Genomic DNA, 44,833 nt, shown 5'->3' with positions numbered 1-44,833 from the left:
CATCGAGATGCACGACGAATGGATCGCTTTCCCCCGCCGCTACCTCCCCGAAGGCAGCATGGACAAGATCTACCCACCTGAAGATCCACCCGACACGGCTACACCACTACAGGGGACATGACCGTCGGCGGACATCCTGCCGCGGTTCGAGAAGGCCGCCATCGCGGCGGCACAGCGCGATGTCGGTGACGAGGACGCCGAGCTGCCGCTGCGAGCCGAGGAGACCACGTCGTGAGTCTGCTTTCTGTCTCCGCTGAGCCTGCGGTCCCGTCGGTGTTCGCCGGCGCCGACATCGCCGCCACCGCCCGTCTGAACTGGCTGGGCGGCTGCCCGCGGCCGCGCTTTGAGGACGACGTGTGGTCGTTCGTCGGCTGGGCCGATGCACCGGTGCAGATGAAGGTGACGGAGAAGCGCGTGCTGTTCGACCGGATCACCCACCGGCCCTGGCGTGTGGTCGCCAAGGAACTCGCCCTGGCCTGGATCGCTACCCAGGACGAGCGCGTCCTCGCCTTGCCGAGGGCCCGCCGGCTCCCGCGCCACCCCCGCACCATCTATGCCCGCGTCTACCACCTCACGTTCTGGCTGAACTGGCTGCACGAGCGCCGGATCACCACGCTCGCCGCGGTCACCCAGGACCACTGCGAGGCGTTCCTGCGCGAGTACGGCGTCGTCCGGGACAAGGAGACCGGCGCTGTCCTGCGGAACAAGGCCGGCGGTTCGCTGCGGACGGTGGTCTCGGCCATGCAGGACATCACCGACTACGGCGAGCTGCTGTCGGCCGACCGGCACCGGCCGGGTTTCCGGCCCTGGGGCGCACGATCGCCCCGCGTCGTGACCGGGGCACCGTCCCGGCCCCAGGTGGTGATCAAGACCGAGCCCTTGGGCGACGAGGTCCTGCGGCCGCTGCTGACGGCGTGCTTGCACCTGATCGACGTACTCGGCCCGCATATCGTGGACTTGCGGACCGAGCTGCGGGCCGAGCGCGAGTCCTGGCGCAACGTCGAGTGGTCGAGGCACCTGCGGGACGGCAACCGGCTTGCCGAGCTGGTCGAGGAATATGTGCGGACGGGGCAGCCGCTGCCTCGGATTGAGGACTTCCAGGTGACCAAGCGCCTCCGCCTGGGGTGGGATCCGAAGGATCCGTTGCTGACTGCCAACTTCCAGCATCTGTTGCGGCCGACGGGACACCGCGACATTCACAAGGCTCTCTTCGCGCAGGCGCGGCCGCTGCTGGAGGAGGCGGTCGCCGCGGTCGGCACCGAGTACCTGTGGTGTCGCGTTCCTGCAGACGCCCCTCGCGCGGACACTGGCGAGTTGATCCCGTGGTCGTTGCCTCTGTCGAACAGATCCTCTGATGCCTTGATCCGGGTCGCCGGTCACGCCTGCACGGTCGCCACCTCCGCGTTAACGGGAATGCGGTCCAGCGAACTGATGGAGCTGACGGTCGGCTGCCGCCGCACGGACGACGCCGACGGCACCGGCCTGGCCCGGCACCGCCTGGTCAGCAAGGTCGTCAAAGGGCGTCTATGGGGCGGTGAGGTCGACGAGTGGGTCGTCATCGAGGAAGTCGTCCGTGTCATCGCTCTGGCCGAGCGGCTCACGGACTCTGAGCCTGGACAGCCGTTGTTCGGCGCGTTCAACGGCTTCGAGTCCAACGGGGCCATGACCTGGCTGCGGCAGTGGGTCGCCTCGCCCGCCGGGCGCCGCATGGGCCTGGAGCCGATCCCCGACGAGCCGGTGCACCCCCGCCGCCTGCGGCGGACGCTATCTGTGGAGATGGCCGCCCGCCCGGGGGGACTGCTGGCCACCAAGGTCCACTTCAAGCACTTGCAGGTGGCCACCAGCGAGGGATACGCCGACCGACCGGGCGGCGCCCAGGCCGTCTTCCACCACGAGTGGAAGAAGGAGGAGGCCAAGGAGAAGCTCAAGCGGACCGTCGAGGCATACCGGCAGTTCGAACAGGGCCAGATGCCCGCCGGGCCGGGAGCCGACGCACTGCTGGCTTCCTTCCGCGCCGTCGAGAAGGAACTGGCCGACCACAAGCCGGGCCCGGCGAAGGTGGTCACCGACCGGCAGATCGAGCTGCTGCTGAAGAAGAAGGCGTCGGTCTTGCACCTCTCCGCGGCGAACTACTGCTGGTTCGAGGACCCGGCGAAGGCGCTGTGTCTCAAGCTCGCCGGCACCAGGTCGGCCGCAGCTCCGCTGACCGGGCTGTGTGACAGCTCCCGCTGCCCGCAGGCCACTCACCACATCATTCACCGTTCCGTCTGGCAGACCACGGCCGACAACGGCGTCGTCTTGCTGGCCAGCCCTCGGATCCCGCCCGCGGAGAAGGCCCGGCTACGGGCCGAGCACGAGCGGTCCATGCGGGTTCTCGAAGAGATCGACACGGCAGCCGGAAAGGCCAGATGACATGGCACTGAGCCACCAGCAGCGCGACCAGATCGAGCGGCGCATCCGCGCGGCCATCGACCGGCTGCTGGCCGGGCAGATCCCGCCTGGCGGCGCCTGCGACGTCAAGACGCTCGCCCGCGAGGCGGGCATCTCCCGCGCGTCTCTCTATCGGACCTGGGGCCATCTCAAGGACGAGTTCGAGAGGCGGCGGTCAGCCGCCTGGGCGGCCGGTCAGCAACCCGACCCGCGTGAGGCCCGCATCACCCGGTTGCGCGACCTCAACCATCGGCTCACCGGGAAACTCGCCCGCACCCACACCGAGTTCAATCAGCTCAAGGAGCGTCACCGTGATCTCCTCTCCGTCTTGGCCGCCAAGGATGACGAGCTCCAGCGGCTCCGCCGCGAGCTGAGCACGTTCAGCAACACCCTGGCGTTCGTCCCGGAACTGCAGCAGGGGGATAACGCCGCTGGCGTCGTCCCCCTACCCCGCCGCTGATGTCACACCAAGGTGGTCAGCAGGGCAGAGCCCCACGGACAGAAGGCGTGATGGGCCTGGCCGACGGAGTATCGGCGCTGCGGGGTCTCGCCAACGGTCGTCAGGCTCCCGACTGCAATGCCTCACGCAGGGCGGCAGCGCGCGCAAGCCGCACGTCCCATGGTGCTTCGCAGAGTTCCGGGTCAGGCATACGGAACCCGTCGTCCTCGAACCGGGGGACGACATGGACATGCACGTGGTGAAGCACTTGCCCCGGGATGTGGTTGTTCTGCGTGACTGTGCTGCCCACAGCCCCATAGGCATCCTTCACCGCAGAGGTCACTCTCGCTGTGACCTCGAAGATCTGATGCAGGAGATCAGTTGGTACGTCATGCAGGCCGGTCAAGTGCGACACCGGCAGGACAAGGGCGTGACCGGGGTTGTTCTGCCGCTGCTTGAGCGCTGGGACGACGAAGACATTTTCCGAGCGGTAGGCGACCAAGTCCTCATCGATCTCGCCTCGCCCGATCCTGCAGAAGACGCAGTCACTCACCGTGGAGACCTCCGAAGTTCACCTCACGCTGGCCTCATCCAGCTAGAACGACGAGTCTGGCAGGCCATCACCCAGGGGGATATCTCGATATCCCAGAGTTCGGGCAGCGCGACCGCCACTCCCAGGGATGCACTCTGGGGCGACGCATTGACGTTCGACAATCGAGACACCACCGAACGACGACCAACATGGTTCAGCAGATGGGACCAGCCCTGACCGAGACACGAAGGAAGGTGGACACGGCCTACGCCGCGTGAACCCAGTGATCTACCAGCGGGTGAACCGCTCGAAGGCATGGCTGAAGTACCAGGTGTCCTGGGCGATCCCGGAGCAGGAGTTGGAGCCGGCGGTGCCCACGCAGCCGCCGTTGTCGCGCTGCAGCGCCCAGAAGGAAAGGGTGTTGATCCCCTTGGCCTCGGCCCACCGCTCGACCTTCACCGCGTCCTGGGTGGTGAAGGTCTCCTGGGGCCCGAAGTCGTCGATGCCGGGCATCTCGGTGACACCGACCATGTGCCACAGCTTCGCCGGGCTCTTCTTCGGGTAGAGCGCGGCGAGTTGGCCGACGAGGCCGGCGGCGGCCGTCTCCGTGTCGGCGGCCATGTCATGGGTGGCGCCGTCCCAGTAGTCGAACGTCATGATGTTGACGACGTCCACGCGCGCGTGGTTGTCGACGGCGTTCTTGAGCAGGGCCACGCCGTTCGGCGCGAGACCGGTGGTCGTCGTGGGCAGGGTGTACGAGAACTGCACGCGCCGCCCGGTGTGTTCGGCCCACCGCTGCACCTCGGCGATGGCCTTGTTGCGGCGGTCGATCCCGGCGGTGTTGTTGATGGAGTCGGCCTCGACGTCCAGGTCGATCCGCGAGATCCCGTACGTCGTCACCAGGCTCTCGTAGACCTTGGCGATGGCGTCGACGCTGGTGCAGCTGTCGGCGAGTTCGGTGCCGGTGGTGTCGGCGCCGTAGCCGCCGAAGGACGGGATGGCGTTGCCGCCGCGAGACTGGATGGCCGCGATGTCGGCGCCGAAGGTCCCCTTCGAGACGGGCTGGGTGGTGTCGCCGTTCCAGTACGCGGTGCACGAACCGGCGGCGTCCGTCTGCAGGAAGGCCATGGTCAGGTACTTGTTGCCGGAGGCGGCGGCGAGTCGGGCCGGGCTCTCCCCGGTCCACGCCTCGAAGTACGGCGCGGCGACATGGGCGGGCATGGGCGCGGCGGGCCGCGAGGGCACGGCATCCGCTCCGAACGCCCCACCTCCCCCGAGCGCGACGAGACCGGCCGACAGGCCGGTCACGGTGATGCAGGACAGCAACGCACGAAGAGCAGGACGCGGTCGTCTCATTGACGCTCCCATGGGGATGGCGGAGAGGAAGAGGGGAGGGGGGCGGGGCGAACAGCGACCATAGTTGGACTAGACCAATTACTTGTCAAGGTTCTTTACAGTTGCATGACGCTGACGGTTGGGTGCGGATGGTGTGGCTGCCGCCGCCCGTACGCCCGACCGCCGGGAGCGTCTGCGGATTGGTGTTCGTAGGGTGCGTGCATGGCGGATGAGAATGAACGGGCGGTCCAAGCGGCCATCAGTGGAGAGTTGCGGCTTCTCGATCCCGAGGTGCGCGCTTCTCCGGCTCGCGTCTCGGAGCTTCTGGATCCGGAGTTCACAGAGATCGGAGCCTCTGGTCGCTGGTGGGACGCGGAGTCGATCCTCGCGGTGACAAGTGCGGGAACGGTGCCTCCGGATGCGCCGGTCAAGGTGAGCAAGATGTCAGGGACTGTCCTGGCTCCGGGGGTCGTGCACCTGACGTACTTTGCCGACAACCAGGGCCGCCGGGCGTGGCGTAGCTCCCTGTGGCGCCTGACGGAGACGGGCTGGCGCATGTACTTCCACCAAGGCACTTTGGCCGGCTGAAGGAGCCTCCGCGAGACGTCCTCGTCATACGAGGGGGCAGGGCAGCGCGGGCGTCGAATGGTTGGGGGAACAGGTCACCACGGCCAAGCGCAGGTATGAGGGGCGTTCGAGGCAGAGGCCGTATGACACGTCTCTGCCGGACGCCAGTAGTGATCTCCCGATCACCCTGCACCGCCTTGGAGAGGGCCTTGGAGTCGAACACGAAGGCGCGCCGTCGTGGCCGGTGCAGCTTCGTTCGGGCCGCCGCTTGACGGGCGAGGCGCCAAAGAGTGGGCGCAGGGCGAGATACACGCGTCGGATGCGGAGATTCCGTATGAAGTTGAAGGGATGACAACTGGATGTCTTGACGTGGTCTCCACGGGCCCGTTGGCTTCTGCTTCACCCGGTGGTCCGCTCCTCCACTGCCCGGAAGGCACCTGCAACTGATGCTTCACACCCCCCGCAGAACCGGCGTGCGTCGTTTCGCCGTCGTCCCCGTTCTCGCCTCCGCCTCGGCACTTCTCCTCTCCTCGTGCGGTGTCATCGACAGCGTCAGTGGGAGCAGCAGTTCCGCGAGTCCGAAGAAGGGCGACGACATCACGGTGGGGCTGATGCTGCCCGACAAGGACACGGCGCGGTTCGAGAAGTTCGACTACCCGCTCTTCAAGGCACGGGTGGCCTCCCTCACGCATGGCAAGGGCAAGGTCCGTTACGCCAACGCCGAGGCGAGCGTGGCCAAGCAGAGCTCGCAGTTCGGGGACATGATCGACGCCAAGGTGGACGTCATCATGGTGGACGCGGTGGATGCCAAGGCCATCGCGCCGGATGTGCAGAAGGCGAAGGACGCCGGGATTCCGGTCATCGCGTACGACCGGCTCGCCCAGGGGCCCATCGACGCGTATGTCTCCCACGACAACGAGCTCGTCGGCGAGGTGCAGGGGCGCGCCATCGCCGACGCGCTCGGGGAGAAGGCCGCCACCAGCAAGGTCGTCATGATGAACGGCGACCCCGGCGACCCGAACACCGCACTCGTCAAGGAGGGCGCACTCAGCGAGCTGAAGGGCCGCGTCGACATCGTCAAGTCGTACGACACCGACAAGTGGCTGCCGTCGGTCGCGAAGGCGAACACGACGAAGGCCATCCAGTCCGTGGGGCTGAGCAACATAGCCGCCGTCTACTCGGCAAGCGACGGCTTGGCGGGCGGCGTCATCGACGCGCTGAAGTCGGCGGGCGCCACCAAGATGCCGCTGGTGACCGGGCAGGACGCCAACCTGGACGCGGTGCAGCGGATCGTCGCGGGCGAGCAGACGATGACCGTGTACAAGTCGTTCCTGCTGGAGGCGACCAACGCCGCGGACATGGCGGTGGACAAGGTGCAGGGCAAGAACCTCGAGTTCGACGCGCTGACCCAGGACTCGGTCGACAGTCCCACCCAGAAGGCGATCCCGGCGATGCTGGTCCCCGTGGTCGCCCTCACGAAGAACAACATCAAGTCGACGGTGATCAAGGACGGCGTCTACACCGTCAAGGACATCTGCACCGCGAAGTACGCGGCGGACTGTGCGGCCATCGGGCTGAAGTAGTCCAGAAGCAGCGCCATGTCGCCCGGGACGCGGGAGCGTCCCGGGCGCCGGTCTCAGCGGCCGTTCCCCTTGGCGCCCCTGGACGGGTTGGCACCCTTGGACGGGGCGCGGCGGCGGCCCTGCTGGGCGGGGCGGCCGCGCCGTGCCCGCGGGGCGGAACCCGTACGGGACGGGCGGCCCTCGGCTGCCGGACGTGCCTCCGCGGCCGGCGGAGCGAGAACGACGGGCACGCCCGACGGGGCCTGGGCGCCGGTGATACGGGTCAGTTCGGCCTCGCCCGAGCGGACCCGGGTGGTCCGCGGGGTGATGCCGGCGTCGGCCATCAGGCGCGACACCTCGCGGCGCTGGTGGGGCAGGACCAGCGTGACGACCGTGCCGGACTCGCCGGCGCGTGCCGTACGGCCGCCCCGGTGCAGATAGTCCTTGTGGTCGCCGGGCGGGTCGACGTTGACGACGAGGTCGAGGTTGTCGACGTGGATGCCGCGGGCCGCCACGTTCGTGGCCACCAGCACGCTGACATGGCCGTCCTTGAACTGGGCCAGGGTCCGGGTGCGCTGGTTCTGCGACTTGCCGCCGTGCAGCGCCGCCGCGCGCACCCCGACGGCCAGCAGCTTCTTGGCCAGCCGGTCCGCCGCGTGCTTGGTGTCCAGGAACATGATCACCCGCCCGTCACGGGCGGCGATCTCGGTCGTGGTCGCGTGCTTGTCCTCGTCCTCCACGTGCAGCACGTGATGGTCCATCGTGGTGACGGCGCCCGCGGACGGGTCCACGGAGTGCACGACGGGGTCGTGCAGGTAGTTACGGACGAGCCGGTCCACGTTGCGGTCCAGCGTCGCCGAGAACAGCAGCCGCTGTCCGCCGGGGCGCACCTGGTCGAGCAGTGCCGTCACCTGCGGCATGAAGCCCATGTCGGCCATCTGGTCGGCCTCGTCCAGGACCGTGATCGCGACCCGGTCCAGGCGGCAGTCCCCCCGGTCTATGAGGTCCTTGAGCCGGCCGGGTGTCGCCACGACGACCTCGGCCCCGCCACGCAGCGCGCTCGCCTGGCGGCCGATCGACAGCCCGCCGACCACGGTGGCGAGCCGCAGCCGCAGCGCGCGGGCGTACGGGGTGAGCGCGTCGGTGACCTGCTGGGCCAGTTCCCGGGTGGGTACGAGGACGAGGGCCAGCGGCTGCCGGGGCTCGGCCCGCTGCCCTGCGGTCCGGGCCAGCAGGGCGAGGCCGAAGGCGAGCGTCTTGCCTGAGCCCGTGCGACCGCGGCCCAGGACGTCCCGGCCTGCGAGGGAGTTCGGCAGCGTCGCGGCCTGGATCGGGAACGGGGCGGTCACGCCCTCGGTGCCGAGCGTGGCCAACAGGCGCTCGGGCATGTCGAGTTCGGCGAAGTCCTCGACGGGCGGCAGCGCCGGGGTGACGGTGACCGGCAGTGCGAACTCGCCGCCGGACGCGGCGGGGCGACCCCGGCCCGGACGGGAACGGGGGGCTCTCTTGTTCGTATTCGTACGAGCTGTGCGGTTCATGCGGAAGCCTCCTCGATGCGGCACGTATCGAGGAATGCCTCCCGACGGACGGACCGTATGAGGATTCGCAAGAAGGAGCCGAAGAAACCGAAGGAACGGATGAAGAATTCGAAGTGAAGGATGCGGCGCAGGATGGGGCGCGGCACGGGGAAACGCAACGAGCCGGGGCCCGCACCCAAAGAGTGCGGGCCCCAGCCACGTAGTGCGTACGCGTCAGCGTCAGGCGGGAACGATGTTCTCGGCCTGCGGGCCCTTCTGGCCCTGCGTCACGTCGAAGGTCACCTTCTGGCCCTCCTGAAGCTCGCGGAAGCCCGAGGTGGCGATGTTCGAGTAGTGCGCGAACACGTCGGCGCCGCCACCGTCCTGCTCGATGAAGCCGAAGCCCTTTTCCGCGTTGAACCACTTCACGGTGCCAGATGCCATATTGAATCTCCCTTGAGGGCATTGACCGGGTCCGCACCTTGCGGAACCGGCGTCGCAGCAACGATTGACCTGACGTGAACAAAAAAGAGTGCTCGTCGACGGAAGGTCGAAGAGCACTCAAAAGTCTCTGGTAACCAAAACTGCCACTTTTATCACGGTAGCACAGGTCGCGGCTCGGCGCTGGGGTATAACCGGCGCATGATCTATCACGTCGTGTCGAGCGCCGAGTGGAACGCCAGTCCCGACCGGCCCTACGCCCCTTCCTCCCTGGTCGGAGACGGTTTCGTGCACTGCTCCCCGGACGAGGCGACCACGCTCAAGGTCGTGAACGCGTTCTACCGCAGCGCTCCCCGGCCGCTGCTCGCGCTGCTGCTCGACGAGGCACGGCTGACCGCGGAGTGCGTGTGGGAGGCGGCGGATCCCGCGCCGCCGCCGGGAGTCGCCGAGAGCACTCTGTTCCCGCATGTGTTCGGGCCTCTCGACCGCGAGGCCGTGGAGCGCGTCCTGGTGGTCCGCTGGGACGAGGAGGGCCGGGCGACGGGACTGGAGGACCTGCCGGACGCGCCGGACGCCGTCTGATGGCGGCTGGCGCCGACTGACGGACCGCCCCACCGTCCCACTACCACCCCCCGTGCGGCTCCGACCAGGACGTCTGCCCTCACGTTCAGGTTGCGTTCAGGGTCGGACATGCCTCGGGCAACTCGTGCACTACAAGCGCCAAAAGTCTGGCAAAGGGGCCTGTGGTGACGGCTGTTCGCCATGTCATCGTGCCTGCCATGACGACAGATCACCTCACCTCCGACCGGTCCGCGCAGCACGCGGGCCGCATACGGCACTCGGCGAGCAAGGTGCCGGAGGTGACCGTCTACTTCTGGATCATCAAGGTGCTGACCACGGGCATGGGCGAGACGGCCTCCGACTGGCTGGCCCATGTGCTCGGCCCGATCCCCGCGGTGGGCATCGGCGGCATCGGGTTCGTGGCCGCCCTGGCGGTGCAGTTCGCCGTCCGCCGGTACGTCGCCTGGATCTACTGGACCGCGATCGTAGTGGTCAGCGTGTTCGGCACGATGGCCGCCGATGTGCTGCACGTCGGCCTCGGGGTGCCGTACCTGGTCTCGACGCCGTTCTTCATGGTCGCGCTGGCGGCCGTCTTCGTGCTCTGGTACCGCAGCGAGGGCACCCTCTCCATCCACAGCATCCACACCCGGCGCCGCGAGGCCTTCTACTGGGCGGCCGTCCTCGCCACCTTCGCCCTCGGCACCGCCGCGGGCGACCTCACCGCCACGATCGGCCTCGGCTACCTCGGCTCGGCCGTCGTGTACGCCGCCGCCATCGCCGTCCCGGCCGTCGCCCACCGCTGGGGTGGCCTGAACGCGGTGACCGCCTTCTGGTCGGCGTACGTCATCACCCGTCCGCTCGGGGCCTCCGTCGCCGACTGGATGGCCATGAGCCACCAGCGGGGCGGACTCGACCTCGGGCTGGGCCCGGTCACCCTGTCGTGGACGGTCGCCATCCTCGGCTTCGTCGGCTATCTGGCGGTCTCGCGCGCCGACGTCCGCGGCGACGCCGTGGCCTGACTCCGTCAGCGCGTCCGTACGCCCGTCCGCCGGACCGGTCAGGCGGTGCGGCGGGCGAGCCCCCGCACCGCCAGCGCCGCGCACAACGCCGCCAGCGGCAGCTCCGCGCCGAACGCCATCGCGAGCGCGGAGAGCTGGTCCCCGCCCGGGGCGGCCGTCATGGTGTCGAACCAGGCGTCGGCCACCAGCAGGGTCGCGGTCGCGCAGCCCGTGAGCGCGTGCAGAGGGTGGCCGCGGGCGGCCAGCAGCCCCGTGGCGATCAGGCCCGTCGCCTCCAGGGCGTCCAGGCCCACCCATGCGGTGTTCCAGTGCGTGGCGACGGCGGTGCCGGGCAGGCCGTTCGCCAGCACGAGCAGCCAGGGCAGCAGGGCCAGCCCGCAGCCGACGAGGACATGTTCCGTGCGCCAGCGGTGGTACCAGCGGCGGACGCCGGGTACGGCCACGCGGCGGGTGACCCTGTGCTCCTGACGGGTCATCAGCATGCTCATCGGTTCGGTCTCCTCGCGTTTCCGGCTCTCCTCCACGACCTCCAGCCTTCGCCACACGGCGGCCACAGTCAGTAACGCAGCGGTCCGTTCCGGGGGTGGCACCAGTTGCACCCCGAGCCGGGCACTCGCACCATGGACCGGCTCTGACCTGGGCCCGTAGCGTTTCCCCAATGCGCACCGTCACCCGTCTGCAGGGGCTGCTCCTGCGGCCGTTCAGAGGGACCCAACGCCAGGTCGCCTTCCTCGCCACGGGTCTGCTGATCCAGTTCGGCGTTCTGGTCGTCATGGCTCTGCCGTTGATCGTCTTCAATGCGATGTCGACGGGGGCGGTCCTGCTCGCGTTGGTCGCGGGGCTCGCCGTCGCCGTGCTGATGGAGCCGCTGCTGACCCGGGCGCAGCACGCCCGCTTCCGCACCCGGCTCGGCGTGGACATCCCTTCGCCCCATGGCGGACGGCGGCCCCGGCTGTCCGAGTGGCTACGGTCCCCGGTGGGGCGGCGGCAGCTCTTGTACCACTGGCTGTACGGGCCGTTGCTGTCCCTCGGGGCGCTCCTCGTGCTGCTGACCTGGGCCGTCGCGATCGCCGCCGCCTTCACCTACGTGTGGATCTGGGCCGTACCACCGGAGTGGCGCCTCCAGCACCTCGGGTCTTCGACCTGGGCGGCCTACCTCACGGTTGCCGGAATCGCCGTCCTCGACCTGGCGGCCTGGCTGTCCGGCGCCCTCACCCGGCTGGACACCCGCGTGGCGACCGTCCTGCTCGGCCCCAGCCGGGCCGAGCAACTGGCGCGCCGGGTCGAGGTCCTGACCGAGAGCCGGGCCGGACTCGTGGACGTCGTGGACGCCGAACGCCGCCGCATCGAACGGGACCTGCACGACGGCGCCCAGCAGCGGCTGGTCTCGCTGGCGGTCAACCTCGGGATCGCCAAGGCCACCCTCGGTGACCTGCCCGAGGACGCCCGCCGAGTGATCGACGAGGCGCACCGGGAGGCGAAGGAGGCGATCGAGGAACTGAGCAGTCTGGTACGAGGGTTGCATCCGGCCGTCCTGGAGGACCGCGGCCTCGACGCCGCGCTCTCCGGCCTCGCCGCCCGGGTGCCGGTCCCGGTCCGGGTGACGGTGGACCTGACGGCGCGGCTGTCACCGACGATCGAGTCCGTCGCCTACTTCGTCGTCTCCGAAGCGCTCACCAACGTGGTGAAGCATGCGGAGGCGTCCGAGGGCGAGGTCACGGTGGAGCGTGCCGGGACGAGCCTGCTCGTCGTCATCCGGGACGACGGCGTGGGCGGCGCCGAACCCGGCCGCGGAACCGGCCTTTCGGGGCTGGCCAAGCGAGTCGCGTCGGTCGATGGCACGCTGGCGGTCGACAGCCCCGCCGGGGGGCCGACCGTCATCACCGTGGAGCTGCCGTGCGTGCCGTGATCGCCGAGGATTCCGTACTGCTCCGGATCGGCGTGGTCAGGGTCCTGGAGATGGCCGGATTCGAGGTGGTCGCAGAAGTGGGCGACGCGGAGGCGCTGTTGGCGGCGGTGGAGGAGCACCGGCCGGACATCGCGGTGGTGGACGTCCGCATGCCCCCCGGCTTCACGGACGAGGGCGTACGGGCCGCGCTGGTCGTCAAGCGCCGGTGGCCGCGGACCGCCGTACTGCTCCTGTCCCAGTACGTCGAGGAGCGCTACGCCACCGATCTGCTGTCGGCCAACACCTCCGGCATCGGCTATCTGCTCAAGCAACGGGTCGCGGACGTCGAGGAGTTCGCGGCCACCGTGCGCCGGGTGGCCGAGGGCGGCACCGCCCTCGACCCACAGGTGGTCTCCCAGCTGCTGGTGCGCCGGCACAGCGGCCCGCTGGACCGCCTCACCCCCCGGGAACGCGAGGTCCTGGAACTGATGGCAGGCGGCCGGTCCAACGCGGGTATCGCCGAACAACTCGTGGTCAGCGAGAGCGCGGTGGCGAAACACATCAACAGCATCTTCGCCAAGCTGGACCTGCCGAAGGCGGACGCGGACCACCGGCGGGTGCTGGCGGTGCTGCATTTTCTCGGGGTGGCGTGAGTTCTTGGCGGGGTGCGTGCGGCGCCCGCGGGACGGGGCAGCAAGCCGCCTCCCCCGACGCCCGCCCCGGGACGGGTTGCGCCCCGGGGCGGGCTGAGGTGCCCGGGATCAGCCGTGGCTCCGGTCCCCGCTCTCGTAGGGGGAGCCGTTGTTGTCGCCCGTGTGGTAGTTGTGGGTCGCGGTCCCCGCGTAGGTCCACGCGTCAGCGGGGCTGGTGCTCCACGTGGTGTGGATGGTGACTCCCGCGGTCCAACGGCCGGCACCGTTGTAGTAGATGCCGTTGCCACCGTTGACGGCGACTTCTGCCGGCCCGGTGGAACCCGAGACCGCGCTGTCGTACTCCTGCTCCGCGAAGCCGTGGAAGATGGCGACCTTCACCCAGGCCCCGGTGGTGTGGTAGTGGGCGTGGGTGCGGTAGTACGAGTCCCAGACCCAGTGGGCCCGCACGTGGTAGCAGCCGTCGTACTCCTGGTACAGATAACCCACCTTCTCACCGTTCATGGTGATGTTGACGTTGTTGGCGCCGACCTGGCGCCATGCGCAGTCGAGCGCGGTGGCGCCGGCACTGCCGGCGGTGCCTATGGTGGCGCCCCCGAGGGCGGCGAGGGTGGCGGCCGTCATGGCGACGGCACGTCGGGCGTTCCGGAGCTTGCGCATGTGTGGCGGTCTCCTTACGGCGGACGTCCGCTCAACGCACGGACATCGGCTCGGAGAGGGGGTGGCTTGCCGAGTGTGCGTTGCAGAACGTACGTGGCGGGCAGACAGCACGAAGGACCTCGATGCGCTGTGAATCGGTCGTTCCGGTGCAGACCCGCACAGTGGGGGTGTTGTGCACCCGTCAATGCTGGATAATCTCCTGGGCGGACGGACTCCGGCTGTCTGTCGGATTCCGGGTGTCTGTCGGGGGGAAGAGACGTGCACCGTGGGGATGCGCATACGGACACGGCGGCGGCCGTCCGGATGCGACGGGCCGAGGACGTGCTGAACATGCAGCGCGTGGCCCGCAAGGGCGGAACCTCGCTGCTGCTTCGCTGGCTGGGTACCCGCGCCGGAGCCGAAGTCCTTCTCGTCGACTCCTCGGGTGCCGTGGCCTCCCCGCCGCGAACGCCCCTCGGCGATGCCGAAGGGGATCTGGTTCGGCGCGCGGTGCGAGAGCTCACCGTCCGAGGGCTGAGGTCCATGGCCGTCGACCAGGACGGGACCACCTGCATCATCCTTCCCCTCGACGGCCCGCGGGGCGTCTGCATGCCGCTTCTCGCCGCCGTGTTCCCCAAGCCGGCGGCACTCGACGTGCGGCTCCTGCTCGCGGATGCCACCTCCGCCCTGAGTCTGGGCTGGATGACGGAACACACCTGGCAGCGGCAGCGCCGGGTGCAGAGGGCCGACGCCCGACTGCGGGAAGCAGTGCTGCGCCTTCTGATGAACGGTCAGGTCACTGTCGCGCGCCAGATCGCGGGGGCACTCCGACCCGAGCTGCCCGGGACGGTCCGGGTGTACGTCATCGAAGGGCCGCCCGGCATACGGAACCAGGTGGCGGACGAGCTGGCCGAGACGGCCGAGCACGCATGGATCGTTCCCTGCCCCGTCTACGGCGACCACATGTTCGTCCTCGTGCCCGCGGGCCCCGACGCACCCCCCGACCCTTCGCCGCACTGGACCAGGTCCCCGTCGCTGACAGCCAGGTGCTGGATCGGCGTGAGCGACGAGCTGCCGCTGCGGGACACCGCCACCGGCTACGCCCAGGCCTTCCACGCCCTCGCCGCCGCACGCCACCGCGCGGAACGGCAGTCCTCGTTCGCCGGCAACCCCGACCTGGCACTCACCATCGGGCCGGACGCGGTCACCTGGGCCGAGGGCTTCCTCGCCCCGGTCCACGCCCACCGTGCCAGACGGCATCACGACCCCGACAGCAAGGAGTTGCTGGCCACGGCCGCGTCGTGGCTCAACTTCTCCTCTCGCGCGACCGCCCACCTGAAGATCCACCGCAACACACTGTCCGCACGCCTCACCTGCATCCAGCGGCTTCTGGACCTGGACCTGGACCGACTCGCCGACCAGGCCGCCCTGGCCCTCGCCCTCCGCGCGCTCGCCCCCGGAAGGCCCGCCCGTCCACAACACGATGCCGCAGACGTTCCCTCCTCCCTGGACGAACTGCTCCGGCTGCCGCAGGTCGCGGGGTGGGCGGAACACCAGTTCCGGCCCCTGCGCGTGCCCGGAATCCCGGCCTCCGTCCCCGACACACTCACCACCTGGCTGCGTCTCGACGCACGCATCGCCCCGACCGCGGCGGCACTGTCCCTCTCGGCATCCGCCGTCCGCAAACGCCTGACACGCAGCGAAGCACTGCTCCAACGTTCTCTGCTGCGGCCCCCGAGTGCCGTCCACGACCTGTGGTTCGCGCGACGGGCCCTCGACCTCATGGCGCGGGAACCGGCGCCGGCGGGCTGATGTGCGGGCGCTCGGCGAGGCGCTCGGCCGTTCTTCGCGGACCGAGGTCATCCGACGCGGACGGCCCGGGTGCGGGACCCGGGCCGTCCGTGTGGTGCATCAGTGTGGTGCGGGAGTGTCAGCCCCGGTGGCTCGCCTTCGCGAGGGCCGGGACGAACTTGAGGGCGTCCACGGTGCCCACGCCGGTGGCGAGGTCGTAGCCGTTGACCGCCTTGTAGCCGGTCACACCCTGGTAGGAGTTGTTCGTGCCGTCGTTGACGTCGACGATGCCGTTGGCCTTGGCGTGGTGGGCGTAGAGGTCGTACAGCGCCTTCTGGATGTTGCCCACCCGGTGGCCGGCCGCCTGGTCGGCGAGGGCGACGATGCCCGAGAAGAGCGGGGTGGCCTCGCTGGTGCCGCCGCTGACGTCCCAGCCGACAGCGGTCGGGTCGTAGCTGGAGTAGATCCAGGCGCCGCCGTTGACCGCCGCGGTCATGGAGATGTCCGGGGTGCCACGACGGGTGCCGACCGTGCTCTTCACGCCGTCCTGGAAGGACGGGCGGGTGAAGACGTGCGACTGGCCGCCGCCGCCGGAGCCGTAGTCGTTGTAGACGCTGTCCGGCTTGACGCGGTCGCCCGCGTCGTTCAGGTGCAGCTGGGTGCCACCGATCGAGGTGACCAGCGGGTCCGAGGAGGGCCAGGAGTTGACGCGCTTCTTGTAGTACGTCTTGCCGTCCGACTTGAGGTCGGTCGCGCCGCCGTCACCGGAGGCGGCCAGCACGGTCACGTGCTTCTTGTCGGCGTCCTTGAAGGCGTACCGCAGCTTCTTGATGCTGGAGAAGTCACCCCTGTCGAAACCGGGGAAGGTGTTCTCCGTGGCGCCGAAGCTCTGGCTGATGACGTCGCCGACGTTGTGGTCGATCAGGTGCTTCTCGGCGTCCATCATCTCCGGCAGACCGGTGGTGCCCTCGGTCTCGGAGACCGCGGTCTCGACGACGACGATCTTGGCGCCGGGCGCCACCGCGTGCGCCATCTCGACGTCCAGCGTGGTCTCGCCGGCCCAGCCCGTCATGTCCGTGTTCTTGGGGTCGAAGGCGGGGACGTGCCCCCACTTGACCACCTTCACCTTGGTGCTGGGCAGACCGAACTGCCTGCTGTAGACGTCCAGGTCGTGCTGGACGGTCGGGGAACCGTAAGAGTCGACGATGACGATCGTGCGGCCCTTGCCCGTGACGCCCTTGCGGTAGAGGGCGTTCAGGTCGTACGCCTTGCGGTACTGGAGCGGGGTATAGCAGTTGATGTGCCACTTGGTCTGGCACTGCTCACTGGTCAGCGGGCTGCTCACACCGTGGACCAGGGTGTGCCCGGCGACGGCCGGTACCGCCAGGGTGTGCGGTACGGCGGCGGGCGCGGCGGTCGCCAGTGCGGTGACCGCGAGTGCGGCGACGGACGTGGCAGCCGCGACGCCCAGCCCGATGCGGGCTATGTGCATGAATCCCCCAGGGTTCGGAGTGGTCTCCGCGCATCCCATCGAATGAGTCATGCACAGTTCAAGACCGTTGAATCGACGATGCCGAACCCTTTACCTCCCGATTGACCGTCAACTTTCCCGGTTGCCGGTCAGCTTTCCCGTTTGATCCACTCGCTGCCGCCCAGGGGGTAGTCGTAGCCCGGGCGGTTCACGTCGGCGCTGGTGCGGAACGCGGTGCCGGAGTTGTCGATGTGGACGGTGCCGCTGCGGCTGCCGCTGGACCAGTCCAGGGTGAGGTCCCAGCGGACGTCGTGGGCCTTGGTGTGGGCGACGACGTAGAAGACCTCCGGGTCGGACTCGCTGACCTTGTACGGGAAGTCGCGCTGGCCGCCCTTGACGGTGACCGTGGGACTGCCGTCGTCGAGGTCGACGTCGAAGGACTTGGTCTCCACACCGCCGCCGCAGCCGACACCCATCGAGTAGTCGTTCCAGGAGAGCGGCGCGCCCTTGGTGAGGACGCGTACGTGCAGTGCCTCCAGTACGACGGTCTCCGCGCCGGTGCCCTGCACGGTGAGGGCGACCTCCTGCGAGCCCGAGGACACCGCCCCGTACGCGGCGGCCCAGCGCGGGGCGTCCGGCTCGCTCGCCGGCGGCCCGACCTGCGCGGGCTCGCTGTCGACGAGGAAGTGCTGGCTGCACGGGCTGTCGTAGACGTAGGGGCGGGTGCCGACGGTGAGGGGGACGGCGCCGGTGGGCGGTGCCGGGCTCTGCGCCCCGCGGCCCCCCGACGCGCCGGACCCGGTTGTCCCGGTGGGGGAGGCGGTGCTCGACGCGGACGGTTTCTGTCCGCCCTTGCTCGAAGTCGTGGACGGGGCGGGGGAGGGCTGCCCGGCGGCGCCGGCGTCCCGGGTGCCGGTGGAGATCGGCACCTTGGTGTCCCCGGCGGGGGCGGTCGTCGGTTGCAGGGCGTACGTGACGGCTCCCAGCGCGGCGACCATCGCGACGGATGCGATCAGCGCGGTACGACGGCGGAGCCGCCGGGGACGACGCGACGGTGCCGGCTCGCCGGGCACATCGACGACGACCGGTTCATCGTCCTCACCCCCGGTCTCGGGCGCCACGGCCTCCGGCACATCAGCCGGACCGACCCGATCGACCCGATCGACCGGACCGTCCGGATCATCCGGAGCGAGCGGACCGTCTGAACCGGCTTTCTGGGCCGGCCCCGTCCGCGTGGCCTCACCCTCGGCCTCAACCGTGGCCTGTTCGGCCTTCCGACCGCGCACCGCGTCCGCCAGGATCCAGCGCCGGTGCAGCTCCACCAGTTCCTGCGGCGTCGCCCGGCAGACCCGGGCGAGGCGCTCCACCGGTGCGTACTCGATCGGCACCGCGGCGCCGCTGCAGTAGCGGTGCAGCGTCGACGTGCTCATGTGCAGCCGCTTGGCCAGCGCCCCGTAGCTCAGTCCCGAGCGGTCCTTTAGTTCGCGCAGCTGCCGCGCGAACGCCTCGGTCTCCGCGGCCCCGCTCGCCTCCGACACCCGTTCCCCCACCCCTCCGTATTCCCCCGCGTTCCATTCGCGCGTTCCAGGCGCACTGTGTTCGCCCTGGGCAGAGCGCGTTTCGGCGTTCCAGTGTCCCCAACTGCCCGCCATGCGTGGCGGTTGGAACGGATCACCTCACAAGCTTCGGTCATCCAATCACCACCCCACCCGAACACCGAAGGGGCACAGTCACATGTTCAACTTCAGGGCCTCCCGCACCCGTTTCGTCGGCGCCACCGCGACCGTGGTTCTCGCCGCGCTCTCCCTGACCGCGTGCAACGACGGAACGGGTGCCCGCGCCGAAGGCGCCTCGACGACCGCCGGCAAGACCGCGACCGCTTCCGCCGGCACTTCTTCGTCCGCCACACCTTCGCCCGGCTCCAACTCCTCCTCGGGCTCTTCCTCTTCCTCTTCCTCCGCGGGTTCGTCCTCGGGCTACTCGGGGGCCAAGCCCGCCACCGTCACCACCCCGAGGTCCGGCACGCGTACGTCCTCGTCGAAGGCGCCCGGCTCCTCCGGAGGGCCGGTCACCTGCGAGGGGTCCAACACCAAGACGATCGCGGCTCCGCTGAACCGCCCCGTGAACCACATGCTGCTCACGGTGACCAACACGGGCAGCAGGACCTGCTACCTCTACGGCCACCCGGCCGCCCGCTTCGGCGAGGAGGCCCAGTCCGTGCCCCCCGTCATCGAGGACTCGAAGCCGCAGGCAGTCGTCACGCTCCAGCCGGGCGAGTCCGGCTACGCCTCCGTGAACCTGTCCGCCACCGACGGCAGTGGCTCGAACGGCTACACCGCGAAGTCCCTGTGGGTCTACTTCCAGGGCCGCTCCATGAGCGGGAGCGTCGGCGCGAGTGCCCACCCGTCGCTGCCTGCGAAGGGCGTCTACGTCGACGACTCGCTCAAGGTCACGTACTGGCAGCAGTCGATGGACGACGCCGTCAACTGGTGAGGTCTGAGGGCGCGTTCGAAGAACGAGGAGTCCGCTGCGGCATTGGGGGGTTTTCCCCATCGTGGGCGGGGCGGTGGCTGAGTACAGTCGCGGTGACTGATCACCGATCCGATTCGCTTCACACGGGGGAACTACATGCGAGGCATGCAGACGCGCGTTCTTGCGGCAGTGGCTCTGGCCGCTCTCACCGCCGGCGGGCTCTCCGCGTGCTCGGCTGTCGACCAGAAGACCTTCGAGGACGACGCCAAGGTGTCCCAGAAGATCACCTCGATCCGTGTCGACAGCAGGGACGGCTCAGTGGTGGTCGACGCCTCGGCGGACGTCTCGACGACCTCCGTGCACCGCAAGGTCGACTACCGCGGTGACAAGCCGAGCGGCACCTCCTTCAGCGTCGAGAACGGCGTCCTGACACTCTCCGGCTGCGGTGCTCACTGCGGTGTCGACTACGTCGTCAAGGTGCCCGCCGGTCTCCCGGTGACGGGAGGCACGTCCAACGGCAGCCTCACACTGACCGCTGTCGGCAGGGTCGACGTGCACACGAGCAACGGCGAGATCGCGGTGAACAGCGCGACGGGCCCGGTGAAACTGCGCACGTCCAACGGCGACGTCAACGTCAAGGACGCCAAGGGCGGCGACGTCGACACACAGACGTCCAACGGCGAGGTGACGATCCAGACGGCCACCCCGCAGAACATCAGGGCCCGCACGACCAGCGGCAACCTGACGGTCACGGCCCCGCACGCCAAGTACCGGATCTCGGCGGACGACTCCCACGGCGACAAGAAGGTGGCGTTCGAGAACGACCCGTCGGGCAAGTACCGCTTGGACCTCTCGACGACGAACGGTGACCTGACCGTGGAGGCGGCCGGCCGGTGACTCCTTCCGCCTGATGAGCCAGGGCCGGAAAGGCCCTGGCCTCACAGGGCAGTACACCTGGGGCGCGAGTCGGGCCGCCACCTCGAAGGCGGTGTGGCGCAGGACGGCACGTGCGTGCTCTGCGAGGAGACGGTCGCAGTGATGCAGCAGCGGGTGGTCGACTCCCCCGCCAAGTGGACCGTCAGCGCGGACGGCTGGGGCCTCGGCTGGACCCTGTACGACTGGAACGGCATCCAGGGTGTTCGCGGGCACCGGGGTGGGCGCGGCGTTCAGCGAGGACCACATGCCCGTGGTGTTCTCCACACTGGAGGACGGCACGGCCTGCGTCCACATCGGCATGCGCTGCGGCCCCAAGGTCGCGTAGCACGGCCACCGGGCAGCCCGCGGCACTTCGCCCCGCCGGATCACCGGCGGGGCGAAGCAGTGTCTGTGCTGTGCTGTTCGGTCTGCTCGGTGAAGCTGCTTCGCGAACTACTTGGTGAAGGCCGCGACACCGTTCGGGGTACCGAGGCCCGTCGGGCCGTCGTAACCCTTGCCCGCCTTGCACAGGTAGTCGCTGCAGGAGCCGTTTGCGCCATCGGTGACGTCGTTCAGCTTGTCCGGGTGGGCGTAGGGGTACGCGGCCGGAACGTCGTTTCCGGGAGTGCCCGCGAGGGCGTACACACCGGCGATGAACGGCGAGGAGGCGCTGGTGCCGCCGTACACGTTCCAGCCGCTGGCCTGGTAGGTGTCGTAGACGGCGAGCCCGGTGGCCGGGTCGGCGACGGCCGCGACGTCGGTGACGGCGCGCTTGGCGCAGCCGCTGTCCTTCTGCCAGGACGGCTTGGCGTCGAACTGCGAGCAGCCCGAGCCCGCTCCGTCGCCGCCGGCGGACTTGCCCCAGACGGACTCGGACCAGCCGCGGGTGCTGCTGTCCTTCTTGAGCGAGGTGCCGCCGACGGCGGTGACGTACTGCGAGGCGGCCGGGTACTCGACGCCGTAGCCGCTGTCACCGGAGCTCACGGTGATGGCGACGCCGGGGTGCTTGAAGTACTGGTCGTCCGAGGTCGTGTCGGCGGCTTCCTCGCTGCCGCCGTAGCTGTTGGAGACGTACTTGGCGCCCTGCTTGACGGCCTGGTTCACGGCCGCGCCGAGGTCGTCCATGTTGGCGGACTTGGCCTCGACGAGCAGGATGTGGCACTGCGGGCAGGCCGCGCTGACCATGTCGACGTCGAGGGAGATCTCGCCAGCCCAACCGGCGTCCGGCGCCGGGTAGTTGGTGCCGCCGTCCTGGTCGGTCTTCTTGAAGCAGCCGTTGGCGGTGCTGCACTCCGGCAGGCCGTACTGGGTGCGGTAGGCCGCCAGGTCCTTCTCGGCGTTCGGGTCGTCGTTCGCGTCGACGATCGCGACCGTGGCGCCCTTGCCGCCGTCCTTGGGCAGGTTGTACGCGGCCTGGAGGTCGGCCGGTCCGAAGCCCTTGGGGGTGTCGTTGCGGCCGAGGGACTTCTGCGACCTGAGGTCGGTGCGGACCTCCGCCTGGCACGCCATGTAGCCGGGCTTGCTCGGCTGCGAACACAGCCGGTGCGTCTGCACCGTGGTGGCAGCGGGCGCCGCGCTGTCCGTCGTGGCGAAGGCCGAGGACTGCGAGGCGACGGCCAGGCCGCCGGTGATCAGAGCCGCTGCCGACAGCAGTGCGGGCGCGCCGCGGCGTATGAGGTTCCTTCTGCGATGAGAACGCAATGAACTGCCCTCCGTGGGGGGATGGGGGGCTCCGCACCGGCGGCCGGAAACGCTGACGCCCTGCTCGATGTCACGTGCATGACAAGCGGTTTCCGTTGGGGGTGGCCGGTTGGAGCCGTGTTTCGGGCATTCTGTTGATGTGCCACCCCGGTCAGTGGTGGCTGCTGACGAGGTTATTGACAGTTTGCCGAAGAGAACAGCGCGGGTTGGTAAAACCTTGGCCCCCAACTCCGCTGCGCCGACAGGTACCTTGTGCAGCCATGGAGCGTGAAGACGGAACCGTCGACGACCTGATGTCCCTGGGCCTGGCCCGCTACGAGGCACGGGTCTACCTGGCACTCGTCAGGCGTGGTTCCTACACGGCCGCCGAGGCCGCCCGGGAGGCCGACGTACCGCGCCAACGCGTCTACGACGTGCTGGACGCCCTGGTACGACGGCAGTTGGCCACCTCACACCCCGGCCGCGTGGCCACGTACTCCGCCGTCACGCCCGAGTTGGCCCTCGCCCGGCTGATGGCGCTGCAACGCGAGTCCGTCGACCGTCTGGAGCGGGTCTCGCAGGCGCTGGCCGGTGTCCTGCAACCGCTCTGGTCCCTGGGGCGGGAGCACACCGATCCGCTGGACTACATCGAGATCCTGCGCGACCCCAAGGCGATCGCCGAGCGCTTCGCCGACATCCAGCGGCAGGCGCAGCACGAACTTCTCACCTTCTGCAAACCCCCGTTCGTCGCCCCCGCGGACAACAACGAGGGCATCGCGGTGGTCCGCCGGCTCCACAGCTCCGGCGGCACCGTCCGGGCGATCTACCTCGACGACGCCCTGGACGACCCCGAGACGGTGGAGCACGTCCGGCGCTTCGCCGCGGCGGGGGAGGAGGCCCGCTTCGCCCCCGAACTGCCGCTGAAACTCGTCATAGCCGACGCCTCCCTCGTCCTGTGCGACATGCCCGACCCGGTGGCCGGCGCCGGTTCCACCACCACCCTCTTCATCGAGCACCCGGCCCTCGCGGCCTGTCTGCGGCTCGCCTTCCACACGGTGTGGAAAGACGCGGCGCCCGGGCCGTGATCACGTGAGCGCGTTACGGATCTCGAGGGCGAGGTCCCGTACGGCCCGATGCTCGTCGGTGTCGGCGGACGGGGCGTCGACGACGGTGTCGACCAGGCGGAGGGCCCGCTGGACGGCCGTGCCCCGGTGGGCGTAGGCGTCGACGAGCGCGTCGAGGTTCGGCTGGACGGCGGTGGCGAGTTGCTCGCGCAGCAGGTCGCGTTCGGCATACAGGGCGTCGAGGGCGTCGCTGGTGATCGTGTTGACGCTGTGGCGCTCGGTCGGGTCGTGCGGGACCCGGTCGCGTTCCGGGATCCGGAGGTCGAGATCCGCGACGAGCTCGTCGAAGCGGCCGCGTTCCGCGGCGAGAAACGCGGCCTCGTCCTGAGCACGGGTGCCGGCCACGGTGGCGTGGTCGGGAGGGCTCATGCTGTAGACGATGGAGTACCCGGACAGGCACAGCACGCTGACGATGAGCAGGATCGGGATCATGGCCTTGCTCCGGTGACGTTCGCGGGGGAGGGGACGGGGGCGGGCGTGCGGGGCGGTGTCGCCTGCGCTGCGCAGGAGGCGACACCGCCGTCAGCCCGTGGCTGCCTTGCAGGGGTGGGCGCGCATGCTGCCGTCGCGCTTCGGCTGGAAGCTCCGTCCGCAGTCCGGGCAGGGGAGCGGTTCGCCACCGGGTTCGATCAGGGCCGCGATACCGGTGTCGAGGCCGAGCCAGACCAGGAGGGTGACGAGCGCGTCGGCCTCCAGTGAACGGCCGCTGATGATCCGGCTGAACGTGGCCGGAGCGAGTCGTGTCTGTTGTGCGACACCGCGCCAGGTCAGGCCGAGTTCCCGGCGTCGGGTGTCGAGACGGTGGTGGAGTTGGGGGACATCCAGGCGGTGGGTGCTCACGAGGTGCACCCCCCTGCCGGGACGGCCGCGCGTCCGGCGGTGCCGGCTCTGGGTGTGGCGTGCATGGACGTGTGCCTCCTGCGGGTTCGGGCCCGGTCGGGGTTTCGTCCATGGAGAGTCCGGTGGGCGGCGGCGATTACGGGAAACCGGAGAGATTTTTTTCCGGGGCCGGCCCGTTCTCCGCCGGCCCGCTCTGCGCCGGTCCACTCTCCGCCGGTCAGTTCGTCGGCGCACCCGCCAGGTCGTCCAGCCCGCCGTGGCGATCCGTTCCCAAACGCGTCGCTCGATCTCCGTACGCACCTGGGCGCGGCAGCGCTCGCGCGGGCTTCGCTTGCCCGCCCTTGCGGGAGGCAGGCTGCGCCCACCCGGGCCGCCCCAGCGGCACGAGCGCCCGCAGAGGGGAGCCTGGGCAGGTCGAGCCCGAACACCGCGCTCGCCGTCACCTGCGGGGCTGCGCATCGTCGAGGGTGTCCACCTGTGGGCCTTCGAGAAGGTCGAGCCCACCACGACCGCGGGTCTCGAAGCGTGGTTGCACGGCCTGAGGACCACCGCCGAAGGCGAAGCGGCCCGGGGTGTTATTGAATGAGGGGTGCGGTCAGGAACCTCGGGACCCTGTCGCCCGGGTTCTGGTACGGCCCCGGCGCTGTGCCGGGGTCGGTGAGCGAGCTGAGAGAGTCGCATGGACTCCACCCCCTCCCCTTCTTCCGCGTCGCCGTTCGACATGGTCAGCGGCGCTTTGGGGCAGTACATGCCAGGGGGCGCAGCGGCCGCCGGTTCCGCCGACCCGCAGGACGACAGCACCGCCCGCCGGCCCGTACCGGCCGGTCCGGACCCCGGCCGGCAGGAGCAGATCCTCGGTGCGGTCAGTCTGGACCGGGAGCTGAGAATCACCCGCTGCAATCTGGACGCCCCCGTCTTCACGGGCGTGGAGGCCGTGACCGGGGCCCCTTTCGTCGATCTTCTGCCTCCCTGGGACGTACCGACGGTCACCCGGCGGTTGCGGCAGGTCCTCGAGACCGGTGAGCCGCACGTGGCCCGGGTCCAGCGCCTGCGCCGCGCGGACGGGTCGGAGCTGGTGGTCTCCATGAGCATCCTGGCCGCGGCGGCGCCTCAGGAGGGCCTGACCGTCTCCGTGATCGCCATGGCCAGGAGGCTGCACCTGTACGCCGCCGAGACCGCGATCGGCACCTCGTTGGACATCGGCGAGACCGCGCAGTCGCTGGCGGAGTCCCTGCTGGCCTGGGGGGACGTGACCGCCATCGACCTCGACTTCGCCGTGTGGACGGGCGAGGTGGTCACCGAGCAGCCGCAGGGGCGCATCCGGCTGCGGCGGGCGGCCCTGGTGCCGGACCGGGCGTGGCCCGACGGCTATGTGACCCCGGGTCGTGATCTTCCCGGCGACGCGAGTCGTCTGCTGTCGCAGGCGATACGGCGTGACGACGCCGCGCAGGCCATCGTCATACCCGACCGGGAGGCGATCGAGCGGGTCCTCGGCAGTACGCGGCTGGTGCGTGCCCTGGTGCCCGGCGACCAGGCGGCGGCCGTGGCGTGCGTTCCGCTGGTCCTGGACGGCACGCCGCCCGTCGTCCTGGGCGTGGCGGAGGTCTGGCGGCGCGCGGACCGCCCCTTCGAGGACGGCGAGCTGTTCGACCTGCAGGAGCTGGTGGCCAGGACCTCCCACCACGTCGACCTGGCCCGTCAGCACCATCGCGAGCACACCCAGGTGCTGGCGTTGCAGCGCCGGCTGCTGCCCCGGTCCGCCGGCGACACCATCGAGACCGCCAGCGTCTACCAGCCCGCCACCCCCGACAGCGCGGGCGTCGGCGGTGACTGGGTGAACAGCTTTCCGCTGCCGGACGGCCGGACCGCGCTGGTGGTCGGTGACGTCGTCGGACACGGCCTGGGGGCCGCGGCGACCATGGGACAGCTCAGCATGGAGGCCCGCGCGCTGCTGTCCGCGGGGCTGGCACCCGACGAGGTGCTGGAGCACCTGGACGAGACCGTGTCACTGCTGGACGACGCGGAGTCCGGGCTGGCGGCCGGGTACAGCGCCCTCGGGTCGACCTGCTGCATCGCCGTGTACGACCCGGTCAGCCACCGTGTGGCGCTGTCCAGCGCCGGCCACCTCCCCCCGGTCCTGGTGCCCCCGGACGGGCCCGCCGGCCCGGTCGGGATCAGCCCCCACCCCGGGCTGGGCGCCGAGTTCGCGCTGCGGGAGCCCTTCGAGGTGCACGCGTTCGCCGCGCCCCCGGGCTCGCTGCTCGCCCTCTACACCGACGGCCTGGTGGAGGATCCCGCCCTGTCCATCGACGAGGGCATCGGCAGGCTGGCGGAGGCCGTGTCCACGGTGCACCCCTGGGACGCCCTGCCGCAGGCCGCGCGGCGCGTGGTCTCCGCGCTGGCGCCCGTGCGCCGGCGCGACGACGTGACCCTGCTGCTCGCGCGCATGATCGGCTACCGCAAGGGGGACACCGCCACCTGGCGGCTGCCCGCCCGCGGCGACGCGGCGGCCCGGGCCCGCGCGCTGGTCTCCGGGCTGCTGGGGCAGTGGGGCACCAGGGACGACACGCGGGACAGCGTGCTGCTGGTGGTCGACGAGCTGGTCGCCAACGCGGTCCGCTTCGCCGGCGGACCCCTCACGGTGCGCCTGATCAGGACCGGTCACGGGCTGCTGTGCGAGGTGGGCGACACCGGGAACGGCAGGCCGCGGCTCGGCCGGGGCGGGCTCTTGGACGACGGGGGCCGTGGCCTGCACGTCGTGCATGGCCTCACCACCCGGTGGGGGGTGCGGTGGACGGACGCCGGCAAGGTGGTCTGGGCGTCGGTCGAGAGGTGACGCGGCCGCGCGCGAGCCAGGCGGCGGGTTACAGCCACTCCCCTTCCAGGGCGGTGGCGGTCAGGCCCGGCGCCGCCGCGTACAGCACGGCACGACTGCCCCGCTTCTGCCCGGCGTCGTACGCCCTGCGCATGATGTCGAACACGGCGGCGCCGCCCCGGTTGCCGCTGGTGTAGCTCTCCCGGCTGTAGTCCAGCAGCCCCGACGGCCATCCGTCGGGCATCGTCTGCTCCATGTACTCCAGCACACGCGTCCCGCCGGGGTGCGCGAGCAGGACGTCGGGGTGCCAGGAGCCGGGGTCGTCCTGGTAGCGGACGCGCAGCCACTCCCACATCGCGGTGACCGTCTCCTGCACGGCGCGCGGCCCGCGCCGGTCCATCACGAAGTGGGTGCCGTCGTCCCGTGTCTCCAGACGGTGCAGGTCCTGGGTGCCGGGCAGGGTGTGGTTCCAGGCGGCGTCCAGCCGCAGCGCCGACTCGGGCCTGGGGCGGCCCGTGACCACCGCGGCGACCGCGGTGTCCGCGAACAGCAAGCGGACGATCAGGGACTCCAGCGTGTCGTCCGCGGGCTGGTACGTCGTGCTCAGTGCCTCCGCTATCACGACCAGGACCACCCGGTCGGGATCCGCGGCCACGAGATCCGCCGCCAGCGCCAGGGAACGGGTCCCGGCGATGCAGGCCCACTGCGTGGCCGGCAGCAGCATCGCGTCGCCCCGGAGCGGGAGCCTGTTGGCCAGGGAGACGTCCAGCCCCGGCAGCGCCGGGGTGGTGGAGTGACTGGTGATCAGACAGTCGACGTCGGAGGCGTCCAGCCCGGCGATCTGCAGGGCGCCCCGCGCCGCACGCTCCCCGCAGGACTGCACGGCCGCCCAGGCCGGCGCGGTGCGCTCCTGCACGGTCTGCGGCGCGGGTATCGCCTCAAGGGCGGCGATCACGCGGTCCACGTCCTGTTCGGTGAAGCCGTCCCCGGCCAGCGCCTCCCGGGCCGCCCCGGCACCGGCGGCGGGGAGGCCGCTCCCGTCGCCGGGCGCGACGGCGGTCTCCAGCGGCACCATCCACCCGCGGGTTTCGATGCCCGTACTGGCCGCGATCCCGTCGATCCGCGGCGCCCACGCCGCGTCCGGGTGGCGACCGCGCACCTCGGCGACGATCTCGCTGGTCTGCACGACGTGCTCGCCGTGTATCACGGCAGGCGGGCACAGGTAAGCGGCCATGATGTGGCACCTTTCTGCGGGGAGATGAGGCAGAACGTCATGAACGCCGTGTCATGCGCCACTTCGGGCCAGTGCAACCAAATCCATGGCGTTGCGCTCTACTTCGGGCTTCGGTATCCGTTCCGAGCATGGACGCCAAATGGGCATTTGCGCTGTGACCTGGACAACTCGGATGGTTCTTGGCGCACGTGACACCGAGCACACCGAACCGGTCCGGCGCGGCCCGTGCCGGGTCGGACGCACCGGCGGGCAGGCCGCGGCCGGGCGGGGTTCGAACTCCCGGGTCCCTACGGGGACATGTCCCGCGTCAGCAGCTCACCCTGTCCCCGGCCAGCTGCTCCTCGATCAGATCCGCGGCCCGCCGGGTGCCGCCCTCGGCGCGTACCTCGGACCACAGCCACGCCGAACGCGCGGCGACCTGTGGATCTCCGATGAGTTCCATCAGGGCGGTACGCAGCGCCGCCGCCGTGACCTCCGCGCTGTCGATGCGGCGGGCGACGCCCAGTTCGACGAGCCGGTCGGCGTGGAGGCACTGGGCGGGGCCGTTCGGTACCGCGATCATCGGCACGCCGGTGTACAGGCCCTGGCTGCTGCTGTCCGTCCCGGCGTGCGTCACCCATACGTCCGCCTGCTCGAGAATGGTCAACGGCGGCTCCCACGGCCGGACTTCGAAGTTGCGGGGGACGCGCTCGGCCAGATCGCTGCCGCCGGCGGTCTGCAGCACCACATGCCAGCCCGGGAGATCCGTGAACGCGGCCGCGCACTGGTGGTGGATCTCCTGCGGTGCGAGGTGCGCCGCGTCGGTCAGCGACACCAGCAGCACCTTCTTCGCACCGGCCGGCCGGGTCCAGCGGTCCTGCTCCCGGCCGACGCCGAAGCACGGGCCGACGAACGACACCGCCTCGGCGTCGACACGTTCCGCATGCGGCTGCAGGGCGCGCGGGATCATGGCCAGCACGCGCTTCGGGTGGCCGGTGAACTCCTCCACGTTCGTGGTCACCGCACCGCACCGGCTCAGCCAGGCGGCGAACCGCGCCCGGTACTCGGAACCTCCGGGCAGCCGGGCGAAGGCCGCGCCGACCTCCTCCTGGGCGCCCTCCCAGGCCACGTGCGCCGCGGCGAGCTGGACGTGGCCGCGGCCCTGCGCCTCGGCCAGCGCGCGGCCCGCGTACGCGCCGACGTCGTAGAGGTAGAGGTCGGCGGGATCGTCGTCGTACACGGCATGCAGCTGGGGCAGTACGGCCATCGCCTCGTCGAGGAAGCGGGAGGCGGACGCGATGGGAGTGCGCGGCCAGTCGTGGTCGGCGACCGGAAGAGTGGAGGTGATGCCGACCGGTTCGGCGCCGGTGAGGGCGACCAGCTCGGCGAGGGGGCCGGCGTTGGCGTACGTCACGCGATGGCCGCGGGCCACGAGTTCACGGATGATCTCCAGGCCGGGCAGCACATGGCCGACCAGAGGCGTGCCGACCATGGCGATATGAGCAGAACGAGACATAATCGGATTTCCTTGGATATGGGCGAGGTCTACGACAGAGCAACGCCGAGGAGCCCGCCCGGGCAACGCGGTCCCGGGACTTTCCGGATCGGCCACACCCGTCGCGGTGGGGCGGTCCCGTGGTCGACCATGAGGTCGTGCGATTCGATTCCGTTCCCATGCCGGCGAGCGTCGAGGCCAGACCTCGTGACAGCCGCGGCTATCCGGTACCCGCCATCACTCCTTGGGAGGGCGACGAGCCCCAGTTCGCGCTCACCGACTACGGCCGCAGCGCCGAGTGCGCGCGACGGCGGCTGTGTTCCGTGTGCAACACCCTGATGCCCAAGGGGCCGGTGTGGCGGGTGGTGGGCGCCGCGGAGAGTTCGGCGATCCGCGAGGCGCTCGCCGCCGGGCGGCCGTACCGCAACATGGCGGCGACGCTGGAGGGCCCGGGGCACCGCGCGTGCATGCTCTACGCCTCGATGGTCTGCCCGTATCTGGCGCGCCCCAACGCGCGGCGGGGGCTGACAGCGGAAAACCCGGACGACATGACCGCGCATGTCGTCCGGGGTGCCGTTCGTGGTGAGCTGGGTGCCGTGGTGGGGTTCGGCGACTACGAGTTCGCCGTCACCCCGGCCCAGGTCCTGTTCCGTTTTCTCGATGTGGTCGAGTACCTGCCGCACGACACGGCCGACCAGCACCTGGAGGAGCTACGGGCCGAACTCGCCCGCTCCGGCGGCCGGTTGGGCGGCCGTCAGCCGCGGTAGGCGGGCAGACCGGTGTGCTTGGTGACCTTGACGGGCTTTCCGAAGCCGTGGGCGGTCTTGGTGACGGTGTACGTGCCGTCGGGAGCGCGGAAGGCGATGGTCCTGCCGTTGGGTGACCAGGTGGGCTCGGTGTAGTCCGTGGTGGCGTGCGGGGTGATGTCCTTGACGGCGTTGGTGCCGGCGCTCAGGTCGTCGACGAAGAGGTGGTCGTGCCCGCCGACGGAGCGCACGAAGACGACCTCCTCCACGTCGGGGGCGAGCGCGGGCTCGGAGCCCCTGGCCAGCGCACCGCCCTGCTGACGCAGGTAGTCGTCCCGGATGTAGACCTCGCCGGTGTGGGTGTTCTCGTAGACCGAAGTGCCGTACGACCCGCCGACGTTCGGCCAGGTGTTGTTCGTCTGCGGGACGCCGCCGTCGCCCGGTTCGCCGTACAGGCTGATCTTCGCCGGCGTGCCGTGGTTGCTGGTGGCCTTGACGCGCTCCAGGACGGTGCTGCCGTGGACCTTGGCGGAGAAGATGATGTTGTTCTTCGCGGGGATGCCGTTCGCCCTGTCGGCCGCCGTGACCTGCCAGGTCGGGTGGGACCAGGTCTGGTTGCCCGGGTTGGCGGCGACGGTCACCCGGTGGCCGCCGTCGGGGTCGGAGACCTCCAGGTTGCCGTGGCCGTCGATGAAGGCGGCCTTGGTGCCGCTGGGGTTCCAGGCCAGGTCACGGACGACGGTGCCGAAGTCGATCGACTTGCCGTCGACCCAGACGCGGCGGGTGCCGTCGCTGATGGTGAGGCCCCTGGGCACGGTGAGCGTGTGGGCGGACGCGGACGCGGCGACCATCGCGGCGCCGGCCTTTGCGTCGCGGCCGGAGGACGGAGCGGCCGTCGCGGTGGCGGCAGCGCCACTGAGGGCGAGCAGTGCGGCGACACCTGCCGTGATGACGGCTGCGGTGCTCCGGCGGTTACGAGCGGACATCGAGGTTCCCCCAGGAATGTGAATGACGCTGCGACGAGAGTCTCGCGGGAACCGCCCGCCGTCCCCGGGACCCGAACCGGTCCACTCGGCTTGCCGCCCTTCGCGATGAGAGGAGTCTTCCCCCGGGGGGTGACGGAGCTGTGCGCCTGGCGTCACAGCTGTGCAATAGCGGGTCGGACGAGAAACAGCCCGATGCCCGCGCGCCGGGGTTCCCGTAGTCCCCGCATCCCATTCGCCCGTTCCAGGCCGACTGTGTTCTCCCTGGTCAGAGTGGGTTTCAGCGTTCCAGTGTCCCTAACACCCCGCTGGGCGTGGCGGTTGGGACGGATCACCTCACAAGCTTCGGTCATCCGCTCACCACCCCACCCGAACACCGAAGGGGCACAGCAACATGTCCGGTCTCCGTACCTCCCGCACCCGTCTCGCGGCCGCCGCCGCGACCGCCGTTCTCGCCGCGCTCTCCCTGACCGCGTGCAACGACGGAACGGGCGCCCACGACGAGGGCGCGGCGGCGACCACCTCCACGAGCTCTTCCTCCGCCGCGGCCTCGTCGGGTGCTGCCTCCGGTTCAACGGGTTCGACCGGTTCAACGGGTTCGACGGGCTCCTCCGGCGGCAGGTCAACCGGCGGGTCCACCACCGGTTCGAAGCCCGCCGCCGACGGCTCCGCCTCGAAGGCGTCCGGCGCGTCGGGCAAGCCGGTCACTTGCGAGGGGTCCGACACCAGGACGGTCGCGGCGCCGCTGAACCGTCCGGTGAACCACATGCTGCTGACGGTGACCAACACCGGCAGCAGGACCTGTTTCCTCTACGGCTATCCGGCCGTGCGTTTCGGTGAGGCGCAGTCGGTGCCTCCGGTCATCGAGGACTCGCAGCCGCAGGCGGTTGTCACGTTGGAGCCGGGTCAGTCCGGCTATGCGTCCGTGAGCTTGTCCGCCACGGACGGCAGTGGCTCGAACGGCCACACCGCGAAGTCGCTGGCGGTCTACTTCCAGGGCCGTTCCATGAGCGGGAGCGTGGGCGCGGGTGCCCACCCGTCGCTGCCGGCGAAGGGTGTGTACGTCGACGACTCGCTGAAGGTCACGTACTGGCAGCAGTCGATGAATGACGCCACCAACTGGTGACACCTGAAAGCCCGTTGGACGCACAGCACCTCACGGACCCGGAAGGCAGGCAACCCGTCATGCGCAGCAGCACCCGTAGGATCTCCCGCTTCGTAGGCGCCTACTTCGGCGCGGCCTTCCAGGTCATCGTCATGGGCAGCATGGGCAACACGCAACGCCTGGCGGAGGAGGCGGGGGTCCTCCGCCGCGGTCACGCGGTCTGAACGCACCGGAGCGGACCACACGCCGCGGACCTCTCCAGTCGGCAGCCGAAGGCCCGACCAGCCCTGACCGCAGGCTCGGTCAGCACGAAGCCCGCGGGCGGGGGCCACGGCGGCCACGGCGGCCGGTCTCGACCCTGCCCCGGTCTTTCGAGACGGAGACCGGGCGGCCGGCATCGCGAGGCCCTGGCGACGCGTGAGCTCGGCAGGGAGGCTGCCCTCGGCGCGGTCGACGACCTGCGGCGCTGGATGAGCCGGGGGCGTGTCGTCCTGCCGGAGATCACGGAGGACCGCTTTGGGCGCCGCCCGGTCCGTCCGTGTCCGCCACCGCGCCCTCGACCTCGCCGACGCGGTGAACGTCGCCGCGACACGGAAGCGGACAAGAAGGCGATCTTCATGGAGACGCCCTCGTGGCGGCCGCCGAGGTGCGCGGTGACGAGTGCGTGCTTGCGGCCATGGGGCTTTCCCCGACGGCCGGGCGGTGACGGAGTGCTCCGGAAGGGCGACGGATCAGCGCACGCCTGCCGCGTCGAGCAGGGTGGTCACGGTCGGCGCGACGAGCCCGGTCAGGTCGTCGGCCTGGATTCCCGCGCGGGCGCTGGCGCCGTCGAAGACCAGGCTGAGCTGCCGGGCCAGCAGATCCGGATCGCCCGCACCGCCCTGCTCGGCCTCGGCGCGGAAGAAGGCCGTCAGATTCGCCTTGATCTGACGGGCGACCCGGCTCGCGGGGTGGCTCTGGTCCTTGAGTTCGATCTGCACGGCCAGATACCGGCAGCCTCGGAACTCGGGCGCCCCGGCCTGCGATTCCACCTGCTCGAAAACGTGCAGGATCCGATCGCGGGGTGATGTGCCGTCGTCCGCCGCGGGCAGGAGGGTTGCCACGTAGGCGGAGGCGCGCTCCTTCAGGCTCGCGGCGAGGAGTTCGTCCTTGCTCTCGAACAGCTGGTACATGGAGCGCTTCGACACCCCTGCCGCCCTGCACAGCGCCTCGACGCCGATGCTGACGCCGTCGCGGTAGGTGAGCGTGGCCGCCGCCTCCAGAAGTCGTTCCCTGGGGCTCGGTTTCACTGCGGTGGTCATACCGCGAGGTTAACCCGAAGCGGACGGAATTGAAAACCGATCGGTTTCCCGGGGTTGTCGGAGATGCCCGGGAGGAGGCTCGGCGACGGTCCGGGGGAAGACCGTCGCCGAGCCGTGATGGTGTGTACGCGCCCGTCGTCCCCGGCCGCGCGCCACACACCGGGCCACTCCGAGTAATGGCCCGTCCTGGGTGACCCGCCGCTACGCCGGGACCGCGGTCTTCCCGGGCTTCGTCTCCGCCGGGACGCGGTGCAGTCCCCTGCGGTCGTACCACCCCAGTACGCCGAAGCCGAAGAGCCCGGCCGCCACGAGACCGGCGGCCATCATGATCCAGCCCCGCGTCAGACCCGCGTCGCCCTGGGCGCCGTAGTAGAGGATCGAGCGGATGCCGCCGGTGATCTGCCGCAGCGGCTCGAACTCCGCGAGGAAGCGGTAGAAGCCGGGCAGCGCCTGGATGGGGGTGGTGGCGCCGGCCGTCGGTACCGCCATCGCGATGAAGAACAGGGTGACCAGCAGCATGCCGGGTGTGCCGAAGACCGCGAGGAGGGTGAGCGCGCTGATCCCGGAGACCGCGATGGCGCACACCGAGTACAGCCACAGCAGGGGCAGATGGGAGGCGTCCATGCCCATGATGCCGACCGCGCCGGCCATGATCAGGGTGCCCATCAGCAGGGACAGTCCGGCCATGAGGGTGCTGCCGATGGCGAGGGTCTGTACCCGGGTCGCCCGGATCAGCGGGCGGTGCAGCCGCAGCGGGCCCATGTCGTTGTGGGTGTAGCCGAGGGCGTGGTCGACCTGGCCGCTGATCACGTTGGCGGAGAGCATCCCGCAGACGACCAGGACGAGCGCGTAGTAGAACGCCGTCAGGCCCAGCCCGCTGTGTGAGCCGAGGGGATGGCCGTCCTCGACCGTGACGGCGGCCGGGTCGGCGAGCAGGAGGCGGGCCGCGGCGGGCAGCTTCGCCCGCGCGGTCCCGATCCGCGCGGTCAGCTCCTTGCCCACCTGGAGGGAGGCGTCTTCGGCCGCCAGGGTCGTCGCCGTACGGGCCAGGCCGGAGCCGAGGCTGCCGGCGGACTGGTTGGTGAGCACCGTCAGCGTGGGGCGGGCCGGGGTTCCGGTGGCCGCGGGGCCGGTCAGCGCGGTGACGGAGGAGGTGAAGTCGGCGGGGACGACGAGCGCGCCGAACAGCTTGCCCTTGCCGAGCTCCTCCTTCATCTCCCTCTCGTCCAGCACCTTCCAGTCGATCTTGTCGCCGGCCGCAGCCGACCTCTGGATGGACCCGGTGATCCGCGCCCCGAGGTCGACCCGCTGGCCGCCGACCGCGACTCCCTTGTCGGCGTTGACCAGACCGACGGGCAGGTGCTTCATGTGACCGGCCGGATCGATGTTCGCGCCGACGTAGAACACGGTGAACAGCAGCGCGAGTACGCCGGTGATGACGCCGTTCGTGATCCACAGGGGCTTGGCGCGCAGGACGCGGAAGGGGTGACTGCCGCTCATGACGTACGTGTCTCCCGGTCGGTGGACGTGGAACGCCTCGCCGGGGGCTGCCACCCGCCGGTGACCTCCTTGACGGGCTTGTGGGGGAAGCGGCGCCGGGCGTACTCCTGTGCGTGGGAGCCCGGCAGGACGTAGAGGGTCTCCTTCTTGTCCTGGAGCGGGCGCAGCACGGTGTCCATGAAGCTCTTGCGGTCGTCCAGGTAGGGGCCGAGGACGTCCTCGCCTGCGGGGCAGACGGCGAGGCAGTAGCCGGACTTGTAGCCGGGCGGTGAGGACAGGCTCTGCCACATGGAGGCGCTCTCGGAATCACTGACCCGGGAGCGGTAGTCGGCGGCGTCCTCGCTGTCGGCCACGGTCTGCGCCCAGTCGGTGAACCCGCTCATGAACTCGCGGTAGTTGTGCGTGGTGCAGGCCAGTGCGTCGAAGGCGCCGTCCTTGGCGATGGCGCCGACCGGGCAGGCGGCGACGCACAACTTGCAGTCGATGCAGGGGTTGTAATCCAGAGCCTGCCCGTACTCGCTCACCTCGGCGTCCACCAGGACGGTGACGAGCAGGACGAAGCTGCCGAACTTCGGGTGGATGACGTTGCGGTGCAGGCCCATCACGCCGAGTCCGGCGGCCACGGCGACCGTCTTGTGTGCCACCACCCAGATCCGCTCGCGGGGGAAGCGGTCCATCTCCTGGGGGAAGCCGACGGAGGGATTGAGCGCACGGTATCCGGCGTCCTGGAGTGCCCGGGTGACGCTGCGGGCGGCGTGGTTGGCCTGCTCGTCGGCCTGGTGGAACTCCTGGTTGGCCACGCTGCGGGCGGGGGAGCGGCAGTTGTCGCGGTTCATCCGGACCGCCATCGCGATCAGGGTGCGGGTGCCGGGCAGCGCGGACTGTGCGGGCTCGCGCTCGCCGGTCAGGTCGGGGTGGTCCAGGCTGACCGCGGCGGCGTCGTCCGCCCCGGCCGCGAGGCACAGCTCGCGCAGCCAGGCCGCGTCGATCACCGGCGGCGGGCCGTCCGCTTCTCCGGCCTCCGCCCGCCGGGCGAGTACGGCCTGTACCGACGGGTGGGCCGCCAGCCTCGCCGGAAGCGGGGGACGAGTGGGTTGCCCCTCGGCGCGTGCGGCTGTCATCCGTGCTCCTGGGGATGCGGGTACGAGGCTCGCCACCACGGGCGAGAAACCGATCAGTTTCGCCACCGTAAACCGATCGGTTTCAGTATGCAAGCCCGAGGGGAGGGGTTCGAGTGGGGGCGAGTTGACCGCACTCGCCGTGGACGAACTCGGGCCGGCCCTGGTCCCGGCGGACCGGGCAGGGCCACGCGCCGTCCGCGACAGCATGCCGGAGCGCTCGGTCGCCCTCGGGGGCACGCCCGCGCAGGCGGACGTCGTCGAGACGAACCGCGCCGCACGCCGCTGACGCCTGGCTGCCCGTGCGGTCGGCACGCTTCTGGGGCGCGGACCCGCAGCACGGTACGTACGCCGTCCGCGGTGGCGCGGTGGGCTCGGCACCACGGGCGCGCTTCCACCTCCGGTCGGCGCCGACGAGACCGACCTGCCGACGAGACCGACCTGCCGACGAGACCGACCTGTCGACGGCCGACGCCGCGGGCTGAACCGCTGTGAGCGAGATGCCGGTGACCCGGCGGCCTGCCGGAGGGCCGTGTCGCCGGCTGCTCCGGTGGCTTGCCGCGCGGGCAATTCCGGGGGTTTGTGCGGCAGGCCGCCCAGGGGCTTACGTGGCAGGCGTCCGTGGGTCCGCAGCGGCCCGGGGAGGTGGCGGCACTCCGCCGTGGCGGCACTCCGCCTGCGCTCCAGGGACCTACTCTCCCGTCCCCTCGCCCCGCCCGCACGCGTTCCGGTCATGGCGGCGATGGTTCGCGTCCTCCTGGGCCAGGCGTCGCAGCAGCCTGACGACCGGCTCGAACAGCACGCTGAGCACCACCGCCCGCTCGGCGAGGGCGATGTGGTCCTCGATCCCTTCGAGCTGCGCGAAGTCCAGGTCCGCGGTGGAGGTGGCGAGCCGCGCGTAGGGGATGAGGTCGTCCGTCGTGTAGTCGGTGCCGAGGCGGCTCAGCACCGCGAGGCTCTCGGCGAGTGCCGGGCGGTGCGGTGACGCGTCGGAGATCCGCCAGCCCATGTTCTCGATGAGAGCCTCGACCCTCGCGCCGGCTCCGGCGGATGCGGCCTCGCCCGCGGCACCCCCGGGTTCTTCCTCGTCCCGGCGGGCGCCGTCCTTCCCGTCCTTCCCGCTCGTCTCCGCGGCGGGTACGGGCAGGGCGTGGTGGACGACGGCCAGCGTCTCGAACGCGTCCAGGGGCTGCTCGACGGCTTCGAGTACTTCGCGGGCGCGGGCGACGGGCAGCCCGCCGAGCTGGATGAGGGAACGGATCAGGCGCAGCCGCTGGACGTGCTCCTCGTCGTACTCGACCGTGGTCGGGTTCAGCGCGCGGCCCCCGGGGAGCAGCCCCTCCCGTCGGTAGTACTTGATGGTCGCCACCGGCACCCCGGACCGTCGGCTGAGCTCTGAAATCCTCATGCGCTCCCTCACGCTCAACTGTCCCTCCAGTATCGCGTTACCGGGGGTTGCCCCACCGAGCTCGATAGTGCCACTATCGGGCACTCGGTAGCGGAGCTATCGAGTAATCCCGCCTCGACAACGGAGGGCTACCCATGTCCCAGCGAATCGGCAGAACCCACTGGAAGCGCTTCGCCATCGGCGCGGTGCCGACGGTGGCCGCCACGGCGGCTGTCGCCATCTCCATGGCCCAGGGGGCGCTGGCCGCTTCGTTCAGCATCTCCGGTTCCGACTTCAAGGTCTCGGCCGGTTCGCTGAGCGGCTCCGGATTCGCCAACTACGCGACGGTGGACGTCGCCAAGAACGGCAAGCACATACCCGTCTCCGTCTCGGCCCTCAGGAACGCGAAGATCACCGACATGTGCCAGTCGGTGCCGGTGGACATCCCCGTGCTCGGGACCTACACGATGACGCTCAAGGCCGGTGGCGAGGGCACCGCCGTCAAGGCGAAGAACCTGTACATCGACATGACCGACCTCCAGGCGAAGAGCGGCACCTTCCACAACGTCGACATCGGCGTCGCCACCGGCTCCATCACGAAGGGCCAGGTCAACCCCAAGGACCACGTCGATCCCGACGGCTACGCCCAGCAGGCGGACTCGATCGAGATCATCGACGCCCACCAGAAGGTCTGGGCGACCTCTGCCGGGACGTTCGAACTCGCGGGCCTGCACATGGGCATCGCGGCCGGCCGCCACGACTGCTTCTGACCACGCCCCGCCCCCCTCACAACGCTGACGAGTTGGGACCCTCCCCATGACGAGTGCCGGCGCTCCCGCGCGCCCCCACAGTGACAGCGGCCTCGTTCGCGCGCGCCGGGACTTCCGGGCCTGGCGGCGCACCCGCCCCTTCTGGGCGGGCCTGCTGGTCCTCCTGGCCGCCGCGCCGATCATCTACTTCCCCTACTTCAACCTCTCCCTGGGCGCCCTGTCCGTGGCGATGTCCACCACCGCCGGGGCGGGGTCCCTGGCCATCGGTCTGACGCTGGTCGTCCTCGGCGGGCTCCTCTGGTTCCAGCCGGTCATCAGGTTCTTCGCCGGATGCGTCGCCGTCTTCCTCGGCGTGCTGGCGCTGCCCATCTCCAACTTCGGCGGATTCGTCTTCGGCACGCTGTTCGCGGCCACGGGCGGGCTCCTGGCTCTGGCGTGGGGCCCGGTGGACCCGTCCGACGACACCGAGGAGCCCTCGGGGAGGGCCGGGGAATGACCGACCAGTCGCCCGACCTCGGCGGCGAGGCCGTGGAGCCCCACCGTGCCCGGCCGACGCGGGGCCGCCACGCCGTTCCCCGTCCGTCCGCGCTGACCCGTCTGCGCCTCCCGATCGGGAAGGCTCTGGCACTGACCGCGCTGCCGACCGTCCTCGTCCTGGCGGGTCAGCGTCCACCCGCGGTCGACGCCGGTGCCACCGCGGCTCATTCGGCTCCCGAAGAGACGCCCGGCGGCGCCGACTGCGCCCGCCCCGACCACCCGTCCACCTCCGCTGTCCCCGGCACACCCGGTACCACTGCGTCCTCTACGTCCGCTGCCCCCACCGCGCCCAGTGCCCGCTCGGCCGACAAGTCGGCCGAGCCGTCGGACCACGCGGCTGACGGAGGAACAGCGCCGGTCCCCAGTCCCACGCCCCCTCCCACCGCCACGCCGAGCTCGCGCGCCGCCTCCACCGGCCTCGAAGGCATCCTCGGTTCTCTCTTCAGCGGCGGCACCGCGCGACAAGGCCCGACGCCCGGCGCGAGCCCCTCACCGGCCTCGGCTGCTCCGACGCCGCCCGCCACGCAATCGCCGGCCTCGTCGTCGGGCACAGAACCGTCAGACCCGTCCTCGGCCACGCCACCGACCGGCCCACCGCCGACCACGCCCCCTGCCCTCTCCACCTCCGGCCGCCGGACCACCGAGCCGTCGGCCCGGCCGGAGCCCACGGACGCAGCCGCCCGCACCTGCGACATCAGGGGCCTCGCAGCCCCCGAGGACGCGGGTGCCGGTCGATTCGCCGCCGAGTCCTGGAACCTGAAGGGCAGTCACCTCGACCTGCGCGACCTCGTCTTCGGTGGCGTGGTGACCGTGGACACGGCCGCCGGGCCCAAGCGGGTGCTCAAGTTCTCCGCGGCGGCCGTCACGATCCGCGACCTGCGGATGGCCGTACCCGACGGCCCGCAGATCCAGCACATCGACGGAGCCCCCGGCTCGACGTCCACGCTGCGAGGCGGCCGCATCACCATGTACGTCGAGAGCCTGACGGGCACCCTCTCCGGCGTCGAAGGCATCCCCCTGCCCCCGGCCCTCCGCCTCCACCTCACACCCGACACGGTCCCGGAGTGGCTCTACGACACGGTCGGGAAGCTCGGCCTCAAGCTCCGACTCGGCCTGGCCGACGCCGACATCGACCAGGCCGGACAGACAGGTGGAGCGCTCATCGTCCCCGGGATCCACGGGTACGGAACGCCCCGGTGAAGCCGGGCGACTCCGGCCGGGCCCGCGATGTCGTCGACGATCGGCTTGTCACCCTCACATGGCCACCGCCGAGAGGGAGTCTCCTGGTCACCCACCGCGTGGCTCACGGCGAGGAAACCGCGGCATTCCTGCCGAGCGCCCCCGAATCGGCCCTGACAAACGATGAAACCCCAGGTCACCGGCCTGGGGTTTCGGCGGGCCGCCGCGTCCCACAGCTGCACGGCCGCCGGGGTTCACGGCCGGCGACCCCGTCTGCAGGATGGTGGGTTCCAGCCGGTCGGCGGTGCGGATCCCGCCGACCGGCGGAGTGACCTTCAGTGAACGGTGCGCTGGGATGAGAGGCCCCTGTCTGTGGTGGGGCAGGCTCCGCCGGCGGGGCGGCCGCCGGCCTGTTCCCAGTTCTGAAGCGGATTCAAATGATCTCTGTCCTGATTGTGATCACCACGGTGGTGGCCGGTTGGTCGCTGGTCGCCGGGCGGCTGGAGCAACGGCATGTGCGGGCTCCTCTGGTGCTGGTGCTCGCGGGCGTGGTCACGGGGGTGTTCACCCACAGCCATATCGCTGTCACCCTGAACTCCGAGGTCGCTCAGCATGTGGCCGAGGTCATCCTGGCCGTCCTGCTGTTCGTCGACGCCACCGAGCTGCCGGGCGGGCGGCTGTTCGGCAACGACCCCGGCTCCGCCGCGCGGGCGCTGCTGGTGGCCCTGCCGCTGAGCCTGATCACCATGGTGCTGCTGGGAACGCTGCTGCTGCCCGGGCTGCCGGTGGCGCTGCTGCTGCTCATCGCGTGCATCGTCGTCCCGACCGACTTCGCCCCGGCCGAGACGCTGGTCCGCGACCGGCGTATCCCGGCGAGGGTGCGCAGCGTGCTCAACGTGGAGAGCGGCTACAACGACGGCATCGTGTCGCCCCTCTTCCTGTTCGCACTGATCCTCGTCGGCACCGACTCCGTCACCCGCACGCCCGTGCAAGCCCTCGGCACGGCCGTGCCGTTCGCGCTGAAGGCCCTCGTGGCCGGCTTCGTGGTGGGGGCGCTGGTGGCGTGGCTGATCAACCTGGCCGACCGCGCGGAGTGGATGACGGAGCAGTCCCGGCGGATCGTCGTGCTGGTCACACCGCTGCTCGCCTACACCGTGACCACCGCGATGGACGGCAACGGCTTCGTGGCCTCGTTCGTGTGCGGGATCGCCTTCCGTTACGTCAGACAGGCGCCGGTCCGCCGACGGGGCGCTTCGGCTCCCCACGCCTCGGACTTCCAGCTCATCGAGGACACCAACTCGATGATGACGATGTGCATGTGGTTCTTCTTCGGCAACGCCGTGGTGCTCGCCGTGGGCGACGGCGTCCAGTGGCCCACCGTCGTGCTCTGCGTCGCCGCGCTCACCGTCGTGCGCATCCTTCCGATCATGCTCGCCTTCCTCGGCTCGACGTTCACCTGGCGAGAGAGGCTCATGGTCGGCGCGCTCGGACCACGCGGCACCACCTCCATCGTGTTCGGCCTGCTCGCCTTCAACGCTCTGCCGGACGGGCCGTACGCCGACACCGCCCTGTACGCCATGACCCTGACGGTGCTCGGCAGCGTTCTGCTCCACGGCGCCGGCTCGACGGCCATCGCCCGGTCCCTGACCGGCCCGCATCGTGACCCCGACGGCTCCTACTCCAGGCCGGTCCTCTCCAGCCACTCGGCGGGGGCGGACCCGACAGTCGCCGGATGTGCGGAAAGCGGTCGCGCTTCCAGGCTGGAGGCATGACACAGCATGTTCGCAACAAGGAGCCCGAGACCGGCCTCAGGACATCGGCCGACACCGGCCCGGCGGGCCGTGACGTCACACCCCGCAAAGGCGGGCTGCGGGAACTTCTCGGCCTGACGCTGGCGGCGGGCGCCGCTGTCCTGTTCGTCGTCCGTCCCGAGTTGTACGAGGCAGGGGTGCACATCGTCGCCACGCGGGCGGCCTCACTGGTCCACTGAACCGGCGATCGGAGATCTCCTTCGGTGTGGGGTCTCCGCCGGCCCGGCCCCGGCCCCGCCGCCTCCTTCGCCGGCTTTGGTCGCCCCGGTTTCCCTGTGTGCAGGCGACTCCTGGCCGTCGTACGCCCTGAACTCCGCGATGACATCGTGCGCGCACACGCCACGAGGGCCCCTCGAACCGGCCCGTTGAGCCCACGCCCCCAAGGCCCCCGTGCGGGCCGGTGCCCGCAGCCGCTGACGCGGTGCGCGGCCGACCACGTAGGAAAGGAATCCTTTGAATCCTCCCCTCCCTTGAACGACTCCGTTGGGGATCTCTCATTTCGGGTGGTGTGGTCCGAGGAGTCGGGTGAGGTGGGTGGAGCGCGTGGGTTCGGGGAGGGCGCCGTGTTCCCTCCACGCCGCCCTGCTGCGCACGCGGACGAGTTGGCCGGGCATCAGCGACAAGGCGCGAGCCGAGCGACGAACGCGGCGTCGTGATCAACCTGACAGCGCGTGCAGCAGTTCCTGGACCAGGAGCAGCTGTGGGAGGTTCCTCCCCTTGCGGGCCGGGCAGACCGTTCCGGCCGGGATGGGGCAGGGAGCCGAGCCACCCCGGCCGGACCTCACCGCACGTACTTGGCGGGCCTGGTCGCGGTGTTGAGCAGATGCTCCAGGGGCCCGCGGCGGAAGAAGCGGGACCAGATCGTGGCGAACACGGTCGCCCCGAGGACGTACATGAGCAGTGGCACCCATGACTGCTGGGTGCCGGTCCCGGCGGGGGTCGACAGCACGGACTGTGCGACGAAGTGGCCGACGTAGGCCGTCAGGGACATGGTGCCCACGGCGATGACCGGTTTCGCCAGGCGGCGCAGTCGCGGCAGGCGGTCCATCAGCACCGTCGCGCCCACGATCACGAGGATCGCGACGCCCACGCTGCCGATGATGTCGAACGTGGTGCCGCTGTGCGGCCCGGCGGACAACAGATCCGAGAACGACAGCCGGTGTTCCATGGACCCGCTGCCCATGGACGCCGTCCCGGAGCCACCGGACGACGGCATGTCCTCCGCCGTGCTCCTCAACGCGTTCTTGCCCGCCAGCAGCAGGGACAAGCCGTAAGCCCCCACGACGAGGCCGGCGCCCAGCGCGGCCAGGCGCCGCTGGACGGCAGCCGCCGACAGGTCCAGGCGAGCCAGCGTCATGCCGGCGATCACGAACGGCATCCACGTGATCGTCGGATAGAAGCCCGTGAGCAGCAGATCGAGCACCCCCACCTCGCTGAGCCGGTGGAGCGGGTCGTAGGCGTTGACGCTCTGCTGGACGGAGTCGCTCAGCCGCGCCGTCAGGACGAACGCCAGCTGTGGCGTCACGAGCGCGAGCCCCGCCGCGATCGTCGCGAGGGCCCCCGCGCTCAGCCGCACCAGGGGCAGGGCGAGGAGGAAGTAGACGCCGTAGAAGCCCAGGATGATCACGCCGCCGTATTCCATCGCCATGGCGGTGCCCAGCGCCAGCAGGATCACGGCGCGGATCGCGATCCGGGCTTTCGCCTGCCGGCCGGCCAGTCCGGTCCTCGGCTCGAAGCGGCCTGCGATCAGCATCAGCGAGAACCCGGCGAGGGTGGCGAACAGGACCGAAGAGTGGCCGTCGGCCAGGTAGCGGACCCAGCCGGCGACGCCGTGTGTGGCCGACAGCGGTGGGCCGATGTGCACGACGTACATGCCGAACACCGCCAGCGCTCGTGCCAGGTCCACTCCGACCAGGCGTCCCATCGAGGGACCGCCGGGGCGCTGCCCGGCGGACTCGGGCGAGGTTCGGGGCCGTGAAGGCGAGTTCTGCTGCGGATCAGGTGTCTCCTGCGGCGGCTGTGTCCGTGTCATACACGGAATCCTTCGGCGCCGTCGGAAGACGGCCCATCCGGCAGGCTTCGGCAACACCCCCGCCGACCGGCCGGGACCGCCCCGCCGACCAGCGGGCCCGGCCGGCCGACTGCCTTGTGAGATGACGGCGTTGGCCACCACGACCGCGGAGAGGATGACGCGGGTACCGGCGGGCATGACTGACCCGCCGACGAGCCGGAGCGCTCCCCCCGAGCGGCTGGAACCGGCCTGCCGGGTGGCGGGTGTCCACGGCGGCGGCACCGTCGCGCGCCGTGCCGGACGTACTGTCGACGGCAGGCGATCACCGTAGGAGAACGTGGACGCCCCCATGCGGGGTGTACGGGCCGCCGAGAAGCTGGACAGAGCAGACGAGTGTGAGGCGGAACGCCGGTGATCCGGGTAGTGGTGGTGGACGACGAGGCGCTGGTGCGGTCCGGGTTCGAGCTGATCCTGAACGCCTCCGACGGCATCCAGGTCGTGGCGACCGCGGAAGGAGCGCAGGCCGTCGACGTGATCCGGCGCGAGCACCCGGACGTCGTGCTCCTCGACATCCGCATGCCGGACGTGGACGGCCTGACCGTCCTGAGGGAGATCCAGACGCTGCCCGAGCCGCCGACGGTGGCCATGCTGACCACCTTCGACACCGACGAGTACATCCTGACCGCGCTGCGCTCCGGAGCCGCGGGCTTCCTGCTCAAGGACACCGAGCCCGAACAACTCGCCCACCTCGTACGCACTCTGGCCGCGGGCGGCGTGGTGCTGTCCCCGAAAGCCTCGCGGGCTCTGCTGCGCGGCCATCCAGGGGCGGGCACGCCCCAGGACGCGGACGTGGCGCGCGTGAATCTGCTCAGCGACCGCGAACGTGACGTCCTCGTCCTGATCGCGGAAGGACTGTCCAACGCCGACATCGGCACCCGCATCCATCTGAGCGCGGGCACCGTCAAGGACCACGTCAGCTCGATCCTGAC

The 44,833-nt window shown here is 70.5% G+C and carries 43 protein-coding genes and 1 pseudogene (1 of these 44 cut by a window edge); 25 read left to right on the top strand and 19 right to left on the bottom strand.

The window, feature by feature from the left end:
* Positions 1-231: 231 nt before the first annotated feature.
* Both LJ657_RS41985 and LJ657_RS41980 read left to right on the top strand, forming a co-directional pair.
* Positions 232-2,412, top strand: coding sequence for a hypothetical protein (locus LJ657_RS41985; protein ID WP_232654964.1), 2,181 nt, complete (start codon positions 232-234; stop codon positions 2,410-2,412).
* A gap of 1 nt (position 2,413) precedes the next feature.
* Positions 2,414-2,890 (top strand): hypothetical protein, encoded by a 477-nt coding sequence (locus LJ657_RS41980; RefSeq protein ID WP_232654963.1) that lies wholly within the window; start codon positions 2,414-2,416, stop codon positions 2,888-2,890.
* A gap of 100 nt (positions 2,891-2,990) precedes the next feature.
* On the opposite strand, the gene LJ657_RS41975 is transcribed toward LJ657_RS41980, so the two are convergent.
* Together LJ657_RS41975 and LJ657_RS41970 are read right to left on the bottom strand one after the other, a co-directional pair.
* A complete protein-coding gene (locus tag LJ657_RS41975; RefSeq protein ID WP_232654962.1) occupies positions 2,991-3,422 on the bottom strand; it encodes an HIT family protein in 432 nt (143 codons plus the stop codon).
* Positions 3,423-3,689: 267 nt separating this feature from the next.
* Complete coding sequence (locus LJ657_RS41970) at positions 3,690-4,757, bottom strand: chitinase (RefSeq protein WP_308117130.1); 1,068 nt, start codon at positions 4,755-4,757, stop codon at positions 3,690-3,692.
* A 201-nt stretch (positions 4,758-4,958) separates the two neighbouring features.
* Here LJ657_RS41970 and LJ657_RS41965 point away from each other — a divergent pair, with 201 nt between their 5' ends.
* The gene (locus LJ657_RS41965; RefSeq protein WP_232654961.1) at positions 4,959-5,324 is read left to right on the top strand and encodes a nuclear transport factor 2 family protein; all 366 of its coding nucleotides are present in this window, start codon (positions 4,959-4,961) and stop codon (positions 5,322-5,324) included.
* Positions 5,325-5,749: 425 nt separating this feature from the next.
* Entirely contained in the window at positions 5,750-6,886 is a 1,137-nt protein-coding gene (locus tag LJ657_RS41960) for a sugar ABC transporter substrate-binding protein (RefSeq protein ID WP_232654960.1), read from the top strand.
* Between the two features lie 53 nt (positions 6,887-6,939).
* Here LJ657_RS41960 and LJ657_RS41955 read toward each other — a convergent pair whose 3' ends face one another.
* On the bottom strand, positions 6,940-8,403 hold the full coding sequence (locus LJ657_RS41955) for a DEAD/DEAH box helicase (protein ID WP_232654959.1): 1,464 nt from the start codon (positions 8,401-8,403) through the stop codon (positions 6,940-6,942).
* Positions 8,404-8,622: 219 nt separating this feature from the next.
* The gene (locus LJ657_RS41950; RefSeq protein WP_007383480.1) at positions 8,623-8,826 is read right to left on the bottom strand and encodes a cold-shock protein; all 204 of its coding nucleotides are present in this window, start codon (positions 8,824-8,826) and stop codon (positions 8,623-8,625) included.
* 198 nt (positions 8,827-9,024) lie between these two features.
* Here LJ657_RS41950 and LJ657_RS41945 point away from each other — a divergent pair, with 198 nt between their 5' ends.
* Together LJ657_RS41945 and LJ657_RS41940 are read left to right on the top strand one after the other, a co-directional pair.
* The gene (locus LJ657_RS41945; protein WP_232654958.1) at positions 9,025-9,405 is read left to right on the top strand and encodes a DUF952 domain-containing protein; all 381 of its coding nucleotides are present in this window, start codon (positions 9,025-9,027) and stop codon (positions 9,403-9,405) included.
* A gap of 197 nt (positions 9,406-9,602) precedes the next feature.
* Complete coding sequence (locus tag LJ657_RS41940; protein WP_232654957.1) at positions 9,603-10,403, top strand: COG4705 family protein; 801 nt, start codon at positions 9,603-9,605, stop codon at positions 10,401-10,403.
* Positions 10,404-10,441: 38 nt separating this feature from the next.
* Here the strand turns inward: LJ657_RS41940 and LJ657_RS41935 are convergent, their stop codons facing one another.
* On the bottom strand, positions 10,442-10,891 hold the full coding sequence (locus tag LJ657_RS41935; protein WP_308117129.1) for a hypothetical protein: 450 nt from the start codon (positions 10,889-10,891) through the stop codon (positions 10,442-10,444).
* A gap of 170 nt (positions 10,892-11,061) precedes the next feature.
* On the opposite strand from LJ657_RS41935, the gene LJ657_RS41930 reads away from it, so the two are divergent.
* A complete protein-coding gene (locus tag LJ657_RS41930; RefSeq protein WP_232654956.1) occupies positions 11,062-12,312 on the top strand; it encodes a sensor histidine kinase in 1,251 nt (416 codons plus the stop codon).
* Entirely contained in the window at positions 12,300-12,944 is a 645-nt protein-coding gene (locus LJ657_RS41925; RefSeq protein WP_232654955.1) for a response regulator transcription factor, read from the top strand. The genes LJ657_RS41930 and LJ657_RS41925 overlap by 13 nt, the downstream gene beginning before the upstream one ends.
* 108 nt (positions 12,945-13,052) lie before the next feature.
* On the opposite strand, the gene LJ657_RS41920 is transcribed toward LJ657_RS41925, so the two are convergent.
* On the bottom strand, positions 13,053-13,601 hold the full coding sequence (locus tag LJ657_RS41920; RefSeq protein ID WP_232654954.1) for a hypothetical protein: 549 nt from the start codon (positions 13,599-13,601) through the stop codon (positions 13,053-13,055).
* A 258-nt stretch (positions 13,602-13,859) separates the two neighbouring features.
* Here LJ657_RS41920 and LJ657_RS41915 point away from each other — a divergent pair, with 258 nt between their 5' ends.
* Positions 13,860-15,392 (top strand): helix-turn-helix domain-containing protein, encoded by a 1,533-nt coding sequence (locus tag LJ657_RS41915; protein ID WP_232654953.1) that lies wholly within the window; start codon positions 13,860-13,862, stop codon positions 15,390-15,392.
* A 118-nt stretch (positions 15,393-15,510) separates the two neighbouring features.
* Here the strand turns inward: LJ657_RS41915 and LJ657_RS41910 are convergent, their stop codons facing one another.
* Together LJ657_RS41910 and LJ657_RS41905 are read right to left on the bottom strand one after the other, a co-directional pair.
* The gene (locus tag LJ657_RS41910) at positions 15,511-16,863 is read right to left on the bottom strand and encodes a S53 family peptidase (protein ID WP_232654952.1); all 1,353 of its coding nucleotides are present in this window, start codon (positions 16,861-16,863) and stop codon (positions 15,511-15,513) included.
* Positions 16,864-16,991: 128 nt separating this feature from the next.
* On the bottom strand, positions 16,992-18,380 hold the full coding sequence (locus tag LJ657_RS41905) for a helix-turn-helix domain-containing protein (protein WP_232654951.1): 1,389 nt from the start codon (positions 18,378-18,380) through the stop codon (positions 16,992-16,994).
* Positions 18,381-18,576: 196 nt separating this feature from the next.
* On the opposite strand from LJ657_RS41905, the gene LJ657_RS41900 reads away from it, so the two are divergent.
* The 3 genes from LJ657_RS41900 (at position 18,577) to LJ657_RS48405 (ending at position 20,575) form a co-directional block, all read left to right on the top strand.
* Positions 18,577-19,335 (top strand): DUF4232 domain-containing protein, encoded by a 759-nt coding sequence (locus tag LJ657_RS41900; RefSeq protein WP_232654950.1) that lies wholly within the window; start codon positions 18,577-18,579, stop codon positions 19,333-19,335.
* Between the two features lie 144 nt (positions 19,336-19,479).
* Entirely contained in the window at positions 19,480-20,211 is a 732-nt protein-coding gene (locus LJ657_RS41895) for a DUF4097 family beta strand repeat-containing protein (RefSeq protein ID WP_232654949.1), read from the top strand.
* 238 nt (positions 20,212-20,449) lie between these two features.
* Positions 20,450-20,575: a hypothetical protein gene (locus LJ657_RS48405; RefSeq protein ID WP_269787542.1), complete on the top strand. Its 126-nt coding sequence runs from the start codon at positions 20,450-20,452 to the stop codon at positions 20,573-20,575.
* Positions 20,576-20,682: 107 nt separating this feature from the next.
* On the opposite strand, the gene LJ657_RS41890 is transcribed toward LJ657_RS48405, so the two are convergent.
* Positions 20,683-21,930: a S53 family peptidase gene (locus tag LJ657_RS41890; RefSeq protein WP_232654948.1), complete on the bottom strand. Its 1,248-nt coding sequence runs from the start codon at positions 21,928-21,930 to the stop codon at positions 20,683-20,685.
* A gap of 260 nt (positions 21,931-22,190) precedes the next feature.
* On the opposite strand from LJ657_RS41890, the gene LJ657_RS41885 reads away from it, so the two are divergent.
* Complete coding sequence (locus LJ657_RS41885) at positions 22,191-22,994, top strand: TrmB family transcriptional regulator (protein WP_232654947.1); 804 nt, start codon at positions 22,191-22,193, stop codon at positions 22,992-22,994.
* On the opposite strand, the gene LJ657_RS41880 is transcribed toward LJ657_RS41885, so the two are convergent.
* The gene (locus tag LJ657_RS41880; protein WP_232654946.1) at positions 22,995-23,465 is read right to left on the bottom strand and encodes a hypothetical protein; all 471 of its coding nucleotides are present in this window, start codon (positions 23,463-23,465) and stop codon (positions 22,995-22,997) included.
* A gap of 90 nt (positions 23,466-23,555) precedes the next feature.
* Positions 23,556-23,873 carry a helix-turn-helix domain-containing protein gene (locus LJ657_RS41875; RefSeq protein WP_232654945.1) on the bottom strand — a complete coding sequence of 106 codons (318 nt, stop codon included), beginning with the start codon at positions 23,871-23,873 and terminating at the stop codon, positions 23,556-23,558.
* A gap of 679 nt (positions 23,874-24,552) precedes the next feature.
* On the opposite strand from LJ657_RS41875, the gene LJ657_RS41870 reads away from it, so the two are divergent.
* Positions 24,553-26,709: an ATP-binding SpoIIE family protein phosphatase gene (locus LJ657_RS41870; protein WP_232654944.1), complete on the top strand. Its 2,157-nt coding sequence runs from the start codon at positions 24,553-24,555 to the stop codon at positions 26,707-26,709.
* A 28-nt stretch (positions 26,710-26,737) separates the two neighbouring features.
* On the opposite strand, the gene LJ657_RS41865 is transcribed toward LJ657_RS41870, so the two are convergent.
* Both LJ657_RS41865 and LJ657_RS41860 read right to left on the bottom strand, forming a co-directional pair.
* Positions 26,738-27,922: a beta-ketoacyl-[acyl-carrier-protein] synthase family protein gene (locus LJ657_RS41865; RefSeq protein ID WP_232654943.1), complete on the bottom strand. Its 1,185-nt coding sequence runs from the start codon at positions 27,920-27,922 to the stop codon at positions 26,738-26,740.
* Positions 27,923-28,229: 307 nt separating this feature from the next.
* Positions 28,230-29,420, bottom strand: a complete 1,191-nt coding sequence (locus LJ657_RS41860; protein ID WP_232654969.1) for a macrolide family glycosyltransferase — start codon at positions 29,418-29,420, stop codon at positions 28,230-28,232.
* Between the two features lie 134 nt (positions 29,421-29,554).
* Here LJ657_RS41860 and LJ657_RS41855 point away from each other — a divergent pair, with 134 nt between their 5' ends.
* Complete coding sequence (locus LJ657_RS41855; RefSeq protein WP_232654942.1) at positions 29,555-30,163, top strand: hypothetical protein; 609 nt, start codon at positions 29,555-29,557, stop codon at positions 30,161-30,163.
* On the opposite strand, the gene LJ657_RS41850 is transcribed toward LJ657_RS41855, so the two are convergent.
* On the bottom strand, positions 30,151-31,128 hold the full coding sequence (locus tag LJ657_RS41850) for a TolB family protein (protein WP_232654941.1): 978 nt from the start codon (positions 31,126-31,128) through the stop codon (positions 30,151-30,153). The genes LJ657_RS41855 and LJ657_RS41850 overlap by 13 nt on opposite strands.
* 391 nt (positions 31,129-31,519) lie before the next feature.
* Here LJ657_RS41850 and LJ657_RS41845 point away from each other — a divergent pair, with 391 nt between their 5' ends.
* The 3 genes and pseudogenes from LJ657_RS41845 to LJ657_RS48800 form a co-directional block, all read left to right on the top strand.
* On the top strand, positions 31,520-32,251 hold the full coding sequence (locus tag LJ657_RS41845) for a DUF4232 domain-containing protein (protein WP_232654940.1): 732 nt from the start codon (positions 31,520-31,522) through the stop codon (positions 32,249-32,251).
* Between the two features lie 59 nt (positions 32,252-32,310).
* Positions 32,311-32,454, top strand: coding sequence for a hypothetical protein (locus tag LJ657_RS41840; RefSeq protein WP_232654939.1), 144 nt, complete (start codon positions 32,311-32,313; stop codon positions 32,452-32,454).
* A gap of 183 nt (positions 32,455-32,637) precedes the next feature.
* Positions 32,638-32,815 (top strand): annotated as a pseudogene (locus LJ657_RS48800) (VapC toxin family PIN domain ribonuclease); the annotation flags it as partial.
* 146 nt (positions 32,816-32,961) lie between these two features.
* On the opposite strand, the gene LJ657_RS41835 reads toward LJ657_RS48800, so the two are convergent.
* The 3 genes from LJ657_RS41835 to LJ657_RS41825 all read right to left on the bottom strand — a co-directional run bounded on the left by LJ657_RS41835 (position 32,962) and on the right by LJ657_RS41825 (position 36,152).
* Positions 32,962-33,531, bottom strand: a complete 570-nt coding sequence (locus LJ657_RS41835) for a TetR/AcrR family transcriptional regulator (protein WP_232654938.1) — start codon at positions 33,529-33,531, stop codon at positions 32,962-32,964.
* 201 nt (positions 33,532-33,732) lie between these two features.
* On the bottom strand, positions 33,733-35,031 hold the full coding sequence (locus tag LJ657_RS41830) for a DUF3533 domain-containing protein (RefSeq protein WP_232654968.1): 1,299 nt from the start codon (positions 35,029-35,031) through the stop codon (positions 33,733-33,735).
* Positions 35,028-36,152 carry a 4Fe-4S binding protein gene (locus tag LJ657_RS41825; RefSeq protein WP_232654937.1) on the bottom strand — a complete coding sequence of 375 codons (1,125 nt, stop codon included), beginning with the start codon at positions 36,150-36,152 and terminating at the stop codon, positions 35,028-35,030. Before LJ657_RS41825 ends, LJ657_RS41830 begins: the two co-directional genes overlap by 4 nt.
* 124 nt (positions 36,153-36,276) lie before the next feature.
* Between LJ657_RS41825 and LJ657_RS41820 the strand changes: the two genes are divergently transcribed.
* On the top strand, positions 36,277-36,438 hold the full coding sequence (locus LJ657_RS41820; protein ID WP_232654936.1) for a hypothetical protein: 162 nt from the start codon (positions 36,277-36,279) through the stop codon (positions 36,436-36,438).
* Positions 36,439-36,840: 402 nt separating this feature from the next.
* On the opposite strand, the gene LJ657_RS41815 is transcribed toward LJ657_RS41820, so the two are convergent.
* Positions 36,841-37,557 carry a MerR family transcriptional regulator gene (locus LJ657_RS41815; protein ID WP_232654935.1) on the bottom strand — a complete coding sequence of 239 codons (717 nt, stop codon included), beginning with the start codon at positions 37,555-37,557 and terminating at the stop codon, positions 36,841-36,843.
* Positions 37,558-37,691: 134 nt separating this feature from the next.
* Between LJ657_RS41815 and LJ657_RS41810 the strand changes: the two genes are divergently transcribed.
* The 5 genes from LJ657_RS41810 to LJ657_RS41790 all read left to right on the top strand — a co-directional run bounded on the left by LJ657_RS41810 (position 37,692) and on the right by LJ657_RS41790 (position 42,012).
* On the top strand, positions 37,692-38,306 hold the full coding sequence (locus LJ657_RS41810) for a DUF6230 family protein (protein ID WP_232654934.1): 615 nt from the start codon (positions 37,692-37,694) through the stop codon (positions 38,304-38,306).
* A gap of 46 nt (positions 38,307-38,352) precedes the next feature.
* On the top strand, positions 38,353-38,802 hold the full coding sequence (locus tag LJ657_RS41805; RefSeq protein ID WP_232654933.1) for a DUF6114 domain-containing protein: 450 nt from the start codon (positions 38,353-38,355) through the stop codon (positions 38,800-38,802).
* Entirely contained in the window at positions 38,799-40,043 is a 1,245-nt protein-coding gene (locus LJ657_RS41800) for a hypothetical protein (protein WP_232654932.1), read from the top strand. The genes LJ657_RS41805 and LJ657_RS41800 overlap by 4 nt, the downstream gene beginning before the upstream one ends.
* Before the next feature lie 416 nt (positions 40,044-40,459).
* The gene (locus tag LJ657_RS41795) at positions 40,460-41,794 is read left to right on the top strand and encodes a cation:proton antiporter (RefSeq protein WP_232654931.1); all 1,335 of its coding nucleotides are present in this window, start codon (positions 40,460-40,462) and stop codon (positions 41,792-41,794) included.
* Complete coding sequence (locus tag LJ657_RS41790; RefSeq protein WP_232654930.1) at positions 41,791-42,012, top strand: hypothetical protein; 222 nt, start codon at positions 41,791-41,793, stop codon at positions 42,010-42,012. The genes LJ657_RS41795 and LJ657_RS41790 overlap by 4 nt, the downstream gene beginning before the upstream one ends.
* A gap of 602 nt (positions 42,013-42,614) precedes the next feature.
* Here LJ657_RS41790 and LJ657_RS41785 read toward each other — a convergent pair.
* Positions 42,615-43,865 (bottom strand): DUF418 domain-containing protein, encoded by a 1,251-nt coding sequence (locus LJ657_RS41785; RefSeq protein WP_232654929.1) that lies wholly within the window; start codon positions 43,863-43,865, stop codon positions 42,615-42,617.
* 402 nt (positions 43,866-44,267) lie between these two features.
* On the opposite strand from LJ657_RS41785, the gene LJ657_RS41780 reads away from it, so the two are divergent.
* Positions 44,268-44,833, top strand: partial view of a response regulator gene (locus LJ657_RS41780; RefSeq protein WP_232654967.1) — the 5' portion only. Its footprint extends 103 nt past the window's final position; the window shows 566 of its 669 coding nt (coding positions 1-566); the start codon lies at positions 44,268-44,270; its stop codon lies beyond the right edge, outside the window.

The organism is Streptomyces guryensis (assembly GCF_021261325.1).
Taxonomy (GTDB): Bacteria; Actinomycetota; Actinomycetes; order Streptomycetales; family Streptomycetaceae; genus Streptomyces; species Streptomyces guryensis.
The sequence above is the reverse complement of the archived record's forward strand: the minus strand, read 5'-3'. Positions and strand labels throughout refer to the sequence as shown.

Bases quoted from the DNA above. Each gene is read 5' to 3' on its own strand.
- LJ657_RS41980 (WP_232654963.1), top strand. From the start codon at position 2,414: ATGGCACTGAGCCACCAGCAGCGCGACCAGATCGAGCGGCGCATCCGC.
- LJ657_RS41970 (WP_308117130.1), bottom strand. From the start codon at position 4,757: ATGAGACGACCGCGTCCTGCTCTTCGTGCGTTGCTGTCCTGCATCACC.
- LJ657_RS41965 (WP_232654961.1), top strand. From the start codon at position 4,959: ATGGCGGATGAGAATGAACGGGCGGTCCAAGCGGCCATCAGTGGAGAG.
- LJ657_RS41960 (WP_232654960.1), top strand. From the start codon at position 5,750: ATGCTTCACACCCCCCGCAGAACCGGCGTGCGTCGTTTCGCCGTCGTC.
- LJ657_RS41955 (WP_232654959.1), bottom strand. From the start codon at position 8,403: ATGAACCGCACAGCTCGTACGAATACGAACAAGAGAGCCCCCCGTTCC.
- LJ657_RS41950 (WP_007383480.1), bottom strand. From the start codon at position 8,826: ATGGCATCTGGCACCGTGAAGTGGTTCAACGCGGAAAAGGGCTTCGGC.
- LJ657_RS41945 (WP_232654958.1), top strand. From the start codon at position 9,025: ATGATCTATCACGTCGTGTCGAGCGCCGAGTGGAACGCCAGTCCCGAC.
- LJ657_RS41940 (WP_232654957.1), top strand. From the start codon at position 9,603: ATGACGACAGATCACCTCACCTCCGACCGGTCCGCGCAGCACGCGGGC.
- LJ657_RS41935 (WP_308117129.1), bottom strand. From the start codon at position 10,891: ATGAGCATGCTGATGACCCGTCAGGAGCACAGGGTCACCCGCCGCGTG.
- LJ657_RS41930 (WP_232654956.1), top strand. From the start codon at position 11,062: ATGCGCACCGTCACCCGTCTGCAGGGGCTGCTCCTGCGGCCGTTCAGA.
- LJ657_RS41920 (WP_232654954.1), bottom strand. From the start codon at position 13,601: ATGCGCAAGCTCCGGAACGCCCGACGTGCCGTCGCCATGACGGCCGCC.
- LJ657_RS41910 (WP_232654952.1), bottom strand. From the start codon at position 16,863: ATGCACATAGCCCGCATCGGGCTGGGCGTCGCGGCTGCCACGTCCGTC.
- LJ657_RS41900 (WP_232654950.1), top strand. From the start codon at position 18,577: ATGTTCAACTTCAGGGCCTCCCGCACCCGTTTCGTCGGCGCCACCGCG.
- LJ657_RS41895 (WP_232654949.1), top strand. From the start codon at position 19,480: ATGCAGACGCGCGTTCTTGCGGCAGTGGCTCTGGCCGCTCTCACCGCC.
- LJ657_RS41885 (WP_232654947.1), top strand. From the start codon at position 22,191: ATGGAGCGTGAAGACGGAACCGTCGACGACCTGATGTCCCTGGGCCTG.
- LJ657_RS41880 (WP_232654946.1), bottom strand. From the start codon at position 23,465: ATGATCCCGATCCTGCTCATCGTCAGCGTGCTGTGCCTGTCCGGGTAC.
- LJ657_RS41870 (WP_232654944.1), top strand. From the start codon at position 24,553: ATGGACTCCACCCCCTCCCCTTCTTCCGCGTCGCCGTTCGACATGGTC.
- LJ657_RS41865 (WP_232654943.1), bottom strand. From the start codon at position 27,922: ATGGCCGCTTACCTGTGCCCGCCTGCCGTGATACACGGCGAGCACGTC.
- LJ657_RS41850 (WP_232654941.1), bottom strand. From the start codon at position 31,128: ATGTCCGCTCGTAACCGCCGGAGCACCGCAGCCGTCATCACGGCAGGT.
- LJ657_RS41845 (WP_232654940.1), top strand. From the start codon at position 31,520: ATGTCCGGTCTCCGTACCTCCCGCACCCGTCTCGCGGCCGCCGCCGCG.
- LJ657_RS41840 (WP_232654939.1), top strand. From the start codon at position 32,311: ATGCGCAGCAGCACCCGTAGGATCTCCCGCTTCGTAGGCGCCTACTTC.
- LJ657_RS41835 (WP_232654938.1), bottom strand. From the start codon at position 33,531: ATGACCACCGCAGTGAAACCGAGCCCCAGGGAACGACTTCTGGAGGCG.
- LJ657_RS41830 (WP_232654968.1), bottom strand. From the start codon at position 35,031: ATGAGCGGCAGTCACCCCTTCCGCGTCCTGCGCGCCAAGCCCCTGTGG.
- LJ657_RS41825 (WP_232654937.1), bottom strand. From the start codon at position 36,152: ATGACAGCCGCACGCGCCGAGGGGCAACCCACTCGTCCCCCGCTTCCG.
- LJ657_RS41815 (WP_232654935.1), bottom strand. From the start codon at position 37,557: ATGAGGATTTCAGAGCTCAGCCGACGGTCCGGGGTGCCGGTGGCGACC.
- LJ657_RS41810 (WP_232654934.1), top strand. From the start codon at position 37,692: ATGTCCCAGCGAATCGGCAGAACCCACTGGAAGCGCTTCGCCATCGGC.
- LJ657_RS41805 (WP_232654933.1), top strand. From the start codon at position 38,353: ATGACGAGTGCCGGCGCTCCCGCGCGCCCCCACAGTGACAGCGGCCTC.
- LJ657_RS41800 (WP_232654932.1), top strand. From the start codon at position 38,799: ATGACCGACCAGTCGCCCGACCTCGGCGGCGAGGCCGTGGAGCCCCAC.
- LJ657_RS41795 (WP_232654931.1), top strand. From the start codon at position 40,460: ATGATCTCTGTCCTGATTGTGATCACCACGGTGGTGGCCGGTTGGTCG.
- LJ657_RS41790 (WP_232654930.1), top strand. From the start codon at position 41,791: ATGACACAGCATGTTCGCAACAAGGAGCCCGAGACCGGCCTCAGGACA.
- LJ657_RS41785 (WP_232654929.1), bottom strand. From the start codon at position 43,865: ATGACACGGACACAGCCGCCGCAGGAGACACCTGATCCGCAGCAGAAC.